General features: G+C 70.5%; 33 protein-coding genes and 6 pseudogenes (1 of these 39 running past the window's edge). 16 read left to right on the forward strand and 23 right to left on the reverse strand.

Translation table 11 applies throughout. The annotated features are described in order from the left end of the window. Positions 1 to 7: 7 nt before the first annotated feature. Positions 8 to 1,864: a lantibiotic dehydratase gene (locus tag AB0I83_RS00005; protein WP_363303424.1), complete on the forward strand. Its 1,857-nt coding sequence runs from the start codon at positions 8 to 10 to the stop codon at positions 1,862 to 1,864. 297 nt (positions 1,865 to 2,161) lie between these two features. Here the strand turns inward: AB0I83_RS00005 and AB0I83_RS00010 are convergent, their stop codons facing one another. The 3 genes from AB0I83_RS00010 to AB0I83_RS00020 form a co-directional block, all read right to left on the reverse strand. Beyond that, the gene (locus tag AB0I83_RS00010; RefSeq protein ID WP_363302995.1) at positions 2,162 to 9,430 is read right to left on the reverse strand and encodes an amino acid adenylation domain-containing protein; all 7,269 of its coding nucleotides are present in this window, start codon (positions 9,428 to 9,430) and stop codon (positions 2,162 to 2,164) included. Further along, positions 9,427 to 15,978 (reverse strand): amino acid adenylation domain-containing protein, encoded by a 6,552-nt coding sequence (locus tag AB0I83_RS00015; protein ID WP_363302996.1) that lies wholly within the window; start codon positions 15,976 to 15,978, stop codon positions 9,427 to 9,429. The genes AB0I83_RS00010 and AB0I83_RS00015 overlap by 4 nt, the downstream gene beginning before the upstream one ends. 114 nt (positions 15,979 to 16,092) lie before the next feature. Then, entirely contained in the window at positions 16,093 to 17,013 is a 921-nt protein-coding gene (locus tag AB0I83_RS00020) for a TauD/TfdA family dioxygenase (RefSeq protein ID WP_363303425.1), read from the reverse strand. Positions 17,014 to 17,308: 295 nt separating this feature from the next. Between AB0I83_RS00020 and AB0I83_RS00025 the strand changes: the two genes are divergently transcribed. Beyond that, positions 17,309 to 18,727, forward strand: coding sequence for an MFS transporter (locus tag AB0I83_RS00025; RefSeq protein WP_363302997.1), 1,419 nt, complete (start codon positions 17,309 to 17,311; stop codon positions 18,725 to 18,727). Positions 18,728 to 18,833: 106 nt separating this feature from the next. After that, positions 18,834 to 19,253 (forward strand): aspartate 1-decarboxylase, encoded by a 420-nt coding sequence (gene panD, locus AB0I83_RS00030; protein ID WP_356537093.1) that lies wholly within the window; start codon positions 18,834 to 18,836, stop codon positions 19,251 to 19,253. A gap of 148 nt (positions 19,254 to 19,401) precedes the next feature. On the opposite strand, the gene AB0I83_RS00035 is transcribed toward panD, so the two are convergent. The 5 genes from AB0I83_RS00035 to AB0I83_RS00055 form a co-directional block, all read right to left on the reverse strand. After that, positions 19,402 to 20,175, reverse strand: a complete 774-nt coding sequence (locus AB0I83_RS00035; RefSeq protein ID WP_356843918.1) for a response regulator transcription factor — start codon at positions 20,173 to 20,175, stop codon at positions 19,402 to 19,404. Continuing rightward, entirely contained in the window at positions 20,172 to 20,792 is a 621-nt protein-coding gene (locus AB0I83_RS00040) for a LuxR C-terminal-related transcriptional regulator (protein WP_363302998.1), read from the reverse strand. Before AB0I83_RS00040 ends, AB0I83_RS00035 begins: the two co-directional genes overlap by 4 nt. A 543-nt stretch (positions 20,793 to 21,335) precedes the next feature. Continuing rightward, complete coding sequence (gene sbnB, locus AB0I83_RS00045) at positions 21,336 to 22,367, reverse strand: 2,3-diaminopropionate biosynthesis protein SbnB (RefSeq protein WP_363302999.1); 1,032 nt, start codon at positions 22,365 to 22,367, stop codon at positions 21,336 to 21,338. Beyond that, positions 22,361 to 23,527 carry a 2,3-diaminopropionate biosynthesis protein SbnA gene (sbnA, locus tag AB0I83_RS00050; RefSeq protein WP_356537085.1) on the reverse strand — a complete coding sequence of 389 codons (1,167 nt, stop codon included), beginning with the start codon at positions 23,525 to 23,527 and terminating at the stop codon, positions 22,361 to 22,363. Before sbnA ends, sbnB begins: the two co-directional genes overlap by 7 nt. A 32-nt stretch (positions 23,528 to 23,559) precedes the next feature. Further along, positions 23,560 to 23,811 (reverse strand): MbtH family NRPS accessory protein, encoded by a 252-nt coding sequence (locus AB0I83_RS00055; RefSeq protein ID WP_356537084.1) that lies wholly within the window; start codon positions 23,809 to 23,811, stop codon positions 23,560 to 23,562. Positions 23,812 to 24,066: 255 nt separating this feature from the next. Between AB0I83_RS00055 and AB0I83_RS00060 the strand changes: the two genes are divergently transcribed. After that, positions 24,067 to 24,351: a hypothetical protein gene (locus tag AB0I83_RS00060; RefSeq protein WP_363303000.1), complete on the forward strand. Its 285-nt coding sequence runs from the start codon at positions 24,067 to 24,069 to the stop codon at positions 24,349 to 24,351. A 584-nt stretch (positions 24,352 to 24,935) separates the two neighbouring features. Here AB0I83_RS00060 and aztA read toward each other — a convergent pair. Further along, positions 24,936 to 25,679, reverse strand: a complete 744-nt coding sequence (gene aztA, locus AB0I83_RS00065) for a zinc ABC transporter ATP-binding protein AztA (protein WP_363303001.1) — start codon at positions 25,677 to 25,679, stop codon at positions 24,936 to 24,938. A gap of 15 nt (positions 25,680 to 25,694) precedes the next feature. On the opposite strand from aztA, the gene aztB reads away from it, so the two are divergent. The 4 genes from aztB to aztD all read left to right on the forward strand — a co-directional run bounded on the left by aztB (position 25,695) and on the right by aztD (position 30,081). Continuing rightward, positions 25,695 to 26,558, forward strand: coding sequence for a zinc ABC transporter permease AztB (gene aztB / locus AB0I83_RS00070; protein WP_363303002.1), 864 nt, complete (start codon positions 25,695 to 25,697; stop codon positions 26,556 to 26,558). Positions 26,559 to 26,579: 21 nt separating this feature from the next. Continuing rightward, positions 26,580 to 27,815, forward strand: a complete 1,236-nt coding sequence (locus AB0I83_RS00075) for a hypothetical protein (RefSeq protein ID WP_363303003.1) — start codon at positions 26,580 to 26,582, stop codon at positions 27,813 to 27,815. Next, positions 27,812 to 28,792 (forward strand): zinc ABC transporter substrate-binding protein AztC, encoded by a 981-nt coding sequence (gene aztC, locus AB0I83_RS00080; protein WP_363303004.1) that lies wholly within the window; start codon positions 27,812 to 27,814, stop codon positions 28,790 to 28,792. Before AB0I83_RS00075 ends, aztC begins: the two co-directional genes overlap by 4 nt. 89 nt (positions 28,793 to 28,881) lie before the next feature. After that, positions 28,882 to 30,081 carry a zinc metallochaperone AztD gene (aztD, locus tag AB0I83_RS00085; RefSeq protein ID WP_363303005.1) on the forward strand — a complete coding sequence of 400 codons (1,200 nt, stop codon included), beginning with the start codon at positions 28,882 to 28,884 and terminating at the stop codon, positions 30,079 to 30,081. A 288-nt stretch (positions 30,082 to 30,369) separates the two neighbouring features. Here the strand turns inward: aztD and AB0I83_RS00090 are convergent. Together AB0I83_RS00090 and AB0I83_RS00095 are read right to left on the reverse strand one after the other, a co-directional pair. After that, positions 30,370 to 30,951 (reverse strand): annotated as a pseudogene (locus AB0I83_RS00090) (IS630 family transposase); the annotation flags it as partial. 943 nt (positions 30,952 to 31,894) lie between these two features. Further along, positions 31,895 to 31,990 (reverse strand): annotated as a pseudogene (locus tag AB0I83_RS00095) (hypothetical protein); the annotation flags it as partial. Positions 31,991 to 32,049: 59 nt separating this feature from the next. Here AB0I83_RS00095 and AB0I83_RS00100 point away from each other — a divergent pair. Together AB0I83_RS00100 and AB0I83_RS00105 are read left to right on the forward strand one after the other, a co-directional pair. Further along, a pseudogene (locus tag AB0I83_RS00100) lies at positions 32,050 to 33,052 on the forward strand (YncE family protein); the annotation flags it as partial. 78 nt (positions 33,053 to 33,130) lie between these two features. Beyond that, a pseudogene (locus tag AB0I83_RS00105) lies at positions 33,131 to 33,255 on the forward strand (RICIN domain-containing protein); the annotation flags it as partial. Between the two features lie 73 nt (positions 33,256 to 33,328). Here AB0I83_RS00105 and AB0I83_RS00110 read toward each other — a convergent pair. Continuing rightward, entirely contained in the window at positions 33,329 to 34,063 is a 735-nt protein-coding gene (locus AB0I83_RS00110) for a FadR/GntR family transcriptional regulator (RefSeq protein WP_363303006.1), read from the reverse strand. A 105-nt stretch (positions 34,064 to 34,168) separates the two neighbouring features. On the opposite strand from AB0I83_RS00110, the gene AB0I83_RS00115 reads away from it, so the two are divergent. Beyond that, positions 34,169 to 35,905: an IlvD/Edd family dehydratase gene (locus tag AB0I83_RS00115; protein WP_363303007.1), complete on the forward strand. Its 1,737-nt coding sequence runs from the start codon at positions 34,169 to 34,171 to the stop codon at positions 35,903 to 35,905. Positions 35,906 to 35,972: 67 nt separating this feature from the next. Further along, the gene (locus tag AB0I83_RS00120; RefSeq protein ID WP_356843907.1) at positions 35,973 to 37,160 is read left to right on the forward strand and encodes a fumarylacetoacetate hydrolase family protein; all 1,188 of its coding nucleotides are present in this window, start codon (positions 35,973 to 35,975) and stop codon (positions 37,158 to 37,160) included. 90 nt (positions 37,161 to 37,250) lie between these two features. Here AB0I83_RS00120 and AB0I83_RS00125 read toward each other — a convergent pair whose 3' ends face one another. The 4 genes from AB0I83_RS00125 to AB0I83_RS00140 form a co-directional block, all read right to left on the reverse strand. Next, a complete protein-coding gene (locus AB0I83_RS00125) occupies positions 37,251 to 39,623 on the reverse strand; it encodes a glycoside hydrolase family 3 N-terminal domain-containing protein (RefSeq protein ID WP_363303008.1) in 2,373 nt (790 codons plus the stop codon). A gap of 162 nt (positions 39,624 to 39,785) precedes the next feature. Beyond that, positions 39,786 to 40,670 (reverse strand): carbohydrate ABC transporter permease, encoded by an 885-nt coding sequence (locus AB0I83_RS00130; RefSeq protein ID WP_356537065.1) that lies wholly within the window; start codon positions 40,668 to 40,670, stop codon positions 39,786 to 39,788. Position 40,671: 1 nt separating this feature from the next. After that, complete coding sequence (locus tag AB0I83_RS00135; protein WP_363303009.1) at positions 40,672 to 41,574, reverse strand: sugar ABC transporter permease; 903 nt, start codon at positions 41,572 to 41,574, stop codon at positions 40,672 to 40,674. Next, the gene (locus AB0I83_RS00140; RefSeq protein WP_356537061.1) at positions 41,571 to 42,881 is read right to left on the reverse strand and encodes an extracellular solute-binding protein; all 1,311 of its coding nucleotides are present in this window, start codon (positions 42,879 to 42,881) and stop codon (positions 41,571 to 41,573) included. The genes AB0I83_RS00135 and AB0I83_RS00140 overlap by 4 nt, the downstream gene beginning before the upstream one ends. A 491-nt stretch (positions 42,882 to 43,372) precedes the next feature. Between AB0I83_RS00140 and AB0I83_RS00145 the strand changes: the two genes are divergently transcribed. The 3 genes and pseudogenes from AB0I83_RS00145 to AB0I83_RS00155 all read left to right on the forward strand — a co-directional run bounded on the left by AB0I83_RS00145 (position 43,373) and on the right by AB0I83_RS00155 (position 45,484). After that, positions 43,373 to 44,401 (forward strand): substrate-binding domain-containing protein, encoded by a 1,029-nt coding sequence (locus tag AB0I83_RS00145; RefSeq protein ID WP_363303010.1) that lies wholly within the window; start codon positions 43,373 to 43,375, stop codon positions 44,399 to 44,401. 379 nt (positions 44,402 to 44,780) lie between these two features. Beyond that, positions 44,781 to 45,002: pseudogene (locus AB0I83_RS00150) on the forward strand (transposase); the annotation flags it as partial. Positions 45,003 to 45,130: 128 nt separating this feature from the next. Beyond that, a complete protein-coding gene (locus AB0I83_RS00155) occupies positions 45,131 to 45,484 on the forward strand; it encodes an IS3 family transposase (protein ID WP_363303426.1) in 354 nt (117 codons plus the stop codon). 299 nt (positions 45,485 to 45,783) lie between these two features. Here AB0I83_RS00155 and AB0I83_RS00160 read toward each other — a convergent pair whose 3' ends face one another. From AB0I83_RS00160 to AB0I83_RS00190, 7 genes and pseudogenes are all read right to left on the reverse strand, one after another. Beyond that, positions 45,784 to 46,476 carry a transposase family protein gene (locus tag AB0I83_RS00160; RefSeq protein WP_363303011.1) on the reverse strand — a complete coding sequence of 231 codons (693 nt, stop codon included), beginning with the start codon at positions 46,474 to 46,476 and terminating at the stop codon, positions 45,784 to 45,786. Between the two features lie 628 nt (positions 46,477 to 47,104). Then, positions 47,105 to 47,524 (reverse strand): hypothetical protein, encoded by a 420-nt coding sequence (locus tag AB0I83_RS00165; protein ID WP_363303012.1) that lies wholly within the window; start codon positions 47,522 to 47,524, stop codon positions 47,105 to 47,107. Between the two features lie 10 nt (positions 47,525 to 47,534). Beyond that, complete coding sequence (locus AB0I83_RS00170) at positions 47,535 to 52,670, reverse strand: DUF6531 domain-containing protein (RefSeq protein WP_363303013.1); 5,136 nt, start codon at positions 52,668 to 52,670, stop codon at positions 47,535 to 47,537. 1,233 nt (positions 52,671 to 53,903) lie between these two features. Continuing rightward, positions 53,904 to 55,433, reverse strand: a complete 1,530-nt coding sequence (locus tag AB0I83_RS00175) for a UDP-N-acetylglucosamine 1-carboxyvinyltransferase (protein ID WP_356842288.1) — start codon at positions 55,431 to 55,433, stop codon at positions 53,904 to 53,906. Positions 55,434 to 55,584: 151 nt separating this feature from the next. Then, positions 55,585 to 55,785: a DUF4236 domain-containing protein gene (locus tag AB0I83_RS00180; protein WP_356534479.1), complete on the reverse strand. Its 201-nt coding sequence runs from the start codon at positions 55,783 to 55,785 to the stop codon at positions 55,585 to 55,587. A 160-nt stretch (positions 55,786 to 55,945) separates the two neighbouring features. Next, positions 55,946 to 56,077, reverse strand: a pseudogene (locus AB0I83_RS00185) (oxidoreductase); the annotation flags it as partial. A 66-nt stretch (positions 56,078 to 56,143) separates the two neighbouring features. Beyond that, the gene (locus AB0I83_RS00190) at positions 56,144 to 57,166 is read right to left on the reverse strand and encodes a hypothetical protein (RefSeq protein WP_363303014.1); all 1,023 of its coding nucleotides are present in this window, start codon (positions 57,164 to 57,166) and stop codon (positions 56,144 to 56,146) included. 410 nt (positions 57,167 to 57,576) lie between these two features. Here AB0I83_RS00190 and acnA point away from each other — a divergent pair, with 410 nt between their 5' ends. Further along, positions 57,577 to 57,671: the 5' end (the start) of an aconitate hydratase AcnA gene (gene acnA / locus AB0I83_RS00195; protein ID WP_356534476.1), read on the forward strand. The gene runs 2,626 nt beyond the window's last position; only the first 95 of its 2,721 coding nucleotides appear in the window; the start codon lies at positions 57,577 to 57,579; the stop codon falls past the right edge of the window.

Here is a 57,671-nt window from a genome sequence, read left to right on the forward strand (position 1 = left end):
TGGTTCGGTGCGGGGGGTGGTGGTTGATCCTGGGGAGGGGTTGACGGCTTCGTCGTCGGTGTTCTTCTCGAGTTGGTCGATCGACGCGTTGGCGAAGACGTTGTCCGCGGACGAGCGCCTGATGGCCTGGATACCCCCACGACGGATGCCCTACATCCGAGCCGACTCCGACGAAGGCCCCGTCCGGATTCCCGGGCGTACCCCCCAGCAGGCGCCGCCGCGGCTGGTGGCCCTGCTCCGGCTGGCCGACGGCCGACGGTCGCCCGGCGAACTGGCCCGCGAGCTGGGCCTGACACCGGCGGAGGTGACCGCCGGGCTGACCGAGCTGGTCCGTCGCCGTTGGGTGACCTGGCGGTTGGAGGTTCCCTCCGGTGCCCGGCCGGAGCGTGAGTTGCGTGCGGTGCTGGAGCGGGTCGGGGACGCCGGTCTGCGGGAGCGGGTGCTGGAGCCGTTGGAGGTGCTGGAGCGGGGCCGTGACCGGGTGCAGGCGGCGGGGCGGGACGCCACCGCTCTGTGCGAGGCGCTGGCCGGGCTGGAGGAGGACTTCACCCGGATCACCGACACCGCCTCCCAGCGTGCCAAGGGCACCCGCACCGCCCCCAACCGCTCACTCGTCTACTCCGACACCCGACGCTCCGCCACCGCCCGAGTCGGCGCCGGGGTCCTGGACGCCATGGCACCGCTGGAACCGCTGATGAACAGCGCCGCCTGGCTGATGTCCCAGCTCGCGGCCCGGGTGGAACGCCGGGCGGAGGAGGTCTTCGAGGAGCTGGCAGCGTCCAGCGGCAGCACGGAGGAGGTCGACCTCGCGTCGTTCTGGTTCGCCTGCATGCCGATCCTGCACGGTGCCGCGGTCACCGACGCGGAGGAGGTACTGGCGGAGTTCCAGCGCCGCTGGGCGCGGATCATCCCCGTCCCGGACGACGCCGGACGCGTACAGGTGACGCACTCCGCGATCGCGGAACGGGCCGCCGAGGAGTTCCCGCCGGCACCCCCCGGCTGGACCGCCGCCCGCTGCATCAGCCCCGACGTGATGATCGCCGCCCGCGACGTGCAGTCGATCGACAACGGCGACTTCGACCTGGTGCTGGGCGAACTCCACCTCGCCTCCAACACGATGGGCGCCTCGCTCTTCGTCAACCAGCACCCGAACCCGGCGGAGCTCTTCGGGCTGACCGGACGGGACTTCCCCGCGCCCCGGCTGTTTCCGCTCCTGCCCAAGGAGCACACGTCACGACTGTCCATCCGGGTACGCAATGTCCTGGTGCGGCCGGAGGACTACTACATCGCGCTGCGGGAGCTGACCGCCGACCCGCACCGGGACCGCACCGTGCTCAGCGCCGACGCCCGGGTCACCCGGCGCCGCGGCCGGCTGACGGTGCTGCTCCCGGACGGCGCCGAGTTCGCTGTCACGGACGTGTTCGGCCATGTGCTGACCACCCTGGCCATGGACATGTTCCGGCTGCTCCCCGACGCGGATCATGTGCCGCGGGTGGCGGTGGACAAGTTGGTGGTGAGTCGGGAGTCGTGGCGGTTCACGGGTGGGGATCTGGAGTTCGCGGCGGAGAAGAGTGAGGCGCGTCGGTATGTGCGGGCGCGCAACTGGCGTAGTGGGCTCGGGTTGCCGCGCTATGTGTTCGTGGTGTCGCCGACCGAGCCGCGTCCGTTCTACGTGGACTTCGACGCGCCGGTCTACGTGAACATCCTTGCCAAGGCGGCCCGGCGGCTGGCCCGGAAGGACCCGGAGGCGAAGCTGACGATCACGGAGATGCTCCCGACGCCGGAGCACGCCTGGCTGACCGACGACCAGGGCAACGCCTACACCTCCGAACTCCGCTTCGTCGCCGTCGACCAGCACGACTGAGAACACGCGAACTCCCTGACGGGGTGTCCGGCCGCAGAGGCCGGGCACCCCGTCAGTCGTGTCCGGCCTCGTTCACGGGGCCGGACACGACCCTCGGGTCCGACCGCCGGTGAGAGAGCGGGCTTCTCCGGGGGGCCGACAGGGGCACCTGGGAGCAGCCGTCCCGATGCCACAGGGTGACGTCGCCGGGCACCGAGGGGGCCGGCGGGCTGGCGGATCGCCCCTCGAACCCGGTCCGGGCAGCAGTGAGCCCGGCCGGGGCGGCCCGGCCGGGCTCCGTGCGCCGTCTCGTGAGGATCAGCCGAGCAGTCCGGCCAGGGTGTCGGCCAGCGAGGTGACATGCGGGAGGCGCATGACGCCGAAGTGGTCACCGGGAACCCGGTGGGCCTCGACCGATGCGTTCAGTTCCCGCCAGCGGTCCAGATACTCCTGGTAGGTCTGACCGAGGGCCACCTCGTGCTCCCCGCGGGCGAGTTCGTCACTGATGAGCAGATGAAGGGCGCCGGGGTAGTAGCGGTGCCGGTAGGTGAGCGTCATCTCCATCACCTCGCGCCAGATCCGGGCGGACGGCAGCCACACGTCGGCACCGTTCCGCTCGGGGAGCACGATCCCGGTCACCGGGTCGGCGTCGTCCACCAGGTGGTTCAGCAGCTTCAGGATCTCGCCGCGCAGCGGACCGGTGTCGTCCTCCGGCCCGGCCGCCGCGAGTTCCTCGAGCCTGGCTGTGCAGCTCTCGATCAGCCGGAACTCGTCCCACAGGCCCTGCCGCTCATGGCTGTCCAGGCCCGGGTCGAGCAGGATCAGGGTCACCTCCTCACCGTCCGCCCTGAGCCGGTCCGCCACCTCGACGGTGATCCCGCTGCCGCCGCACCAGCCGAGCAGCCGGTAGGGGCCGTGGGGGCGTGCCTGCCGGATCTCGGAGAGATACCGTCCGGCCATCTCCGCGGCGGTGGGCACCGGCCGGCCGGGGCCGGACTGGAGCCCGGGCCACTCCAGGGCGGCGACCGGCAGATCCGCGTCCAGGTGCGGGATCAGCCGCTGGTACCAGTGGGCGCTGCCGCCACCGGGATGGACGCAGAACAGCGGGGCCTGTCCGCCTTCCCTGCGCAGCCACATCAGGGCACTGCGAGCACCGTCGCCCGTGTCGCCGCGTTCCGCCGCGGCTGCGACGGCGTCCAGGGTCTGGTGCTCGACGAAGGCCCGCACGGTCAGTTCCAGGCCGTGGCGTTCGCGCAGCAGCGCGATCGCCCGCAGGATCAGCAGGGAGTGCCCGCCGAGCAGGAAGAAGTCGTCGTGGGCGCCGACCCGCTCGACGTCCAACACCTCCGCCCACACCTCGGCCAGAGCCCGCTCGGCGGCGGTACGCGGTGCCACCGGCCCGCCGTCCGTGCCGGTGCGCTCGGGTGCGGGCAGGGCGGCGCGGTCCAGCTTGCCGTTGGCGTTCAGGGGCAGCTCGTCCAGCCGGACCCAGGCGCTGGGCACCAGGAAGGCGGGGACCCGTCGGCGCAGCACGGATCGCAGGGCAGCCGGGTCGAAGGCCGTGTTTCCGTCCAGGGCGACGTAGCCGACCAGCTGCTTGTCGCCGTCGGGCCCCGGACGCACGGCCGCCGCGGCGCCGCGCACCCCGGGCAGATCGTTGAGGCCGGCGTCCACCTCGCCGAGTTCGATGCGGTGGCCGCGCACCTTGACCTGGTGGTCGCGTCGGCCCAGGAAGTGGATCACGCCGTCCGGGTCCTGACGGACCAGGTCTCCGGTCCGGTACAGCCTGCCGCCCGGCCGGCTGCCGGTGGGGTCGGGAACGAAGCGGTCGGCGGTCATCGCGGGCCTGCCCAGGTAGCCGCGGGCGACCCCCGGTCCGCCGAGCAGCAGCTCTCCGGCGACACCGTAGGGCACCGGATTCAGGTCCTCGTCGGTGACCAGCGCGGTGGTGTGCGCGATCGGCGGGCCGATGGGGATGGGCCGGGCCGTCTGTTCCGCGGTGATGGCGTGCTGCGCGGTGCTGAAGGTGGTGCACTCGGTCGGCCCGTACACGTTGCTGACCGGGATCCCGTGGGAGAGCGCGGTCCGTACCCGGCCCGATGAGAGCACGTCTCCGCCGGACAGCAGCGCACGCAGCCCGGTCAGGGCCTCGGGGCAGCTCTCCACCATCAGATGGAAGAGGCTGGTGGTGAGGAACGCGACGGTGACCCGGTGCTCGCGCAGGACCTCGGCGATGACCGCCGTGGTGGGCGTGCCGGGCGGGGTGAACGCCAGCCGGCCGCCGTTGCCCAGCGCTCCCCACATCTCGAAGGTGGAGGCGTCGAAGGCCAGGGGGGAGACCACCAGGACGGTGTCCTGGGGGCCGAGCCCGGCGTGGCTCTCGTCGTGGACCAGACGCACGATGTTGCGGTGCGTGACCTGGACCCCCTTGGGCCGACCCGTCGACCCCGAGGTGTAGATGACATAGGCGGTGTTGTCCGGAGAGAGCGCCGATACGGGGTCGGTCTCCGGCTGTGCCTCGAGTTCGGCCCGGTCCGCGTCGAGCAGGACGGTCCGAGGGCCGTCCGCGAGCAGTCCGGTCAGACGGTCGGCGAGACCGCTGCGGGTGACCAGCAGCCCGGCGCCGGAGTCGGAGAGCAGATGGCTGATCCGCTCCTCGGGGTACTCCGGATCGATCGGCACGTAGCATCCGCCCGCCTTCACCACGCCGAGCAGGGCGATCACCGTCTCCGGACCGCGTTCCAGGCACACCGCGACGGGGTCCTCGGTGCGTATCCCACGAGAACGCAGCATGTGGGCGAACTGGTTGGAGCGGGAGCGGAGTTCACCGTACGTGACGGTGGAGTGCGCGTCGGCCAGCGCCGTGTCGTCCGGCCGTGAGTGACGGTCGATCATCTCCGGCAGGGTCATGCCGGGGGGCAGCGGCCGGGCATCGGGGGCGACGGCCGGCGCCGTCAGCAGCGGCGCGCCGAAGGCGGCGGGGGAGGTCTCCGGCCGCTCGGCCATCGTCCGCAACACCTCGACGAAGGTGGTCGCCATGGCCTCCAGCCGGCTGCGTCCGGCCCAGCCCGGACGGCACGTCATCCGCAGCTCGCCGGGGAAGGTCCAGACGTCGAAGGTGAACTCGTTGGGGCTGCTGTCGGTGACGGTGTCCGGCGCCGTTCCCGGAGTGTCCAGCACGTGGAAGTCGAGATAGCCGAAGACCACGTCGACCAGCGGGACGCCGGTGCCCCACTCGCGCTGCATGGCAGGCAGGGGATAGCGGCGGTGCGGCCAGACGGCCGCCTCCTCGGTGAAGACCGAGCGCAGCAGCTCCTCCCAGCTGTGCCGGTCCAGATCCACCGCGAACGGCACGGTGTTGAGGTACATACCGCGCACCTCGTCCCCGTCCGGCAGCTCGGGGCGGCCGTTGCAGACCGCACCGGCGAAGAAGCGTTGCTGCCCGGAGATCATCCCGAGCAGTTTCAGATGGGCGGCGTACAGCACCGTCTTGAGTGAGGTGCCGGTGCGGGCGGCGAGTCGGCGCAGCGCGGGGTCCAGGGCGGCCCAGGAGACGCGGACCTCGTGGGCGGGGCCTCCTGACTCGTCGAGCGCGGTGGGCGCGGGCAGCTCCAGCCGGGGGAAGTCGCTGATCCGCCCCTGCCAGAAGGCGCGGTCCTCCGGGGAAGTGAGCGCCTGCTGCTCCAGCGCGATGAAGTCGGCGTAGCGGGCGCGGGGCGGCGGGGTGACGGCGCAGTCGGCGTCGTCCCGGACGCGGCCGTAGTCGGTGCGGATCTCCTGGATCACCGAGTGATGGCTCCATCCGTCCAGGATGGCGTGGCACTCGGTGTGGGTGAGGGTCCAGGTGCGCTCCCCGGTGCGGTGCACGTGGTACCGCAGCAGCGGGGCGCGTTCCAGGTCGAACGGCACGCGCTGCTCGGCGGCACGGAACTCCGCCAGGGCGGAACGCTGTCCGTCGGGCTCCAGCCCGCGTAGATCCGTGAACCCGACCTCTGCCTCGGCCCGCCGGTGCACCAGCTGGAGCGGCCCGGAGAAGCCGGACAGCCGGAAGGAGGTGCGCAGGATCTCGTGCCGGTCGACGAGCCGCCTGACCGCCTCGCGCAGCGCGGGAAGGGAGAACGGCCCGTCGTCGGTGAAGTGGAAACTGCTGACGTTCTGGTAGGTGTTGCTCTCCGGATCGGCCAGCAGTTCGTAGACCATGCCGGCCTGGACCTCGCCCAGCGGGTAGGCATCGGCCAGCCCGTCCGGCAGCCGCTCCCGGTCGGCCGGTCCCAGTTGGGCGAACGGCTCCACCAGCTGGTGCCGCTGTCCGGTTGCGCCGGCCTCGGCTGCCACGGTGGCCAGCCCCGCGACGGTGGGATGGGTGAACAGGTGCTGCACGGACAGGGCCAGACCCCGGCCCTGGAGGGCTCCGACCGCGCGGATGGCGCGGATGGAGTCGCCACCGAGGTCGAAGAACCGGTCGTGCACACCGACCTGGTCCATGTCCAGCGCGGCAGCCAGCTCCTCGGCGATCGCCCGCTCCACCGGGGTGCGGGGTGCGGTGTACTCCCCGTCGCGGCTGTCGCGGGTGCGGTCCGGGGCGGGCAGCGCCTTGCGGTCCGTCTTGCCGTTCGCGGTCAGGGGGAGTGCGTCCAGCACCATCCAGTCGCCGGGCACCATGGCGTCCGGCAGCCGCTCCCGCAGCCAGGTCCGGATCTCGTCGGTGTCGGGCGCGGTGGCGACGTCGGTCGCGGTGACCGGTCCGGGACGGCCGGTCAGATAGGCCACCAGCCGCTCGTCGTGCACGGCGACGGCGGCCGTGGCGACCGCGGGGTGCTCGTGGAGCACCGCCTCGATCTCGCCCGGTTCGATGCGCTGGCCCCGGATCTTCACCTGGTGGTCCAGGCGGCCCAGGTAGTCGATGGAACCGTCCGGAAGGTAGCGGGCCAGGTCGCCGGTGCGGTAGAGCCGCGCCCCCGGTGCACCGCCGAAGGGGTCGGGGACGAACCGGTCGGCGGTCAGTGCCGGCCTGCCGAGGTAGCCTCGCGCCAACTGGACTCCGCCGAGCAGGAGTTCGCCCGGTACGCCGACCGGCACCGGGCGCAGCGCCGCGTCCACGATGTAGGTGCGGGTGTTGGCGACGGGCTTTCCGATGGTGACCCGCTGTCCGGGGACGCAGCGGGCGCTCGTGACGTCCACGGCGGCCTCGGTCGGGCCGTAGAGGTTGTGCGGGGTCACGCCGAGACGTTCGGCCGAGGCGGTGACCAGGTCACCCGGCAGCGCCTCGCCGCTGCACACGATGCGGCGCACCGAGGGCAGCCGGGTCCCGGGACCGGAGAGGAAGGCGCGCAGCATGGACGGGACGAAGTGCAGGGTGGTGACGGACTCCTCGGCGATGGTCCGGGCCAGGTAGTCGGGGTCGCGGTGGCCACCGGGGCGGGCCATCACCAGGGTGGCGCCGGTGGCCACCGGCCAGAAGAACTCCCAGACCGAGACGTCGAAGCCCATGGGCGTCTTCTGGAGCACGCGGTCGGTGGCGTCGAGGCCGAACTCCTCCTGCATCCAGCGCAGTCGGTTGACGATCGCCCGGTGCTCCACCAGCACGCCCTTGGGGCGTCCCGTCGACCCGGAGGTGTAGATGACGTAGGCGGCGTCGTCGGGGCCGGGTGCGGCGGCGGTGTGCGCGTCCGCCCGGGTCGGGGAGCCGCCCGGGAACAGCCCGCCGCGTCCCAGGGAGAGTACGGCCACGTCCGCCGGGGTGTCGCCGGCCTGTCCGGCGTCGCCGCCGGTGAGCAGGATCCGGGCGCCGGAGTCGGTCAGCATGTACCGGCGCCGCTCGGCGGGGAGCTCCGGCTCCAGCGGCAGATAGGCGCTGCCCGCCTTGAGTACCCCGAGAAGCGCCACGAGCAGCTCCCGGGAGCGGTCCAGGCACACCCCGGTGACGGTGCCGGGGCCCGCGCCGAGCGCGAGCAGTTCGGCGGCCACCGCGTCCGCCCGGCGGTCCAGTTCCGCGTAACTGAGCTCGCCCGCCTCGTCGGTGACGGCCACGGCCTGCGGGGTGGCCGCCGCCTGAGCCTCGAACATGCCGTGCAGGGTGCCGCCGGGAAAGCGGGTGGCGGTGTCGTTCCAGTCGTGCAGTACCTGCTGCCGCTCCGGCTCGGACATCAGTTCCAGTCCGGTGACCGGAGCGTCCGGATCGGCGACGGCGGAGGCCAGCAGCCGGGTGAAGTGGCCGGCCATGCGTTCGGCGGTGGCCGGGTCGAACAGCGCGGTGGCGTAGTTGAGTCCGCCGGAGAGCGAGCCGTCCGGCCGCTCGGTGAGGCTCAGCGTCAGATCGAACTTGGCGGTGGTCTCGCCGACCGCCGTCGGATCCACGGTCAACGTCCCCTCGGCGCTGTCACCGGTCCGGGCGGCGTCCTGCCCGCCGGCACCCTCCCAGAGGAACATCGTGGCGAAGAGAGGGGTGCGGGACGGGTCGCGTTCCGGGGCCAGTGCGTTGACCAGCCGTTCGAAGGGCACCTCCTGGTGACCGTAGTCGTCCAGCGCGCCCTCCCGCAGCCGGGTCAGCACCTCGGCGAATCCGGGGTCGCCGGACAGATCCGTGCGCAGCACCAGGGTGTTGAGGAAGAGCCCCAGCATCTCCTCGGTCTCCGGCCGGTCCCGGCCGGAGACCGGGGTGCCGACCGCGATGTCGCCGCTGCCGGTGTAGCGGCTCAGCAGCACCTGGAAGGCGGCGAGGCAGGCCATGAACGGGGTGGCGCCGTGCTCGTGCGCCAGCCTGGTGAGAGCGGCTGCCACTTCGGCGGGCACGGTGAACGGTACGACCGCCCCGCTCTCCTCGCGCACCGCCGGGCGGGGGCGGTCGGTCGGCAGTTCCAGCGGGGCGAGCCCGGCCAGCCGGTTCCGCCAGTAGCCGAGCCCTTCGTCCAGCCGCTCCTCGGTGAGCCGTCCGCGCTGCCACACCGCGAAGTCCGCGTACTGGAGGGCCGGCGGCGGGGGTGGCGGCAGCTCCTGGCCGGCCAGCCGCCGGTACTGCTCGGTCACCTCGCGGACCAGCAGGTCCTCCGCCCGGCCGTCCGCCGCGATGTGGTGCACGGTCGTGAAGAGCATGTGCTCCTCGGGCGCGCACCGGGCCAGTACCGCACGGAGCACCGGTCCGGCGGCCAGGTCCACCGGTTGCCGCTCCGAGGTGCCCAGCGCGGCCAGGCGGCGGGCCCGGGCAGCCGCGTCCAGCCCGGTCAGATCGGTCTCCGTGAGCTCCACCGGCGCGGGCGGGTCGATCACCTGGGAGGGTCTGCCGTCGACGACCGGGTAACGGGTGCGCAGCACCTCGTGCCGTGCCACCACGGCGTCCAGTGCTCCGCGCAGTGCCCGGACGTCCAGGGGGCCGCGCAGCCGCAGTGCGGACGTCATCAGGTACGTGGTGGTGTCCGGGCTCAGCCGGTCCAGTACCCACAGCCGCTGCTGGGCGAAGGAGAGCGGGAGCGGTCCGCCGCGCGGTGCGGCGGAGATGCCGTCGGCCGGGGACGGTGCCGCGGTGCCCCGCAGCCGCTGGTTCAGCAGCAGGGCCCGGAGTGCGGTGGGATCGAGAGTCTGGTGCGTCATCGTGCGCCTTCCCGGGTCAGGAGTTCCGCGACCTCGGCGTCGGAGAGCTGGTCGATTGCGGCCTCGACGGCCTCGGTCACGGCCGCCGCGAGGGCGGCGACCGTGGTGTCCTCGAAGAGCCGGCGCAGCGGTAGGTCCACCGCGAACGTCTCCCGGATCCGGGCGAGCACCCGGGTTGCCAGCAGCGAGTGGCCGCCCAGGACGAAGAAGTCGTCCTCGACGCCGATCCGTTCGATGCCGAGCGTCTCGGCCCAGATCGCGGCCACCGTCTCCTCGGCGGGGTCCCGGGGCGCCACGTAGGCGCGTTCGGTGGAGGCGGTCGGCGCAGGCAGCGCCTTGCGGTCGATCTTCTGGCTGGAGGTCATCGGCAGGGCGTCCAGGGCGGTCCACAGCGCCGGGACCATGTACTCCGGCAGCCGGTCCCGCAGATGATCGCGGAGCCGGGCCGGGTCCGGGGCGGCGGCGCCGTCCCGGCCGGTCACGTAGGCGGCCAGCTGACGGTTGCCCGGGGTGATCTCGGGCGCGGTGACGGCCGCCGCCCCGACGCCGGGGTGCCCGGTGAGCGCGGCCTCGATCTCGCCGAGCTCGATACGCAGCCCGCGGATCTTGACCTGCTGGTCGATCCGGCCCAGGAACTCCAGGGTGCCGTCCGGGCCGTACCGCACCAGGTCGCCGGTCCGGTACAGCCGCTCGCCCACGCCGCCGAACGGGTCGGGCACGAACTGCTCGGCGGTCAGCTCCGGCCGCCGGTGGTAGCCGCGGGCCAGGCGGACGCCGCCGACGCAGAGTTCGCCGGGGACGCCGAGCGGAACCGGGCGCTGCCCGGAGTCCAGCACGTAGGCGCGGGTGCCGGCGAACGGACGGCCCAGCGGCATGGACGCGGTGTCCCGCCGCCCGTCCCGCTCGCCGCTCCCGGTGTGCAGCAGGCAGGTGACGGTGGCCTCGGTGGGGCCGTAGCAGCAGACGAACCGGCCGGGCAGCCCGCTGTCGTTCCACAGCCGGGCGTCGGCCACGGTGACCACGTCGCTGCTGAGGTTGATCAGCTTCAGGCCGGTGAGCATCCCGGTGTCGTAACTCATCGCCTCCCGGTAGTAGGCCGGGGTGGTCTCCATGACGGTGACCCCGTGCTCGGCGAGTCGGGCCGGGAGTTCGGCCGGGTTCCAGAAGAGGGGGTCGGCGATCACCACGGCGGCGCCGGTCAGCAGCGGGGCGGCGATCTGCTCCATCGAGACGTCGAAGGTCAGCGAGGAGAGCTGGACCACCCGCTCACCGGGACCGATGCCGTAGGCGTCGGCGGCGACCCGGCAGTGGTGGGCGTAGGCCCGGTGGTCGATCATCACCCCCTTGGGGCGGCCGGTGGAGCCCGACGTGTAGATGACGTAGGCGAGATGGTCCGGGGACACGGGGAACTCCGGTGCGCCGGGCGGCACATGGGCGCCGTCGTCCGCGCCGTCGTCGACGACCAGCAGCCGGAAGCCGCCGGTGAAGGAGTCCGCGCGGTCGGCGGTGGTGACCACGACCGCCGCACCGGCGTCCTCCAGGGTCTGGGCGAGGCGCCGCTCCGGATGCCGTGGGTCGAGCGGTACGTACACCGCGCCCGCACGCAGAACGCCGAGCAGCGTCACCACGGCGTCGATGCCGCGCTCCTGGCAGGAGGCCACCACGGTCTCGGGGCCGGCGCCCAGCGCGCGCAGCCGACGGGCGAACCGGGCGGTCCGTGCCTCGAGACCGGCGTAGCTGAGCTCCTGGGCGCCGAAGAGCAGGGCGGTGGCGTCAGGCGTGCGGGCGGCCTGCCGGACGAAGAGCTCCGGTACGGTCAGGGCCCGTTCCGCCTCGGGATCGATCGCGGGCAGCCTCGCCGAGTGCGGGTCGGGCCAGCTGTCGAGCAGTTGCCGCCGCTCCGCCTCTGGCATCAGCTCCAGCTCGGACACGGCGGTTGCGGGCGCGTCGGTCACGGACTCCAGCAGCCGCAGGTAGTGGGTCGCAATCCGCTCCACCGTGGCGCGGTCGAAGAGCGCGGTGGCGTACTCGAACCAGCAGTGCATCCGCCCGTCCGGGCGCTCTTTCACCGTCAGGGTGAGGTCGAACTTCGCCGTCGCGGGGCCCGCGTTGAGCGGATCGGCGGTCAGCCCGCCGAGGGTGGCGGTGAGCCCGCCCATGTGCTGGTGCTCGAACATCACCTGGAACAGGGGGTTACGGGAGAGGTCGCGGTCAGGTCGCAGTTCGTCCACCAGGTGTTCGAACGGCACTTCCTGGTGCGCGAACGCCTCCAGGCAGGCACCCTTCACCTGCGACAGCAGTTGCGCGAAGGCCGGGTCTCCGCCCAGATCGGTCCGGATGACCAGACTGTTGACGAAGAGGCCGAGCATCCCTTCGGTCTCCTCCCGGGTACGCGCGGCCACCGGGACGCCCACCGCGATGTCCGTGCGTCCGGTGTAACGCCCCAGCAGCACCTGGAAGGCGCTGAGCAGGGTCATGAAGGGAGTCGCTCCGTGCCGGGCGCCCAACTCGGTCAGAGCGCGGCCGGTGGCCTCCGGGACATCCACGATGACGGTGTCGCCGTCGGCGTCGCGCGCGGCCGACCGGGGACGGTCGGAGGGCAGCTCGACGGGGGTGAGGTCGCGGAGGCGCCCGAGCCAGTGGTCGAGGTGGCGCCGGGTGTCGGGGCTGTCCTCCCGCCGACGCTGCCAGGCGGCGAAGTCGGCGTACTGGACGGGCCCGGGGCGCAGCGGCGACGGCTGCCCGGCGGCGAGCGCGGTGTAGGCGGTGTCCAGATCGCGGAGGAACACCTTGGTCGACCAGGCGTCGAAGGCGATGTGATGAGCGGCGAGCGCCACCCAGTGGTCCACGGGCGAGGCGCGGACCACCGTCACCCGCAACGGGTGCTCGGCGGACAGGTCGAAGGGGCTGCTCAGCGCCTCGTCCAGCAGCGTACGCGCGCGGCCGTCCAGGGTGTCCGCGGTGTCGCCCGCGCCCTCGCTGAGGTCGACCAGGCGGAAGGCCACCGGGGTCGGCGGGTCGATGAGCTGGACGGGGCTGCCGCCGTGGTCCGCGTACCGGGTGCGCAGCACCTCGTGGACCCGGACCACCTCGTCCAGGGCCCCGCGGAACGCGGCGGTGTCCAGCGGACCCCGTAGCCGCAGTGCCAGCGGGATCAGGTACTCCTGGCCGGCGGGCTCCAGCTGGTCCAGGAACCACATCCGCTGCTGTCCGAAGGAGAGGGGCATCTCGCCGTCACGGGGCACCGGCACGACGGCATCGCCGCTGCCGCCGGTGTTGTCCGCGCCCGCGGTGTCCTCGGCGGCACCGCCGGTGTGTGCCGCGACGGCGGCGTCGATGCGGGCCGCCAGAGCCGAGGCGGTGCGGTCGGCGAAGAGTTCGGCGACGGTCAGGTCGATGCCGAAGGCACGGCGCAGCCGGAGAACGAGCCGGATCGCGAGGAGGGAGTGGCCGCCGAGGGTGAAGAAGTCCTCGTCGGTCCCGGGCCCGGGGATCTCCAGGACCTCGGACATGGCCTCGGTGACGGCTCGCTCGGTCGCCGTCCGGACGGCGGTGTGTTCCTTCGCCGGCCCGTGGGCCGCCTGCGCCGGGTGTTCCGGTGCGGGCAGTGCGCGCCGGTCCACCTTGCCGCTGGCGGTCAGCGGCAGGGCGTCCAGCAGCACCAGCCGGGACGGCACCACCGCCGCCGGCAGACGCTCGGCCAGACGGGCCAGCAGGTCCGCCCGCAGTTCCGCCGCCTGGGGAGCGAGGCCGCCGTGGGTCTGCGGGGCGGAAGGCACGGCGTAGGCGGTCAGTTCGAGTTCGCCGTGCGCGCCCGGCCGGGCGACGACGGCCGCGGCGGCCGCCCCGGGATGGGTCAGCAGCACCGCCTCGACCTCGGCCGGTTCGACCCGTACGCCATGGATCTTGACCTGGTCGTCCGCCCGGCCCAGGAACTCCAGGGTGCCGTCGGCCCGCCAGCTCACCAGGTCACCGGTGCGGTACCAGCGTCCGCCGGGCACGGAGGCGTACGGGTCGGGCGCGAAGCGTTCGGCGGTCTGCCCGGGGCGGCCCAGATACCCGCGAGCAAGTCCGACGCCGCGGACGCAGAGCTCACCGGGGACCCCGATCGGGACCAGGAGGTCTCCCGCGCCCACCACGGACACCCCCACGCCGGGCAGGGGGCCGCCGATGGCGACCGTGCCGGAACCGGGCAGGCCGACGCCCGTGTAGCGGTGGGCCGTCGAGTCGATGGAGCACTCGGTGGGGCCGTAGGTGTTGGAGATCTCCACCCCGGGCACGGCGGCGCGCAGCTCCTCGCACAGATCCGCGGACAGCGGCTCGCCCGCGGAGCTGACCAGTCGCAGTGCGGTGCAGTGGGCCAGGGCCGGTTCCTGGACCAGGAGCCGCAGCACCGAGGGCACCAGTTGCAGCAGCGTGACCCGGTGGCGGGCCATGGCGGCGGCCATCACCGACGGGTCACGGTGCGCGTCGGCGGGGGCCGTCACCACGGTGCCGCCGGAGACCAACGGCGAGAGGAACTCCCACATGGAGGCGTCGAACCCGATGGTGGTCTTCTGCAGCAGCCGGTCGGCGGCGGTCATCGCGTAGCGCTCCACCGACCACAGCACCCGGTTGCGCAGACCGCCGTGCGTGACCACCACACCCTTGGGAGTGCCGGTGGATCCCGAGGTGTAGATCAGGCAGGCCGCGTCGTCCGGGCCGGCCGGGTAGGGGAGGACACCGGGCGGCGCGATGGCGGCGGCCCCCGCCGCAACCGACCACTCGCCTTCCCGGGCGAGCACGACGGGGTTACTCGCGAACCGATCGCGCAGGGCCTGCTCGGTGAGCACGAGGCCCGCTGCGGAGTCCGTCAGCAGGAAGTCCCGCCGGGCGTCCGGGAGATCGGGAGCCAGAGGTACGTAGACGCCACCGACGGCCAGGACCGCCAGCACCGCGGACACCAGCGCCGGGCCCCGGTGGAGGCTGACCGCGACCGGGTCGCCCGGTCGTATCCCGGCGTGGCGCAGACGCCCGCTCAGAACGGCCACCTGTTCGACCAGTTCGGCGTAGGACAGGCCGCCGACGTCATGGGCGACGGCCACCGCCCCGGGAGTGGCTGCCGCGCGGTCCAGCACCAGCTGGACCAGACCGCGGCCCGAGCGGTCCTCCCCGGCGGGGCGGGCCCCGCCGTCGCCCCAGGCGGTGAGCACGGCGCGCTCCTCGGGGGAGGCCGGCTCCAGCCGGTCCACCGGCGTGTCCGGGCCGGCGACCACCTGGTCGAGAAGGTGCAGGAAGTTCTCCGCCATCCGCTCGATCCGGTCCCGGTCGAACAGCGCCGTGGGGTAGATGAACTCACCCGCGATGCTGCCGTCGGGACGCTCGGTCAGGTGCAGGGAGAGGTCGAAGGCGGAGCTGCGCGCGCCGGTGTCGGCCCGGCTGACCTCCAGACCCGGGAGCGAGAACGGGATGCGGTGCGCGTTGTGCAGCGCGAAGCCGGCCTGGAAGACCGGGTTGCGGTTGGTCTCCCGCTCCGGGGCCAGGGCGGCGACCACCCGTTCGAAGGGCACCTCCTGGTGGCTGTAGGCGTCCAGGGTCGTGTCCTTCACCCGGGACAGCAGCCCACGGAAGTCCGACGCCCCGTCCAACTCGGCCCTCAGCACCACGGTGTTGAGGAACATGCCGACCAACTGCTCCAGCCGGGCGTCGTTCCGGTCGGCCAGGGAGACGCCGACCGCGATGTCGGGCCTGCCCGAGTACCGGGCCAGCAGCAGCTGATAGGCGGTCAGCCCGGCCATGAAGAGTGTGGCGCCCTGCTCCTTGGCGAGCGCCGTGAAGCGGGATGCCAACGGGCCGGGCACGGTGAAGCCGACGGTGTCCCCGGTCGCGTCCCACACCGCCGGACGCGGCCGGTCGGTGGGAAGCTCCAGCGGAGAGGTCCCCGCCAGCTGTTCCCGCCAGTAGTCGAGCTGCCGCCCCATCCGCTCCGGCTCCGCCCGCCACCACTCGCGCTGCCACTCCGCGTAGTCCGCGTACTGGAGCTCCAGCGGCTCCAGCGGAGAGACGTCACCGGTCGCGAACGCCCCGTACAGCACTCTCAGTTCGTCGGCGAGCAGGCCCCAGGACCAGCCGTCGAAGGCGATGTGGTGGAAGGTGAGCAGCAGAGCCGACTCCTCCGGTGCCAGCCGGACCACCGCGACCCGCCAGGGATGGTCCCGGCGCAGATCGATCGCCGTACGGGCACGGGCCGCCACCACCGCGCGCAGGCCCTGTTCCCGCCGGTCGTCGGGTACGCCGCTGAGGTCGGTGAACTCGGGTTTCACCGGCTCCGGTTCGTCGATGACCTGGACGGCGGAGCCGTCCTCGTCGACGTACCGGGTGCGCAGCACTTCGTGCCGGGCGGCTATCTCGGTGAGCGCGGCGGTCAGGGCCTCGGTGTTCAGCGTGCCCCTGATCCTGAAGGTCTCGTGCATCAGGTACTCGGCGGCGTCACCCGACCTGAGCTGGTCGAGCAGCCACAGCTGTTCCTGTGCGAAGGACAGCGGATAACCGCCGTCGACGGTTGCCATCGGTCGTGTCTCCCTGGGGCGAGTGGTGGTGAGGGCCGGTACGGGCGGTGGGCGGCGGGTGTACGAGTCCGGTCACGGCAGGAGCGCGGGCCGGTGCCGCCGGCGCGGGAGCGGTCAGCCCTGCTCGACCGGTCCGCTGGAGGGCTCAGCCATCGCGACGGCGATCTTCCGGGGGCCGGTGAACGGCTCCCGGGCGTGCGCGGCGAGCATGTTGTCCACGACGAGCACGTCGTCCCGCTGCCAGTCGAAGCGTCGCTGCTCGGCGCGGTAGCAGTCCCGCAGATGGGCCACCACCTCGTCGGGCACCGGGGCGCCGTCGCCGTAGTAGGTGTTGGTCGGCAGGTCCGCCTCGTCGTACATCTCCCGCAACGCGGCGCAGACATCGGGCTGGAGCGTGGTGACGTGGAAGAACGTCAGGTGGTTGAACCACACCCGCTCCCCGGTGACCGGGTGCTGGTGCACTGCCTCGCGGCGGGCGCGGGTGCGCAGGCCCCCGGCGGTCCACTCGGCGGTCACACCGTTGCGCGCGCAGTACGCCTCGACCTGTGCGCGGTCCCCGGTGTTGAAGGCGTGCTGCCAGGGAACACCGAATCCCTCGGTGAAGTTGCGCACCACCATCCAGCCGCGGGCGGTGAACTCCTCCCGCACCTCCGGGTCGATGGCGGCCAGTACACGCCGGGTGTCGGCGAGCGGAGTGGAGCCGAGGGTGTCGGGCGGGGTCACGCAGAGGAAGAACAGGGTCAACGGCCATGTGGCCTGGTAGGAGTTCTCGTTGTGGAGGAAGATCTCCTCCGACGGCGGATAGTCGGTCGAGGTGTAGACCTGGCCCTTGATGGTGGACCGCGGCGAGGAGCGCTCGGCGTACGTCAGCGGCTCGCCGCCCACGGTCCGCACCGTCCGCTCGAAGCCGTCCACTCCGTCCTGGCCGAAGCCGCGCAGCAGCACGGCGCCGTGCTCACGCAGCCGGGCGCGGATCTCGGGTCGGGCGGTGGCCAGTTGGGCCGCCGGAGAGCCGCCGCCGGGCGCCGCGGCGATCAGATGGGGAAGCGTCTGTCCGGACGCCTGCCGCTCGGCGGCTGCCGGCGCGAACAGCGCTGAAGGGTTCGCAGTCATCCCGTCAGGGTCGGCGCACCCGGCTCGCCCCGGCAGAGAACAACCGGCGGAGTCTCCGGCAGCGCGGGTGTACTCCTTTCTGCGCGTCCTTCCCTGGGCCCGCCCGCCGGTGCCGGGCACGCTGACGGCACCGTGCAGCTCGTCCGGCCAACCGGTGTGCCGAGCATTCCGTGCGGCTGTCGAGAGGACTCCCATGTCGGAGCGAAGGGACGAGCCCATGAGCACGGTGGCCGACGACGCCCGTGCCGTTCCCGAGGTGCCGCCACTGCGGCGCAACCGGGACTTCCTGCTGCTGTGGAGCGGTTCGGCGGTGGCGATCATCGGCTCCACGGCGTCCACCGTGGCCTATCCGCTGCTGGTGCTGGCCGTGACGGGCTCTGCGTCCGCCGCCGGGCTGGTCGGCTTCGTTGTGCTGCTCCCTGCGCTGCTCCTCCAGCTCCCGGCCGGCGTGCTGGTCGACCGCTGGAACCGCAAGCGGGTGATGATCTGGTGCGACGCCCTGCGGGCGGTCGGCGCCTCCACCGTCGTGCTGGCGCTGCTCGCGGGCGAACTGCGCCTGGCACATGTGCTGGTGGTCGGCTTCGCGGAGGGCACGCTCACCGTGCTCAACGGTCTGGCCTCCACGGCCGCGGTGCCCAACGTGGTGCACCCGAGCCAGCTCTCGGTGGCGCTCGCAGGGAACGAGGCCCGCGGTAGGGCAGCCACCATGATCGGTACCCCGCTGGGCGGCATCCTCTTCGGCCTCGGCCGTGCGGTGCCCTTCGTGCTGGAGACCTTCGCCTACCTGGTGTCGCTGGTGTCCCTGCTGTGCATCCGGAAGGACTTCCAGGCGGCCCGCCCTGGTGAGGCCGCCCGCGCGGAGGCCGCTGCGGGCGGCGGTGTGGCGGCGGACAGCCGCCGCACCCGGGTCCTGCGGCAGGCCGGCCGGATGGTCGAGGGGCTGGTCTGGCTCTGGAAGCGGCCGCTGCTGCGCACCACGGCCCTGCTGGTGGCCGGGAGCAATCTGCTCTTCCGCGCGCTCTTCCTGGTGATGATCGTGCTGCTCGCCGAGGAGGGCGCCGCCCCGGCCGCGATCGGCCTGCTGATCGGCGTCGCGGGGGCCTGCGGAATGCTCGGCTCGCTGGTCGCCGGCTGGTGCGGACGCCGCCTGAGGATGAACGCCCTGGTGATCAGCGCCAACTGGGTCTGGGCGCTGCTCATGTGCGTGCTGGCCTTCGGCGGCGGACTGTGGCCGGCCATGATCGCCTACACGGCGATGTGGTTCGTGGGACCCATCTGGAACGTGGCCGTGGGCAGCTACCAACTCGCCGTCACCCCCGACGAGCTGCGCGGCCGGGTGCTGAGCGCCTCCAGCCTGCTGGCCAACGGGGCGCTGCCGCTGGGCGCGCTGGCCGGCGGCCTGCTCCTGGACGGCCTGGGCGTACGAGCGGCGGCCGCGGTGCTGGCCGGGTGGATGGTGCTGATGGCGCTGGCAGCCACCCTCGCCGGACCGGTACGCCGGGCCACCATGGTCGTGGTCGGCGACCCGCCCGCGCCGTCCGCGGCCACCTCGCCCTCCCGGACCCGGCACGACCCGGGCCCGGACGTCCCCCTGCCCGAGCCGTCCGCGCCCGTAGCGGCGGCGGACTCGCGCTGAGGTGCCGGGCACCCGCCCGGCCCCGGTACCGCGGCCGCACCCGACCCTGACGGCGGTGCGTCCGGACATCTCCCGCCGAACCACTCAGTCAGATGGAGACAACGCCATGCTGCGCACCATGTTCAAGTCCAAGATCCACCGGGCGACCGTCACCCAGGCGGATCTCCACTACGTCGGTTCGCTCACGATCGACGAGGACCTGATGGACGCCGCCGATCTGCTCCCCGGCGAGCAGATCCACATCGTCGACATCACCAACGGCGCGCGCCTGGAGACCTATGTGATCCCCGGGCAGCGCGGCACCGGCGTCATCGGCATCAACGGCGCGGCGGCCAGGCTCGTGCAGCCGGGCGACCTCGTCATCATCATCTCCTACGCCTCCGTGACGGACGCCGAGGCCAGGGCGCTGGTACCCCGCGTCGTCCACGTGGACCAGCTCAACCGGCAGGTCCTGGAGACCGGTTCGGACCTGGCGGAGCCGGTCCCCGGCAGCGGCACGCTCCGCGGCGATCTCGTCCGGCCGTAGCACCGAGGCCGGCTACCGGTTCCCAGGGGTTACTGCCCGTGGGAAGCGGTACCCGGCCGGACGAGCCGGATCGCCACCGGCGCCGGTCCCCCTGGCACCGGCAGGGCGCGGTCCCGTGAACAGGTGGGAGACAGGCGGTGCGGACCGGTCAGATCAGACCGGTCCGCACCGCTCGTGCGACCGCGTGGGCGCGGTTGCGCGCCTGGAGCCGGGCCATCAGCTCGTAGATGACGTTCTTGACGGTGTGCTCCGAGCAGGACAGCAGACGGGCGATCACCGCGTTGCCGTGGCCCTCGGCGACCAGGGTCAGCACCACCGCCTGGCGCGGCGTGAGCGGTGCCGCCGCGTTCGGCACCCGGACCGTGTCGGAGGCCGCGACCACCGGCCTCCCAACCGCGTGCTGGGGGCCGCCCAGCAGGCGGACCAGCACACCGTAGGGCAGCCGCCCGTCGCCGTGCCGGGCGGAGTGCACGGCGGCCACGAGCTGCGCCGGGCTGGCGTCGGCGGCTCGCAGGATCGTCCGGGCACCCGCCCGTACCGCCCGCAGCACACCGTCCGGGGACACCAGATGGGCGGCCACCAGTACGCCCTGCCCGTCCTGCTCCGGGGATCCCGGAGCCGGGCACGCCTCCACCGCCTCGTCGACGGTACGGCCGGCGGCCAGGAGCACCGTCCCGGGGTGCGCCTCCGCCCGGTCGGCGACCGGGATCCCGGCGCCGGCCAGCCGCTGGTGCCAGGACCGGCGCAGGGCGTCGTCCTTGGCCCGCACATGGACGCGTACCGGTCCGTGCGGATGCGGGACACGGCCGCCAGGAAGGGCGCCGGACGGAAGCCTGCCGGGCAGCCGCGGGCGGTCCTGGGCGTAGTCGTCCGGTGAGTGGAGCTCGCGGGCCGACCTGCCGTACGGCGTCACCGTGTTCACAGCAGGCCCGCCCGCAGCGCGTAGGCGACCGCGTGGGCGCGGTTCTTCAGCCGGAACCGCTGCGTGATGTCGTGCAGCACCGTGGTCACCGTCCGTACCGAGTAGGAGAGCTCGTTCGCTATCTCGCTGGTCTCGCGCCCGTCCGCGACCAGCCGCAGCACCGCACGTTCACGGTCGCTGAGCCCGGCCACGCCCCAGGCGTCCGGAACGTGCGAGGCGGCGCCCTCCGCGCGGTGCTCCAGCAGTCCGTCCAGCAGGTCGGGCGGTACGGCGCAGTCACCGCCCGCCGCGGCCAGCACGGCGTGCGCCAGCCGTGGGCCGCTGGTAGCACGGCGGCGCAGCAGGCCCCGCGCGCCCGTGGCGATGGCGTGCAGTGCTTCCGCCGGGGCCAGCTCGGCGGCCACCAGGACGACCTCCGGCCGGTGTTCGGCGGCCCGGATGCGGCGCACCAGATCAAGAACCGGGTCGGCCACCCGGTCGACCACCACCACCGTCACGTCCGGCCGCTGCTCCTCGGTGACCGGGCGCACCTCCGGACTGTCCTCCAGAGCGCTTCGCGTGCCCGCCTCGAGGACCGGGTCCAGCGCCATGACGCTTACTCGCACCGGCTCTTGCATAGGTACTCCCTCTCGGTTCTGCTGGCTCTCGCCAGTGACACCGATCATGGGAAACTCGGCCGCGCCCGGCATCGGTGCGCCACACCCAGATTTACGCCGTCGTCTCGGCCCGGGGACCTCGGGGCCTCCCGCCGCCGGGCGAGGGACGGGCCGATGCGGCGGGGAAGCGCCGCGCCCGGCCCGCCCGAGGCCGTGCCCTGGACGGAGTACGGCCTCGGCAGCGTCCGCTACCGAGGCCGTGCACCGCCCCGCCCCCGCGCTGACCTGCCCAGGAGCGATCTTGCGGGGAGGGGTGGGTAGGACGTGCGGCAATAATGGGGGATCTTCCCCCATGCGGCCCTCGTCGGAGCCGTGCCGGTGTGCCCGGTGCGGCTCCGACGAGGGCACTCGTGGGTCCGGACAGAGGCCGGTGCGACTCAGGCCGCCGATACCCGTGGGTACGGAGCGAGACCGGCCGACAGTGCCGCTCCCGAGGTGGGCGCCCGCCCCGGGCCACCCGGCAGGCGGGCCACCCGGCGGCATGGTGGCCCGCCAGCCAGCCGGTCAGCCGGCCGCGGTCGCCCCGGAGTCGTGTGGTTCCGGGAGGAAGCCGGTGACCTCGGTGCCGATGCCCGCCGCCCGGGCCTCGCTCAGCACCAGTCCGGCCACCGCCAGGTCCAGCACCCCGAGCCCGAACGGAGAGAAGAGCGTCGGGCGTCGCTCGTCGCGATGGGCCGGTGACTCCGCCCGCAACAGCTCCCCGAGGGTGGCGTGGATGAAGGAACGGTCACCCACCCGGGTCTCCGCCAGATGCACCGAGGTCGCCGCCCGGCAGACGTGGTCGGCGTCGTCCACCACGTTCACGGCGTCCAGCACGCCCTCCACCGTGACGTCCCGCAGCGAGACATGGAGCACCAGGGTGCCGGGCCGGCAGCCGCGCAGGTCCAGATAGGGCACGCCCGCAGTGGTCGCCAGGCTCACCAGCCGGTGCGCGCCCAGAGCCGCCTCGGCGCTCTCCGCCACCCGCACCACCCGACCGTCTGCGCCGAACTCCGCGGCGCTACGGGCGCGGAAGGCCTCCGCCCTGTCCGCGTCCAGATCGAAGACGGTGATGTCGGCCAGTTCGGGCCGTACCGCCAGCAGGAAGCGCAACACCTCGAAGTTGATCACACCGCAGCCGATCAGCGTGACGCCGGTCTCCCGGCCGTCCGCGGGCGGCAGTGCGGCGGCGGCGAGAGCGGCACTGGCCGCGGTGCGGCGGGCGGAGATGGTGGAACCCTCCACCAGCGCCACCGGCCGGCCGGTCCGCATCGAGTTGAGGATGATCGCCGCGGAAGCGCGTTCCAGGCCCTCCGCGACGTTCCCGGGGAAGGAGGCGATCCACTTCATCCCGGCCAGCGGCGCCGGTCCGCCCAGGTAGGCGGGCAGCCCGATGATCCGGTTGCGGGTGTCGTCGGGGAACCGGAGGAAGACCGAGTGCGGCAGTGAGGTCTGCTCGTCGGCGTGGCGCAGGTACGCCTCGCGCACCGCGTTCAGCACCTCCTTCTCCCGGCCGTCCAGAATCCTGCGGACGTCTCCGTTGCCGAGCGTCAGCATGAAGCCACCCCTGCCGTCCCGCTGTTCACTGCCACTGTCCCCTCGGCCACTTCGGCCCCCTCGGCCTTCCACAGATGGGTGACCTCGCCGAACTTGGCCTTCACCCATGCGTCGTCGTAGATCGTGTTCAGGTAGCGCTCGCCACGGTCCGGCATGATCAGCACACACGAGGAGCCGTCCGGGATTCGCGGGCTCAGCTGTTCCAGCGCAGTGGCGACCGCGCCGGAGGAGCCGCCGAGGAGCAGCCCCTCGCGCAGCGCCAGACGGCGGCAGCCCACCAGACTGTCCAGATCGCTGACATGCAGTACGTCGTCGGCGAGCCCGCTCCGGTAGAGCTGCGGGCGGACCGCCGCGCCATGGCCGGGAATCAGCCGGCGCCCCGTCGGCGGTCGGAAGATGGCACTGCCCTCGGCGTCGACGGTGACCACCCGGGTCGGCAGTCCCTGCGCGCGAATCCAGTCGCCGCAGCCGCGCAGGGTGCCGGAGGAGCTGATGGTGCAGAACAGGTAGTCCGGCGCCCCGCCCAGGTCCTCGGTGATCTCCTTCATGGTGATCCGGTGGGCCCACGCGTTGCGGGGATTGGCGTACTGGTTGGGCCAGTACGCCCCGGGCAGCGCGGCCACCAGTTCCCGCACCCGGGCGATCCGCACCGGCTGGAACTCGCCGGACACCGGATCGCCTTCGGTGACCGTGTGCACCTCCGCGCCGAGCGCCCGCATGATCGCGATGTTCTGCGGATTGGTACGCGGATCCACCACGCAGATGAACCGCAGGTCCAGGGCGCGGCAGGCCTGCGCCATGCCCACGCCGAGGTTTCCGGAGCTGGACTCGACCACGGTCCCGTGGCCGGGCACCACCGCGCCGGTGGCGACGGCATGGCTCAACATGGTGTACGCGGAACGGTCCTTGATGCTGCCGCCGAGGCTGACCGACTCCAGCTTGGCCCAGACCCGGAAGCGGGCGCCGGGCAGCAGCCGGGTCAGTTCCACCAGCGGCGTCCCGCCGACGGCGGACAGCGCCCCGGTACGGTCCGCGCCGTACTCGCTGGGTGCGGGACCGGACAGGTCGGTGGCGTCGGGCGGTGCGGCTTCCTCGGCCTTGGGCTGGTCCGCCCTCGCCACGAGGGCCGGCCGGGATCTCGGCTGGGAGACGGAGTTCATCGCCGGGCTTCCCCTCAGTGTCGGTAGGCGGATCAGACCGGGGTGCTCTGCAGTCCGCTCCGACCGGCCGCCGCCCCGGCGGCCTCGCTCTCCATCCGGCGGCGCAGGCCGGCCGGACGCATGTCCGTCCAGACCCGGCCGATGTGGTCCAGGCACTCCTGCTTGGTGCCCTCGGTGCCTTCGGCCCGCCAGCCGGCGGGCAGCTCCCGTTCGGCCTGCCAGATCGAGTACTGCTCCTCGTCGTTGAGCACGACGCGGAAGACGCTCTCGGTGTGGTCGGACATCGCCGTCTCTCCTCGGTCGGTGGGGGCGCCGCAGTCGGTACCGGTGCCAGCCCGAGCGTGCCCGTCGGCGGCGGCCGGCCGTAGAGACAAACGGGCAGTGGTGAAGGCGGCGGAGACCCGCTGTTCCTTCCTCCCACACCCTGAAGCCCGGTGGCCCGCGGGACCCGGATCGGTCCGTGCTCCCTGCGTCCACCGGGGCGGGCAGCCACCGCCGCTGCGCACGGCAGCCTGGATGGAACCGAGCGTCGTGCACGTGTGGACGGTGGTGCCGACGAGGGGTCGGTGGTCGTCGTCGATGTCCTTGACGAGCTGCTGGAGGCTCGCGTCGGTATCGCCCCGGACGTGGCACTTCTCGTTCAGGACGGTGCCGTCGTCGGGTGGAGCCCGACCGACCCGGCCCGGTACGTGACCGCCGGGTTCGGTCCCCCGACCCGACCCGACCCGACCCGACCCGACCCGACCCGACCCGACCCGTCGACCCGGGTGCTGCTCACCGCGTGCATGGACCTCGTCACCACGGAGGAAAGCCATCTGACCTGACCGGTCCGCGAGTGTGTACACGTCTGCCCCGCCGCTGATCGTCATCGACGCGTACAGGAGTCGGCGGGCGTGCATCGGACCTCGGCGGCCGTTCCACACTGATCCGCGACTGCTCCGGACGCGGCACCTACGAGTGGGCGGCCTGGCCCGCCCGGTGCGGTGCGGCAGGTGGTCGTCATGCTTGGTTCGGGACGACCACCACCGAGCAGATTCACCAGGCTGTCCTGAAATTCCCCGGCTCCGCCTGAAGCCACCGTTGAACCGGCGGCCCCCGGCCCACTGGCTCCTCACGTGACGGGCAGGCGTCCTCGACGGTGAGGCGGGCCCGGGTGTTCTGTGCGAGCCGGCGATGTTCAGTGGTCGGCGAAGTTCCAGAACCCCGGTTGAGGTTGCACTCGGTCAGTTCCTCAGCGCGCCCGATGTCCGGGAAGGCGGAGGAACTGCCGATCTTCAGCCAGACCTTCGAGTCCTTGAACTCCTCCGGGCCCGGGTGCCGAAGCCCTGGACCAGTCGTGCGGGTCGAACACCTTGGCCTTACGCACCGCTCGGCCCTGCCGGCATGGCCGTCGCGGTTGCGTGGCTCCTCAGAGCGTTTGCCAGATCCGCGTCAGTGACGACGTGGTGAGGACCTGGTCCGGACGCCCCTGCCCCGTGAGGCGGCCGTCCTGGAGCAGGAGACAGGCGTCCGCCGCGTGCGCCACCTCAAGGTCGTGTGTGGCCTGGACGATCGTCACCCCGTCTGCGACGAGCGCCGTCAGCAGCGACCCGATCCGGCCCCTCGCCTCCGGGTCCAGTCCGGTGGTCGGCTCGTCGAGGAGCAGTAGGTCCGACTCCTGAGCCAGACCCTGGGCGATGAGCGCGCGTTGCCGCTGCCCGCCGGAGAGTTCGCCCAGTTGGCGTGGGGCGAGGTCGCCGATGCCGAGCCGGTCGAGCATCGCGTCCACGGTCGCGTGGTCCTGTGCGGTCAGCCGCCGCCACGGACCGCGCTCGCCCCAGCGTCCCATCTCCACGGTCTGCCGGACGGTGAGCGGAAGAGTGTCGCCCACTGCTCCGCGCTGCGGTACGAAGGCGGGCGGCCGCGCACCGGTGCGGAGGAGGTCGCCGGATGTCGGCTTGATCACACCGGCGAGCACGCCGAGCAGGGTCGACTTGCCGCTGCCGTTCGGGCCGACGAGCGCCGTCATGGTCAACTCGGTTATTTCACCCCTGACTTGATGGAGCACCGGTCGTCCTGGATAGCCGGCGCACAGCTCCGAGAAGCGGAGGGAGGTGGATTGGTCGAGGAGGGGGGCGGTTGAGGGGGGCGGTGTATTGAACATGATTTTCATTGTAGTGTCCGGGGCATGGAATGGTTGACGGTCCCGTTCGAGGTGACCTTCGTGCAGCGCGCCCTGTGGGGCGGGATGCTGGTATCCGCCATCTGTGCGCTGGCGGGCACCTGGGTGGTGCTGAGGGGGATGGCATTCCTCGGTGACGCCATGTCCCACGGGCTGCTGCCGGGGGTCGCGGTCGCCGCGCTCCTCGGGGGCAATCTGATGGTGGGCGCTGTGGTCAGCGCCGCCGTCATGACAGCAGGCGTCACCGCGCTGGGCCGTACGCCCCGGCTGTCGCAGGACACCGGCATCGGGCTGCTGTTCGTCGGCATGCTCTCGCTCGGCGTGATCATCGTGTCGCGCTCGCAGTCCTTCGCGGTCGACCTGACCGGATTCCTCTTCGGTGACGTCCTCGCCGTCAGGCGGCAAGATCTCCTTGTGCTCGCGGCGGCGTTGCTCGCGGCGATGGCGGTGTCGGTCCTCGGTCACCGCGCCTTCCTGGCCCTCGCGTTCGACTCGCGCAAGGCCCACACCCTGGGGCTGCGGCCGCGCCTTGCCCACGCTGCGCTCCTCGGCCTGCTCGGCCTGGCGATCGTCGCCTCGTTCCACATCGTGGGAACGCTGCTCGTCCTCGGCCTGCTCATCGCACCGCCGGCGGCCGCTCTGCCCTGGGCTCGCTCCGTGCGCGGAGTCATGCTGCTCGCCGCACTGCTCGGCACCTCGGCCACGTTCGGCGGCCTGCTGCTGTCCTGGCACCTGAGCACCGCCGCCGGCGCGACTGTCGCGGCCCTCGCGGTGAGCCTGTTCTTCGTCTCCCATGTCCTGTCCGGCCTGCGTGACCGGCGTACGCGCCAGGTCCACTCCCCGGCGGCACCCCTACTCGAAGCCAACTGAAAGAAGCCAGAGGCGATCATCATGACCGTCCGCAGAAACGTCACTCCGTGGGCATCGGCCGCACTGGTGCTCACCGCGCTGTTCACCACGAGTTGCGCGGGGGAGGAGCCCAGCGCCGGACGACCCGAGGCGAAAACCCCGTCCGCCACTCGGCACGGGTACGTCGAGGGAGCGAAGGAGGCTGCTGAGCAGCAGTCCCGGCTCCTCCTGAACGACCCCGACAGCGGGAACACCGGAGTCCTCGACCTCGTCACCGGCAAGGTGCACAGGACCGCCGAGGTGAGGGGTGCCGTTCGACTGGGCATGGACGGCAGGTTCGGCTACCTCCATGGGCCCGCCGGCACCCATGTGCTCGACAGCGGCGCATGGATGGTGGACCACGGCGACCACGTCCACTACTACAGTGCGCCGACGCGGGACGTGGGTGAGATCCCTGCCGGCAGCCAAGCGCAGATACGCAGTGATGTCGCCGTCACCGCGGTGACCGACGAGAACGGCCGCACCGTCCTCTACGACCGCAGCAAGATGGAGAAGGGGCGGATCGCGACTTCTCGGACGCTGGGCGGCACTTACGCCGGTGCGGTCGTGCCGTACGAGGAACACCTGCTCGCCTTCGCGAACAAGGGCGGCACCACGGAACTCGTCGTCCTCGACCGCAAGGGCGAACGCGTGGCTTCCCCGGACGTGACGTGCGAAGCCCCCCAGGGAGACGCCGACACCCGGCGCGGCGTGATTCTCGGCTGTGCCGACGGCGCTCTGCTCGTGCGTGCGCAGGACGGTGCCTTCACTGCCGAGAAGATCCCGTACGGAGAGCACGTCCCGGAGCAGGAACGCGCCACCGCCTTCCGCCATCGTCCCGGCAGCGACACCCTCACCGCCCCGGCCGGAGCCGATGCCGTCTGGGTCCTGGACGTCCCCGAGCGGACCTGGAGGCGGGTGGATACCGGGCCCGTCGTCGCGGTCAACACGGCCGGTGAGGGCTCCCCGCTGCTCGTTCTGGAGACCGACGGCTCCGTACACGGCTACGACATCGCGACCGGAAAGCAGACCGCACGGACCAAGCCGCTGCTGACAGCGGGGAAACGGGACCACTCCGACGGCAACGCCCCCGTCATCGAGGTCGACCGCAGCCGCGCCTACGTCAACGACCCCGAGGGCAAGAAGGTATTCGAGATCGACTACAACGACGGCCTTCGCATCGCGCGCTCCTTCGGCCTGGACGTCAAGCCGGTCCTCATGGTGGAGGCCGGTCGATGAGCCGAACCGCGGCGAAGCGTCGCGCGAGGGCGGGCAGCGCTCGACCGCGACACCTGATCGCAGGTCTGCTCGCCATCGCGACAGCTGTGACCGCCACCGCGTGCACCGCCACCGAGGACGACCGGCCCAGCATCGTCGTCACGACCAACATCCTCGGCGACGTCACCCGCGAGATGGTTGGCGACGAGGCCGACGTCACCGTCCTGATGAAGCCCAACGCCGACCCGCACTCCTTCGGACTGTCTGCGGTGCAGGCCGCCGAACTGGAACATGCCGATCTGGTCGTCTACAACGGCCTGGGCCTGGAGGAGGACGTCCTGCGGCACGTGGAGGCCGCCCGCGAGTCCGGTGTCGCCACCTTCGCCGCCGGTGAGGCGGCCGATCCGCTCACCTTCCGCACCGCCGACGACGGCGGCCCCGAGGGCGAGGAAGGGCAGCCCGACCCTCACTTCTGGACCGACCCCGACCGGATGCACAAGGTCGCCGGCCTGATAGCCGACCAGGTCATCGAGCACGTCGACAGCGTGGACCCCGGCACCATACGGGCCAACACCGACCGCTACGTGAAGCAACTCACCGACCTCACCGACTGGATGCAGAAGTCCTTCGGCCGAGTCCCCCCGGACCACCGGGCCCTGGTCACCAACCACCACGTCTTCGGCTACCTCGCCGACCGATTCGGGTTCCAGGTGATCGGCGCGGTCATCCCCAGCGGATCCACCCTGGCCTCACCCAGTTCCTCGGACCTGCGCTCCCTCACCGAGGCCATGGAGGGAGCAGGGGTACGCACGGTCTTCGCCGACTCCTCCCAGCCCAAACGGCTCGCCGAGGTACTGCGAACGGAAATGGGCGGCGGGGTCCGTGTCGTCGAACTCCACTCGGAGTCGCTGACCGCCAAGGGTGCGGGCGCCGACACCTACCTGCGGATGATGCGCGTCAACACCACCGCCATGGTCACCGGCCTGACCGGCGACTGACCCCCCGAGCCTCCGGCACCCCCGCCCATCGGGCGCCGACTCGTCGTACCCCCACGCCGCCACCGCGCGGTGCAGAAAGGAACAGACCCATGAACAAGTCGATACGCGGCAGAGCCCTCACAGGCAGCGCGCTGGCCCTGGCCACCGCCACGGTCCTGACCGCCTGCGGCGGAGAGACCTCCTCCGCCGACACCAAGTCCGACGGAGCCGCGCGCACCACGCCCGCGGTGGCGGTCAAGGAGCCGCTGGTAGCCACCTTCGACGGCGGCCTCTACATCCTCGACGGCGAAAGCCTGAAGCTCGCCAAGACCATCGACCTGCCCGGCTTCAACCGGGTCAACCCCGCAGGTGACAAGGACCATGTCATGGTCTCCACCGACAGCGGATTCCGCGTCCTCGACGCCACCGACCAGGCACTCACCGACATCGAGTACAAGGGCGCCAAACCCGGCCACGTAGTCCGCCACGCCGCGAAGACCGTGCTTTTCACCGACGGCACCGGAGAGGTCAATGTCTTCGACCCCACCGCACTGGGCGGAGGCAAGAAGCCGACAGGGCGCACCTACACCTCCGCCGAGCCGCACCACGGTGTCGCCATCGAACTGGCCGACGGCAAACTCGTGAGCACCCTGGGTACCGAGGAGAAGCGCACCGGCGCGCTGGTGCTGGACCGGAACGGCAAGGAGATCGCGCGCAGCGAGGACTGCCCCGGTGTCCACGGCGAAGCCGCCGCGAAGAACGAAGCCGTCGGCGTCGGCTGCGAGGACGGCATCCTCATCTACAAGGACGGCACGTTCACCAAGATCGATTCCCCCGACGACTACGGCCGCATCGGCAACCAGGCCGGCAGCGACGCTTCGCCCGTTCTGCTGGGCGACTACAAGACCGACCCCGACGCCGAGCTGGAACGCCCCACCCGCGTCTCCCTCATCGACACCGAGAAGAAGAAGCTGCGCCTGGTGGACCTGGGCACCAGCTACTCCTTCCGCTCACTGGCCCGCGGCCCGCACGGTGAGGCCTTGGTCCTCGGAACCGACGGCGCCATCCACGTCATCGCCCCGGACACCGGCAAGATAGAGAAGAAGATCCCCGTCGTGGGCGACTGGCAGGAGCCGCTGGACTGGCAGCAGGCCAGACCCACCTTGTTCGTGCGCGGGCACGTCGCGTACGTCTCCGAACCCGGGAAGAAGGCGCTGCACGCCATCGACGTGGAGACGGGGAAGAAGATCACCTCGGTCACCCTGCCGAAGAGCACCAACGAGCTGTCGGGCGTCGTCGCCGGACACTGACCAACCTGAAAGCGCGAGGCTGAGCCTCTCAGGGCTGGCTCCCGGAGCGCAGTCGGGTGCTCAGGGAGAGGTGCTGAGGCCGCGGTCAAGCGCGCTGTCATGGGTGCGTGTGCCCTCGCTGCCACGGCGTCGAGCCGTGGCGGCGAGGACGCAGGCGCGGTCCGCTCATATGACGCTCGAATCGGAAGCCTTGACCGCCCGTGACTTTCTCCGGCTGGCGTCCTGTGGACCGGACCATCGGCAGAAGGCAAGGTCTTCCGGGTGGGCGTCCCGCTGCACCGATATTGATCAGAAACTTATGGGGTTCTTGTCCAGGACGTAGCGGACGTGCGGGCCGCCGAAGTAGCCGCGGACGATGTGTGGCTGACGCTGGCGTCTGTGGAAGAACCTTCGGGATTCGGCGGCGAGTTCGGCCTGGTTCCTGGCCCGGTGGGTGTGGGGCAGGCTGCGTTTCAGGTCGGCGTTGACCAGTTCGTCGGGGTTCAGTTCGGGTGAGTACGAGGGTAGGAAGTGCAGCTCAATCTGGTTCTGATGGTCGGCGAGCCAGGCCCGGACGGTTTTCGAGCGGTGGGCCGAGTGCCGGTCGACGATCAGGTGGACCTTGTGGTCGAAGTGCCCGACGAGCCGGTCCAGGAAGCGGCACATCACCTTCGCGTCGAACGACTCGGTGAAGACCATGAAGTGCTTCCGGCCACGGGTGCTGATCGCGGACATCGCGTTCACGGAGAACCGGTTCCCGGTCCGGCGGACGATGCGGGTGGAGCCTTTGGCGCCCCAGGTGCGGCCGGTGACCTGGTCCGAGCGCGTACCGACCTGGTCGACGAAGAGAACCTCGGCGTTCTCCGCCTTCGCCCCGGCCCGGATCGCCGGTCAGGGACAAGGGGCATGAGGTGCCCGTGGGGGTTGCAGATGGAACAGGCTCGGGTCTTCGGGGGTTCGGCCGCTGGGGTCGGTGAGCAGGGTGGGCTGGTTGTCGGCGTAGGCGTACGGGGACACATAGGGGGGCGAGGTGCTTCGGGTTGCCGGGTCGGTGCTGGTGAAGCGCCCGGTGGCCGGGGGTGCATTGGCGGGCGTGGAGGTGGAGGGTGCCGGTGCTGCTGGTGACGTCGAGCGGGGAGCCCTGGGTGTCGTGGTGGTAGTAGAAGACGGCACCTGCACCGGTTTTGGTGGCTGCGGGCTGGCCGAGGGGGTCGTAGCGGTAGGACTGTTTGACGGTCCAGGCGCTGTCGTACTCGGTGGCGAGGATCGGCAGGGGTGCGTTGGGGTCCCACTGGGTGCGGCTGGTGACCGCGCCGTCCTTGAGGGTGGCGACCTGGTTGCCGCTGGCGTCGTGGTCGTAGGTGTAGTTGGTACCCGCGTCGGTGGCGGCGGAGATCTGTCCGGCCAGGTCGTAGGTGAAGGTGTTGGCGTCGGCCTTGGTCTGGTTGCCTTCCGCGTCGTAGTCGTATGCGGTGGTGGTGGTCCCGGTGGTGGTGGTCCCGGTGGTGGTGGAGGTGAGCTGGTCGGCGTCGTCGTAGGTGTAGCTGGTGGACGTGGTGCCGAGGGTGGAGGTCAGGCGGTTGCCGACCTTGTCGTAGGTGTAGGACGTGGTGCGGGTCGGTGCGCAGCCGGTGACCCAGGGCTGGGGGTAGCAGCCGGAGGTGAGGCGGCCCGCGGTGTCGTAGGTCTGGTCGTAGCCGCCGGTGCCGACTCCGGCGCGGGTGACGTCGACGCGGGTGGGCAGGCCGGTCGCCGAGAGGGTCAGGGCGGTCTTGGTGACTGTCGTGCCCGCCTTGGCGGAGGTGACGGCGGTGACGCGGCCCGCCCGGTCGTAGGTGCGTTCCTCGGTCTCCGTGTTGGGCAGTGCCGTCTTGGTGAGGTTGCCCGCCGGGTCCGAGGTGTAGGTCGTGGTGGCGCCGTCGGCCGTCATCGTGGCGGTGCGGCCGTCGTTGTCGTAGGTGTAGCCGATGGTGTTGCTGTCGGAGCGACTCGGCGGAGCGCAGGGAGGTGTTCTTCGTCGGGAACAACTGGGAGGGCACTGCCGACGTCATCAACTCCCGACATGTACACCACGAAAGACGGCAAGTCCGTCGTCGCCTCCCGGCCGAGTTTCGCCGATGTGGTCTCCATCGACGTGGAGAGCGGGAAGGTCAACTGGCGCTTCCCGGTGTCCGCTCCGACCACATGGTGGTCTCTCCCGACGGCACCCAGGTCGCCGTCTCCTCCCTTCATCTCCACCACCGTGCACGTTCTGGACATGGCGACGGGCGAGGAGGCAGGCAACTTCAAGACGGGGGACAAGCCGCACGAGAACGTGTACACCGACGGCGGCAAGTACCTCTGGAACATGGCCATCGGTGAGGTCGACACCAACATGGACGCGCCCTGGCAGGACTTCACCAAGGGCGACCGCCGTATCACCGTCGCCGACGCGAAGACCTTCCAGGTCAAGAAGATCATCGACATGCGCGAGGGGCTCGACGCCTTCGGCCGCAAAGACCTGCCCGACGCGCTGCGCCCCGTGGCCTTCACACCTGACGAGTCGAAGATGTACTTCCAGGTCTCCTTCTTCAACGGTTTCGTCGAGTACGACGTGCTCAACGACAGGATCACCCGGGTGAAGACGCTGCCGGAGAATCCGGACACCAGCGACGACCGCACCACCTACGTCAACGACTCCCGCCATCACGGCATGTCCATGAGCCCCCGGGGCGACAAGCTCTGCATCGCCGGAACCATGGACGACTACTTCACCGTCGTGAACCGGGAGACGCTGCAGGTGGGCCCGCTCGTCGCCGCCTCCAAGCCGTACTGGGCCACCGTCAGCGGGGACGGCAAGCACTGCGTGGTGTCCGAGAGCGGCACCGACCAGGTGACGGCCATCGACTTCGCCACCGGCAGGAAGGTCATCTCGATCCCCGTCGGCGACCACCCGCAGCGGGTCCGCCCCGGACACGTCCCCACGGACTGGACCGGCCCTGCCGCCGGCTGAGACGCACCGGACCCCGAACCTCACCCCACTTCCACGCGAACCCGCCGCATCGGACCCGACGGTAATGACGCACGGAAGTCCGACGGCGGGGTCGTGGTCGTCGCATCCGGGCTGTGCCTGGAGGTCGTGGGCGCCGCTACGGCCAACGGCACCGCGGTGCGGCCGGGGACGTTCAACGGCGGCAGCGGCAGCGATGGTGCGGACGCGGCGGCGTCGGCCGCTCCGGTCCTTGCCCGTTGATTCGCGGCGGGGGCGCGCCTGTGACGGCATGCGGCGTCAATCGGCGTCTGCGGGTGACTGGGCGATCTCCTGTTCCGCGGCTTCGATGATGGCCAGTACTGCGGCCGCCGCAGCCGCGCCATCGCGGGCCTCGACCGCTTGGACGATGGCGCGGTGACCCGGCAGCGAGGCGTCTACGGCTCCCGGGGTCCGGGTGCTGACGAGGAAGCTGTGTTCCAGCGCGATGTCGACGGCACGGCCCAGTGAGCCGAGGAGACGGTTGCCGCCGGCGTCGAGCAGGGCCCGGTGGAAGGCGATGTCGGCCTCGACGTAGCCGCGGCGGCCGGGTTTCGACGCCGCGGCCTCCATGGCCGCCAGGGAGTCGTACAGGGCTCGTAGGTCGTCGGGGCCGGCCCGGTAGGCGGCGAGCCGGGCCGCCGCGGGTTCGACGATCCGGCGCAGTTCACCCGTGTCGCGCAGAAGGGCCGCGGAGTCCTCGGCCTGCTTCCAGCGCAGCACGTCACGGTCCAGGTGGTTCCAGTGCTCCGGAGGCAGCACGCGCGTGCCCGTGCGCGGGCGTACGTGCAGCATTCCCTTGGCCACCAGCGCCTTGACCGCTTCCCGCAGCACCCCCCGGCTGACGCCGGTCTCCGCCGCGAGCGCGTCCTCCACCGGCAACGGGTCCCCCGGCTTCCATGCGCCGGCCACGATGCGCCGCCCGAGTTCGTCGACCACGTGTTGATGCATGGTCAGGAACTTCACCACGATCTCTGCCCACCCCCTGGACGCCAATCATCGAATCATTTAATGATTGTCTTCCAGGGTACGGCCTCCGGGCCCGCACCCCACAACGCCCCACCGCGAAGCGGACGACGCCGGAGCCACGGGAGTGCCCACATGACCGACGTGCAGAAGACGAGCCGCCGCAGCCAGGCATGGTTCGGCGCCCAGGGCCGCAGCGGGATGCTGTACCGCTCCTGGATGCGCAACCAGGGCCTCGGGCACGAGGTGTTCGACGGGCGTCCCGTCATCGGCGTTGCGACCAGCGCCTCCGAGCTGGCCCCGTGCAACGCCCACCTGACGCAGGTCGCCGAAGCCGTCAAGCGTGGTGTGTGGCAGGCGGGCGGCCTGCCGCTCGTGTTCCCCACCATGGCCACCGGCGAGACCCTCATGCGCCCCACCGCCATGCTCTACCGCAACCTCATGGCCATGGAGGTCGAGGAGCTGATCCGGGCCAATCCGCTCGACGGTGTCGTGCTGCTGTCCGGCTGCGACAAGACGACCCCCGCCATGCTCATGGGCGCTGCCAGCGTCGACCTGCCCGCCGTCATGGTGACCGGCGGGCCGATGCTCAACGGCAAGTACCGGGGCCAGGACGTGGGTTCGGGCACCCACGTCTGGAAGTTCGAGGAAGACCTGAAGACCGGCAGGATGACCGAGGAGGAGTGCTTCTTCGCGGAAGGGTGCATGGCCCGTTCCCACGGGCACTGCATGACGATGGGGACCGCCTCGACCATGGCCTGCATGGCCGAGGCGCTCGGCATGCAGCTGCCGGGCTCGGCGGCCTGGCCCGCGGTCGACTCCCGGCGGATGGAGATCGCACAGGCGGCGGGGCAGCGCATCGTAGGGATGGTCGAGGAGGAGCTGCGCCCCTCGCAGATCCTGACCAGGGAGGCGTTCGAGAACGCCATCCGAGTCAACGCGGCCATCGGCGGTTCCACGAACGCCCTCATCCATCTCACCGCCATCGCCGGACGGGTCGGCGTCGAGTTGCCGCTCCAGGACTTCGACGCCCTGGTTCGCGCGGTGCCGACCCTGGTCAACCTGATGCCCAGCGGCAAGTACCTCATGGAGGACTTCTGCTACGCGGGCGGCCTGCCGGCCGTCCTGGCCGAGCTGCTCAGCGGCGAGCTGCTGCACGGCGGACAGATCACGGTCAGCGGACGCACCGTCGCCGAGAACACGGTGGGCACCGAGCGCGTCGGCTCCGACGTCATTACCGCCCTCGACGCCCCCTTCCAGCCGGCTGGCACCGGTATCGCCGTCCTCCGCGGCAACCTCTGCCCCGACGGCGCTGTGATCAAGCAGTCCGCCGCGTCACCCCACCTGCTCACCCACCGCGGCCCCGCGCGCGTCTTCGACTCGCCCGAGGCCTATCACGAGGTGGCCGACGACCCGGACCTGGACATCGACGAGAACACCGTCATCGTCATCCGCAACGCCGGCCCCAAGGGTTACCCCGGCATGCCCGAGGTCTCCAACGTCCCGCTGCCCGCCAAGCTGCTGAAGGCCGGCGTCAAGGACATGGTGCGCGTCTGCGACGGCCGGATGAGCGGCACCGGGTACGGGACCGTGGTCCTGCACGTTGCGCCCGAGGCCGCCGTCGGCGGACCTCTCGCCCTGGTACGCGACGGGGACCCCGTCGTCCTCGACGTCCCGAACCGCTCCCTGCGGCTGGACGTGGACGACGCCGAGCTCACGCGACGCCGGCAGGCATGGAGGGCACCGGCTGAGCGGCACGCCAGCGGCTACGCCTGGCTCTACACCCAGAACGTGGAACAGGCCGACCGCGGCGCCGACTTCGGTTTCCTGCGCGGAAGCCGCGGACACGAGGTCCCCCGCGACTCCCACTGAGTCCGGCCCGGTCCCCACCGCCCGACCTCGCCGGCCGCACCCCCTCGACACCAGGAGAGCATCGATCGTGGAATCGGCAGCAGCGCGCCCTCGTCCGGTCCTCACACCCGGCTCCGTCCTGCCCGTGGACGCCGACCGGGCCGCCCTCGTCGCACGCGTCCAGGACCCGGAAGAGGGCGGGCCGTGTGTGGCCGCGGTCCGAGGCGAGCAGGTCGTCGACCTGACGGCCCTCGCACCCACCGTCTGTGACCTCATGGAACGCGACGACGCGGTGGCGGTCGTCCGCGAGGCCGACGGCGGACGTGTCTGGCGCCTGGACGAACTGCTGGAGGCACCGGTCGGCCGCCCCGACGTCCCGCATCTGCTCACGCCCGTCGACCTGCAGGTGATCAAGGCCGCGGGCGTCACCTTCGCCCGGAGCCTGCTGGAACGCGTCATCGAGGAGCGCGCGGGTGGCGATCCGGCGCAGGCCGCGCGGGTACGGGCCCGCGTCGGGCAGGCGGTGGGCGGCACGCTCGACGGCATCCGTCCCGGATCGCCGGAAGCGGACAGGGCGAAGGAACTGCTCGTCTCCGAAGGGCTGTGGTCGCAGTACCTGGAGGTCGGCATCGGACCGGACCCTGAAGTGTTCACCAAGGCCCCGGTGCTGTCCGCGGTCGGCACGGGCGCCGACATCGGGGTGCTCGGCGCCTCGGTGTGGAACAACCCCGAGCCCGAGGTCGTCCTCGTCATGGACTCGCGCGGCCGGGTGCGCGGTGCGACGGTCGGCAACGACGTCAACCTCCGCGACATCGAGGGACGCAGCGCCCTGCTGCTGTCCCGTGCCAAGGACAACAACGCCTCCTGCGCGATCGGCCCGTTCGTCCGCCTCTTCGACGAGGACTTCGACCTCGACACCGTACGCGGGCTCGACATCGACCTGCGGATCGACGGCACGGACGGCTACGTACTGCACGGCAGCAGTTCCATGCGCGAGATCAGCCGCGACGTCCTGGACCTGGTGGCCGCCACGCACGGTCCGCACCATCAATACCCGGACGGATTCGTGCTGTTCACCGGAACGCTGTTCGCCCCCACCGAGGACCGGCAGGCACCCGGCGCGGGCTTCACCCACGAGTACGGCGACATCGTGCGGATCTCCAGCCCGCGACTCGGCGCTCTGGTGAACACCGTCGTCCCCAGCGAGCAGGCCGCGCCGTGGACGTTCGGCGTACGCGCGCTGATGCGCAACCTCGCCGGGCGCGGCGTGCTGTAGGGCGACGAAAACCCCTACGGTCGCATGCCTGGCCCGGGGCCTCGTGTGCGCAGCGCCGCCGCTGCCGCGACGTACGCTGCGCACGCCGACTCACGTCCGGGCGGCGGGCTCCTGCTTGATCGCGGCGTGCAGGCGCCGCGTGTGGTCCAGGTGGCGCTCGGCTCCGGTCAGCGTGACCCGGGCCGACAGGCGCGGATCCGCGCTGGAGGCGGCCAGCCGCACTTCAAGCTCGCCCGGCTCGACGACGCGACGACCATCGCGTCCGGTGAACGAGGCGAGGTCGGCCGGGACCGTGGCGCGAAGGAGCCGGGCCTCGCCCGGCTCCAGATCGACCCGGGCGTAACCGATGAGGCGCTGCACCGGCTGGACGACGGAGGCGACCGGGTCGTGCAGATAGAGCTGGACGACCTCGGTTCCGGACCGCCCGCCCGTGTTGCGGACGGTGAAGGTGAGGGTGAACTCGCCGTCCGTCGCCGCCTCCTGGACGTCCACGCCCAGGTCCGTCCAGTCGAACCGTGTGTAGGACAGGCCGTGGCCGAAGGCGAACGCGGGCGTCGGGTCGATGCTGGACACCTTGCTGGCGTGAGCGAGCCGCGCCCCCAGGTACGTGGCCGGCTGGGCCCCCGGCCCGCGCGGCACACTGACCGGAAGACGTCCGGAGGGGTTGATCCGGCCGCTGAGCACCCCGGCGATCGCGTGCGTGCCTTCCTCACCCGGGAAGAAGGACTGCACGATCGCGGCGGACTCCTCCACGGCGCGGCCGAGGGCGTACGGCCGTCCGGCGAGCAGCACGGTGACGACGGGTGTCTCCAGGTCGAGCAGGGTGTCGAGCAGGTGCTGCTGCGCCCCGGGCAGCGCCAGCGTCTCGACGTCGCATCCCTCGCCGCTGGTGCCCTGCCCGAAGAGCCCGGCGCGGTCGCCGAGCACCACCACGGCGACGTCGGCCTCGCGTGCCGCCCGTGCGGCCTCGCGGAAGCCGGAGCGATCTCCGTCGTCGACTCCGGTGCCGCGGACGACCGTGATCTCGGCGTCGGGGAACTCGGCGGCCAGGGTGTCGCGCAGGGTGGGCAGCTCGATGCCGAGGGGGGTCCCGGGGTGACGGACGCCAATGTGCTGGGGGAAGGAGTAGCAGCCCAGTACGGCTGCGGGCTCGTCGGCGTTGTGGCCGAGCAGGGCGATGCGGCGGGGCCTGTCGAGCGGCAGGGTGCCGTCGTTGCTCAGCAGCACGACCGCTTCCTCGGCGACCGTGCGGGCCAGCGCGCGGTTGTCCGGACCGTCCAGGTCGATCCGGCCGCGCAGGGCCGCCGGGTCCTCCGGATCCGCCCCGTCGAGTGCGGCCGGCAGAGGGTTCCAGTCCGGGTCTAGCAGGCCGAGCATCGCCTTCTGGGTGAGGACCCGGCGCAGTGCGCGATCGACCAGGGCCTCCGGTACGAGGCCGTCGGTGACGGCCTCGGTCAAGGGCGTGCCGTACGCCTTGACGTTGGGCAGTTCGATGTCGATGCCCGCCCGCAGCGCCGCGCCGGCGGCGCCGCCCCAGTCGCCCGCGACGCCGTGCAGGGTCTTCAGGAAGGCGATCGCGAAGTAGTCGGCGACGACGGTTCCGTCGAAGCCCCACGTGTCGCGCAGCAGTCCGGTGAGCAGGTCCTCGTCGGCTGCGGAGGGCATGCCGTCGGTGTCGGTGTAGGCGTTCATCACCGACCGGGCACCGCCCTCGCGGATCGCCATCTCGAAGGGGGGCAGCAGGACGTCGGCACGCTCTCGCGGGCCCACGGAGGAGGGCGCGAGGTTGCGGCCGGCGCGAGAGGCCGAGTAGCCGGCGAAGTGCTTGAGGGTGGCGACGATGCCGGCCGACTCGAGGCCCTGCACGTATGCCGTCCCGATGGTGCCTACGAGGTACGGGTCCTCGCCGATGGTCTCCTCGACCCGTCCCCAGCGGGCGTCGCGCACCACGTCCAGCACGGGCGCGAGCCCCTGGTGGACGCCGACGGCACGCATGTCGCGGCCGATGGCGGCGGCCATGCGCCGCACCGTGTCCGGATCGAAGGTGGCGCCCCAGGAGAGGGGAACGGGGTAGGCCGTCGCCCCCCAGGCGGCGAAGCCGGCCAGGCACTCGTCATGGGCGAGAGCAGGAATGCCGAACCGGTTCGTCGCGGCGATGCGGGTCTGGGTGCGGGCCAGGGAGAGCGCACCCAGGGCGGGATCGACCGGGACCGTGCCGAAGGGCCGGGTCAGCTGGCCGAGTCCGGTCGGCAGGAGCGCTTCGAGATCGACGGCCGCCTCCTGCATGTCGTGCTGGTGGGGGGCCACTTCACCGCCCTGGTCGGAGGCGCCCACCCACACTCCGTACAGCTGGGCGGTCTTCTCCTGAAGGGTCATCGCAGCGATCAGGGCGTCGACTCGGGCGGTGACGGGAACGGTGGGGTCGTTCCAGAGGGGTATGTGGGGAGTCTTCTCTACAGCCACGTGGGTGTTCACTTTCCTCTCACGCCCGCCGGGCCCCCGACCGGGGCACGACGGGCGAACAGGTGGGCGAGCAGGATTTGGGACGGAGCGGATTGCGTCCGGGTTCCGGACGTCTCGGACCACAGGGCGGCTACCGGCCACCGGCCGGGGCGCCGGCTTCTGTCACCGGCTGAATCCGGCGGTCAGACCGCTCAGCAGCTGGCGGCGGCCGAACGCGTACAGCACCAGGAGGGGCAGGGTGGTGAGGACGACGGCGGCGAGAACGGCAGGAACATTGACTCCGTACTGGCCCTGGAAGGACCACAGAGCGAGCGGCAGGGTCCGGCGGTCAGGGCTTTGGGTGAGGACCAGGGGCAGCAGGAATCCGTTCCAGATGGTCAGCGCGTTGAAGATGGTCACGGTGAGGATGGCCGGTCGGGTGAGCGGTGCCGCCAGCCGCCACATCGTCGTCCATTCGGTGGCGCCGTCGACCCGCATCGAGTCGAACAGCTCGTTGGGTACGTCGCGGACGAAGTTGGCGAGCACCAGCACGGACAGCGGGATGGCGAAGGCGATCGACGGAAGGATCAGCGCCAACAGGTTGTCGTACAGGTGCAGCTTGATGATGATCAGGTAGACCGGGATGATCGTCGCCTGCAGCGGGATGGCCAGGCCCATGAGGAACAGCCCGTTCGTCGCGCGAAGGACTCGCATGCGCCAGCCGCGGACGATCGCGTAGGCGGCCATGAACGAGAACACCACGGCCGGCACCACGGCGCCGGCGGTGACCACGACGCTGTTCACGAAGTAGCGGAGGAAGTCGGACTCGATGACCAGCCGGTAGTTGTCCAGTGTCGGGTCGCCCGAAGGCACCAGCGGGTTGCTCGCGTAATAGTGGCTCTGGGCCTTGAAACTGGTGATGAGGGTCCAGTACAGGGGTACGGCGACGATAATGAGCCAGATCCATCCGGCCAGGCCGCCGGCCCAGTTGGGCCGGCGGGAGTGGCGCCGCGGCTTGCGGCGCTCGGCCTTCCGCGGTCGTCGCGGATCGGTCGGCGTGGTGGTCACGTCAGGCCCCTTCGAGTTGACTCGCGCCGGCGTCCCGGCCCCCGAGCCGGCGCAGCAGCAGGGCGAGGGCCAGGCCCACCAGGACCAGGATGACCGCGATGGCGCTGGCCGGTCCCATCAGGCTGGCCTGGAATCCCCGCTTGTACATGTCCAGTGCCAGGACGCGGGTGGCGTCGCCGGGGCCGCCCTCGGTCAGGACGAAGATGAGGTCGAAGAAGGTCAGCGATCCGACCACCATCAGCGTGGACGAGGTGATGATGGTGTATTTCAGCTGGGGCAGCGTGATGCTGAAGAACTGCCGGATCCGTCCGGCTCCGTCCAACTGGGCAGCCTCATAGAGGGACTTCGGAATCTGCTGGACACCACCCTGGTAGATCAGGGAGTGGAACGGGACGAACTGCCAGGAGACGACGAAGATGACGACCCCGAAAGCGAGCCAGGGCCTCCCCAGCCAGTCCTGACTGAGCGTTTGGATCTTCAGCCCGGAACCGAGCCCGAAGTTGGGGTCCAGCAGGGCCTTGTACGCGATCGCGATCGCCGCTGAGCTGAGCATCAGCGGCACGAAGTACACCACACCCAGGACCGCACGGTAGCGCTGGCGGCCTGCCATGAACGTGCCGAGCAGAATGCTCAGCGGCGTCTGTACGGCCCAGGACACGGCCATCACCAGAAAGGTCACCCACAGGGCGTGCGGCAGCCCGGGATCGGTGAGCACCGCACGCCAACTGGTCAGCCCCGACGGGTGGATGGCGCCGATCCCGTCCCACGTGGTGAAGCTCAGCGCGAAGACGCCGAGGAGCGGGATCACGGCGAAGCCGACGAAGAGGACCAGCGCCGGCACCGCGAGCCACGGCAGTATGTTGCGCGGCTCGCGACGCGGCGGAGGGCCGGTGAGTGCCGTCATTTGCCGATGACCGCATTGAGGTTGCCGGCGAACTGCGTTGGTGAGACGGACAGTTGGAACAACTTGGTGATGTTGTCCAGCAGGGCCTCGGCCGCCGCCGGACTCAGCGCCTGGTCCCAGGACTGGCCGAACACCTTGGCCTTACTGGCGATGTCGTACGTGAACTGCAGGAAATCGGCGTTCTTGGAGGCGGCCAGCAGCTTCTCCGTGCCCAGCCGGATCGGGACCGACCCGTTGTCGATCCACTTCTTCGACTCCTCGTCCTGGAGGATGCCCGTGGCGAAGAAGTCCTTGGCGATCTTCTTCTCCTCGGCACTGGCCTTCGAGGAGATGGACAGGTACTGGGCGGGGTTGCCGACGGTGTTGCCCGGATCGCCCTTGCCGCCCTCGACGGGCGGAAAGTTCATGTAGCCCAGCGCGCCGCTGGAGACGAAGTCCCCGCCGTCGGCCTGCTGGATGCCGTACGACCAGGCGCCGTGCAGCATCATCGCGGCCTTGCCGCGGTACAGCAGCGCCTGGTCGGCGTTGGAGTCCGCCGTGATCGAGGAGAAGCCCTTGACGAACCCGTCGGCCTTGACCAGCTCCTGCACCTTGGTCAGGGCGGTGATGGCATCCGGGTGGGACCAGGCGTTCTTCTCGCCCTCCATGATGGCCTGGAACAGCTCCGGACCGCCGATGCGGTCGAACAGGAACTCCAGCCACATCATGTTCGTCCACCGGGACTGGCCACCGAGGGAGAACGGCGCTATGCCCTTGGAGTTGAACTTGGGGACCAGCGCCATGACGTCGTCCCAGGACTTCGGCGGCTGCGCACCGACCTGTTCGAAAACCTTCTTGTTGTAGTACAGGATGATCGGCTGCACGACCTCGGACGGCATCGCGTAGATCTTGCCGTCGACGGTTGCCGCGCCGAACGAGGACGGGAACAGGCTCTTCTTGACCTCGGAGTGCTCGCCGAACCACGAGGTGAGGTCTTCGACCTGGCCCGCCTCCACGTAGGTCCGCAGCGTCCCGCCGCCCCAGCCCCAGATGATGGTGGGCGCCTGCCCCGCGCCGATCGCGGTCTTGATCTTCGTCTTGTACGCGTCGTTCTGGAAGGTGGTGTCCTTGATCTGCCCCTTGGGGTGGGCCTTGTTGAACGCGTCCACGGCGCCCGCTCTGACGCCTTCCTGCGGCTGGCCGTTCAGGTACCAGTACGTGGCCCCACCGCTGCTCTTGCCGGGACCGGATGAGCCACACCCCGCCAGCGCCGCGGAGACCGGTATGCCGGCGGCCAGGCCGAGGAGGGTACGTCGGGAGAGCGCCATGTCTTTTCTCCGCACTCGAGAGCCACTGGCTCTCGTGAGTCATGGTGAAAGGTTTTCGAAAGTAGGACTTTCTTCGAGCTCTGGTTGTGGAAATTAGGTTCGAACTGACGCCCTGTCAAGGCATGTGCAGACCCGTTCCCTGGTCCGTAGAAGGCATTCTGGGTACAGGTGGAGCCGAATCGCGAGTAGTCTCGGCGTGCTTCGAAACTGTTTCGAAAAGGGTTGGTTGATGGTGAGAGGGGAGGCGATGGCTGCGGCCGCCGCGGCGTCGGTGCAGGTCATGCCGCGTCGACAGGGCCCGGTGCCGACCGTGCCGGGCGGGTCGATGCTCGCCCGGCTGTCACGGCGGGGGTGGGCAGGGCGTGCGGCTCGGCAGCCGTCGAGCTGGACGGGAGCGGGGCCGGATTGCCGTACGGTTGACCGGTTCCACCCGCGTAGCCGGCCCGGCCGGCGGCTCACCATGCCCGTGGACCTACAGTTGAGGGGAACCGATGGGACCGAACACCAGGCGCACCACTTTGGCGGACATCGCCCGAGCGGCTGGGGTTTCCGTCGCCACCGTGTCCAAGGTGGTCAACGGTCGCGGTGACGTGGCGCCGCACACCCGCACCAGGGTGCAGGAGCTGCTGCATCAGCACCACTACCTCGCGCCCGTGTTCCGTTACACCGAGGCCGTCGAAAGCCCGACCATCGAGGTGCAGTTCAAGGGCGGGCTCAAGGCGTACGTGGCCGAGACCCTGGAGGGCGTCGTCGACTCCGCCGCCGAACTGGGGGCCTCGGTGGTGATCAGCAAGGCTTCCAGTGCCCCGCACTGGGCCCGGAACCTGGTCTCGTCCGGGCGCCGCGCCGTCATCGCGGTCACCAGCGTGTACACCGCGGCGCACCTGAACGAACTGGCCCGGTCCGGGCTGCCGCTGGTCGTGCTCGACCCGCTGCACCTGCCGGACAGCCGGGTCAACAGCGTCGGGGCGACCAATTTCGCCGGCGGCCTGGCCGCGACCCAGCATCTGCTCTCCCTGGGCCACCGACGCATCGCCTATCTCGGCGGACCGACCATGGCCGTATGCAACCAGGCACGCATGCACGGCTACCGCGCCGCCATGGAGGCGGAAGGAGCGCAGGTGCTTGACGCCTATGTCCGCCCGGGTGAATTCACGTACAGGGCCGGGTCGCTCGGCGCCACGGCGCTCCTGGGCCTGCCGGAGCCACCGACGGCGATCTTCGCAGCCAACGACGAGATCGCCGTCGGTGCCATCGAGGCGGCCCGCACCCGAGGCCTGCGTATCCCTGAGGACCTGAGCGTGGTCGGCTTCGACGACACGAGCCTCGCCCAGATGGCATCGCCGCCGCTGACCACCGTGCGCCAGCCGCTACGGGAGATGGGCGGCGCCGCCCTGCGCACCGCCCTCCGGCTGGCCAACGGCGAAAAGGTCGGGTCCCACCACATCGAACTCGCCACCGAACTCGTGGTACGCGCCTCGACGGCGCCGCCCCGGGCGGAGACTTCCGGGCGTGGGTGATCGCGGGCAGGACCGCTCGGCGGCCCGCCGAGCGCCTGTCGGCCTGCCCCCTGCACACCGTCTCCTGGCACGGGATGCCTGCCGCCTGACACCGTCTCCTCGCGCCGGATGCCCGGTCCGCATAAGGCTGTTCCTCCACCACGGCTGACTCGGCGGCTGCCGGACTCATGGACGGCCAGGTGCTCGGAGGCCAGGTACCCCTTTTCGCCACCGGGCGGGTGCCCGCGGAAAGCGCACGGCGCGGAACTGGGCTTGATCCGCTTTGACGGACATTCGAGATCTGGGGTTCAGCCCCGGGGGGATGTCCATCATGGAGAGCATGGGGAAGAAGAAGCCTCGCCGCCCTCGTCGTTCGTTCACGCCGTAGTTCAAGGCCGAGATCGTCGGGCTGTGCCGGCGGGGTGACCGCTCGGTCGGTCAGGTCGCCAAGGACTTCGAGCTCACCGAGACCGCGGTACGGGACTGGGTGAAGCAGGCCGAGGTCGACGCGGGCGAACGCAACGGGCTGACCAGCAGTGAGCGCGATGAACTGGCTGCGCTGCGGCGGGAGAACCGTCGGCTGCGCGAGGACGTCGACGTCCTCAAGCGGGCCACGGCTTTCTTCGCGAAGGAGACCCGGTGACGGTGCACCCGTTCATCGAGGCGGAGAAGCGTGCAGGTCACAGCGTCAAACGGGCGTGTGAGCTGATGAAGGTCTCCCGGACCGCCTTCTATGCCCGTCGCTCCGGAATGCCCGGCCCCCGTGCGGTACGGGATGCCGAGCTGACCGAGCAGATCACCGAGGTCCATGCAAGATCACGCGGAACCTACGGCGCCCCGCGCGTGCATGCCGTGCTCAAGCGCGAGGGTGCCGAGTGCGGCCGCCGCCGTGTCGCCCGACTGATGCAGGCGGCTGGTCTGCAGGGCCGACACCGCGGACGACGACACGTGACCACGGTCCCCGATCCCAGAGCTGCTTTTCGTCCCGACCTGCGGGTCAGCTGGCATATTGCAGTGTCGTGCCCCTCGTCTCCAAGGGGCACGACATCCCGCCCGTCAGATGTCGCGGGAGAGACCAGACAGCTCGGTGACCTGCAACGATGAGAGGGATTCGGTCGCTGGCCTGCGCGAATGGTCTTTCAGTTGTTTCACGCTCGTGCCGGTTGATGAAACTGGAAGTCCCAGAAAAGTCCCAGAGACTCCCACGGCTGATGGGCGCCCTTTCAATTTTACTCGACGTAGGGCAGCGCGGCGGGCTGACTCTGTCCGTTGTCGACCACCGGCTGGGCAGACGCGTCTTATGGTGCGGCGGCGTCAGTTGACCGATACGCAGTGGCGAAAGATACGGCCTACTGACGGCGAGCACGGCGGGCACTGGGCCGATAACCACAAAGTGAGCTTCTTCAGCGTCGCCCCTCCAGCGTGAGGATGGCCTTGGCGATTGACGTCATGCGGTTGGGGCTGCACCGAGACCGGCGGAGGATCCGCCAGGACTCCAGCCTCGCGACGCCGCGTTCGACGGGCGCCCGCGCTGCGGCCCGTGCCTGATTGCGGGACTTTTCGGTGGGGGTGAGTTCCTGCAGGGGTCTGCGTTTGACGCCGGTGGTCAGCCATGGGCCGGCGCCCTGGTAGGCGAGGTCGGCCAGGATGGGAACGCCTTGGCGTTCGCAGATCCGGATGATCCGGTGGGTGCGGGCAGCGGTCAGGTCGTGGGTGCGGCCCGGCGGGGCGGGCGAGAGCCACAGCAACTGACCGCCGGGGCCGGTGACGACCTGTACGTTTACGCCGTGGCGTCGGTGTTTGTGCGAGTAGTCGGCTCGGCCGTCGCCGACCCAGTCGCACTCGGCGAGGGTGCCGTCGAGCAGGGCCAACTCGGGTTCGTGCTCGCGCCGTGTCTTCAGCAGGCCCGGTGCGCGTTCGGCGAGCAGGTCGATAACCGCGCTGGTGTAGGCATGGGCCGTGGACTCGCTTATCCCTAACCCGGCGGCGATCTTCGCGAGAGTGGTGTGCTCGCGCAGGTACACCGGTGCCACCATCGCGCGCTGGGACGGACGCAGCTTGCAGCGCCGGTCGCCCTCACGGGTGATGATCAGCATGGTGACCCACTCCACGAGTGCATGCGGCAGGCCGAGTGCGGCAGGATGTGGATGACCAACGAGGCCCCCGAGCAACGTCAGACATCTGGATCAACAGCCCGCGGGCCTCGCTGGTTGCACTTCGCGGCCCATCACCCGATCGGTGGCCAACTTGAACAAGCTGATTGCCGTGGAGGGACGGATGCCCGAGGAATCGGGGCGGGTCGCCTTCGATGCCGAGGCCCGACTGCGGGTGATGGAAACCGAGGGGTGAGTTCCTTACGTCGGCATCGAGGCTGGTGAGCTCGCATGTTCAGGCGTCGCCTGTCCGCAGCCGAGCCACGATGGGGCTCGCGCTGAGTGATCAGCGCGAGATCGGCGGATGCCGATCGCCAGTGGCTGCCGATGCCTGGCACGGACTGCGTGCGTCACCTACTTCAGCTCGCCCTACCGCCGGTCGTGTTCGCGGGGTTTCATGGACATGTGCGTGTGGCCCCTGCAGGTAGAACGGGACGGTCGTGTGGACGACGAAGCCCAGCGGACTCTCGTGGTCTCTGGCAGCGCTCGAACGAGATTCCTCACACTGAAATGCAGGATTCCGTCCGAGCGCCATGCCACCATGTTGATTTGGGTGCTTCGCCCGTGGCCGCTAATCGACCAGGGTTAGCGGACCAGTTGTTTCGATGCCCGCCGTTCTAACCGCCGCGCGGCAGAAATCCTCGGGTGGACAGTACTGGTGCTCGGTGATGTAGTGGATGATCAGGTTCGGTGAGGCGTAGAGGGTGCCGTCCTCTCCTTCTACTCTGATCTCCGCCGAGCCCAGCCATGTACGGGTGCCTCCGCCCGGACTGTCGGAGACCCAGAGCCGGTCGGCATCACAGAATGCGCAGTGATGGAAGCCGCGCATCTGGTTCTCGTAGGCGGTGCTGAGGGTCACCAGCGCCTGCACCACACGCTGATCTACGACCCCAGTGGTGTACTCATGTTCGGGGCCTAGCCATCCGACGTTGAGCATGTCACGGGACGACTCGTCGTAGGAATATAGTGACAAATCCATGTAATGGGTCATGTGGTGTTCCTCAGCGCCGTGGGTCGCAGTGTTTCCGGCAAATTGCCAGATGAACCGGGCCCATATTGGGTTTAAGGATTTCACTGAGCAAGGTGTCCTTGCTCACCGTGATCGATCCGCTCACCATTCTGAGGTCGCTCCCGGGCGCTACGGTGTAGTCGGGGAGTGACTTGCCAGGTCCGACGATCTCTGTGGGCTTGATCTTTTTCCCTTGCTCGATTGCGAGACCGACTGACTGGCGAAGACCTATGCCGTCTTCCACGTAGAAGTAGCCCCACGTGCCACTGGGCATGTGAGTGTCCCCGGTGCCGCGAACATACCAACCGTGCCCTGCGATGACCGCCTGCCCATCAGGGCGTCCGCCAGGCAGTCGTTCTGCTGCAGGACCCACACCTTTGCCGTGTGTGGGAATTTCGTGGCCACGCAGCTCCGGTGCGACGGCTGCTCGCCGCCACCCGGTCAGTCCTCCGAGTCCGGTGACGGCGAGCTGTTGGGTGAGTTCGTCGGCTGCTTCGGCGTAGAGGTCGGCGAGTGCGTCGCAGCCTTGTTGGCGGAGCATGTATTCGGCGCGGTAGAGGCGGTAGGCGGGGCGGACGGGGAGGTACTTGTCGAGGAAGGCGCCGGCGCCGCCGTTCTGGCCGGTGACGGCGTCGTAGGCGTCTCCGAGGAACTGGAAGGGTGCCTTCAGCCCCTGGAGGAAGCCCGAGCCGAAGTCGCCGAGGATCGCTCCTGGGCTGTTGGGGTCTTCGGGGGTGCGACCGCTGGGGTCGGTGAGCAGGGTGGGCACGTTGTCGGCGTAGGCGTACGGGGACACATAGGGCGTCGAGGTACTTCGGGTTGCCGGGTCGGTGCTGGTGAAGCGGCCGGTGGCGGGGGTGTACTGGCGGGCGTGGAGGTCGATGTTGCCGGTGGTTGTTTCGTAGCGGGCGCCGGTGTAGGAGGGGGTGCTTGAGGGGGCGCCTCCGGTGACGGTGCCCAGGACGCGGGTGCCGTAGGGGTCGTAGGCCCAGCGCTGGTGGAGGGTGCCGGTGCTGCTGGTGACGTCGAGCGGGGAGCCCTGGGTGTCGTGGTGGTAGTAGAAGACCGCGCCCGCGCCGGTTTTCGTGGCTGCGGGCTGGCCGAGGGGGTCGTAGCGGTAGGACTGCTTGACGGTCCAGGCGCTGTCGTACTCGGTGGCGAGGATCGGCAGGGGGGCGTTGGGGTCCCACTGGGTGCGGCTGGTGACCGCGCCGTCCTTGGACGTGGCGACCTGGTTGCCGCTGGCGTCGTGGTCGTAGGCGTAGTTGGTACCCGCGTCGGTGGCGGCGGAGATCTGTCCGGCCAGGTCGTAGGTGAAGGTGTCGGCGCCGGCCTTGGTCTGGTTGCCTTCCGCGTCGTACTCGTATGCGGTGGTGGTGGCCCCGGCGGTGGTGGAGGTGAGCTGGTCGGCGTCGTCGTAGGCGTAGCTGGTGGACGTGGCGCCGAGGGTGGAGGTCAGGCGGTTGCCGACCTTGTCGTAGGTGTAGGACGTGGTGCGGGTCGGTGCGCAGCCGGTGACCCAGGGCTGGGGGTAGCAGCCGGAGGTGAGGCGGCCCGAGGTGTCGTAGGTCTGGTCGTAGCCGCCGGTGCCGACTCCGGCCCGGGTGACATCGACGCGGGTGGGCAGGCCGGCCGCCGACAGGGTCAGTGCGGTCCTGGTGACCGTCGTGCCCGCCTTGGCGGAGGTGACGGCGGTGACGCGGCCCGCCCGGTCGTAGGTGCGTTCCTCGGTCTCCGTGTTGGGCAGCGCTGTCTTGGTGAGGTTGCCCGCCGGGTCCGAGGTGTAGGTGGTGGTGCCGTCGGCCGTCATGGTGGCGGTGCGGCCGTCGTTGTCGTAGGTGTAGCCGATGGTGTTGCCGTCGGAGTACTTACGGGTGAGTATCTGCCCGGCGGCGTCGTAGGTGTAGGCGAAGCCGCGGGTCTTGGTGAGGTCGCCGACCGCGTTGTAGACGAAGTCCTCGGAGATCTTCGCGTTGGCGCGGGCGGTCATCTGCCCGGCGTCGTCGTAGCCGAGGGTGACGTCCGGCGTGGAGTCCGAGTAGTCGATCTTGGTGACCAGGCCGCGGACGTCATACGTCCGGGTGGTTGAGCCGCGGGGCGTCGTCACCTTTACCGGATTGCTGTCCGCGTCGTACGCGTACGTCGTCGCCCTGTCCAGGGGGTCGGTGACCGACGTCAGGCGGTGCGCGGCGTCATGACCGTAGGTGGTGACGTGGTTGCTGGCGTCGGTGCGACCGGTCATATTGCCGACCGCGTCGTAGCCGTAGGTGGTGGCCGCGCCGCCGGGGGCGGTGACGGTGGTCAGTTGGTCGAGCTTGTTGTAGCTGTAGGTGGTGGCGCGCTGGTCGGCGTCCGTGCTTCGGGTGACGTTGCCCGCGGCGTCGTACTCGGTCCTGGTCACGTTGCCGAGCGGGTCGGTGACGGTGGTCGGGTTGCCCGACGGGTCGTAGTCGTAGGTGGTGGTGTACTGGGCGGGGGAGGCGCCGGTGACGTTGCCTCGCGGGTCGACGGCGGTGGCCTGGCGGCCGTCGTCGTCGTAGGTCCAGCTTTCCTTGTTGCCCAGGGGCGAGGTGCTGCTGAGCAGGTTCCCGTCGGCGTCGTAGGTGTAGGTGCTGGTCTTGCTCAGCTGGTTGGTGCTGCTGGTCAGCCGATTGTTCTTGTCGTAGACCGAAAGGGTCGTCTTGCCTGCGGCGTCGGTGACCTTGGTGACGTTGTCGTTGGCGTCGTACGTGTAGGCGGTGGTGTGGCCCAGCTGGTTGGTGTTCACCAGCGGCCGGTTGATCGCGTCGTAGGTCGTGGTGGTGAACGCGCCGGTGGGGCCGGTGACCTTGGTGCTGTTGCCTGCGGCGTCGTAGGCGTAGTTGGTGGTGTGGGCGGCCGGGTCGTTGCCTGTGGCGTTGCCGCGCGGGGAGACGCTGGTGAGCAGGCGGCCCACCTTGTCGTAGGTGTAGGTGGTCTTGTTGCCGGCGGCGTCCGTCTCGGAGGCGAGGTGTCCGGCGGCGCTGTAGGTGCGGGTGACGAACTTGCCCGCCGGGTCTGTCGTTCGCGTCAGGTGCCCGACATCGTCGTAGGCGAATGCCGTGGTGTCGCCCTCAGGGTTCTTCGCGGTGAGGAGCTGCTCCGCGCCGTTGTACGTGTAGGCCGTGGTACGGCCCAGTGGGTCGGTGGCCGAGCTGAGCAGCCCCCGCCCGTCGTAGGCGTACGTCGTCGTGAAGGCGGCGGGGTCAGCGCCGGTGACGTTGCCGCGCGGGTCCGTCTTGGTCAGGATCCGCCCGGCCGCGTCGTAGGTGAACGTCGCCTTCTCACCCAGGGGCGTGGTCACCGACGTCCGGTTCCCGGCCATGTCGTAGCCGTACGTGGTGACCTTGCCCCGCGGCGTCTTCACCGTCTGGATGGCGCCGAGCGTCGTGTACGTATAGGAGGTGGTGCCGCCGAGCGGGTCGGTGGTGATCGTCAGCTGGTTGGACGTGTTGTACGCGTACGTTGTCTTGTTGCCACGGCCGTCGGTATGGCTGGTGATGTTGCCCGACGTGTCGTACGTCCAGATCTCCTTGTAGCCGAGCCCCGACGGTGAACTGCGCGTGAGCATCCGGCCGGCGCTGTCGTACGTCATCGACGTGGTGTTGCCGCGCTGGTCGGTGATGCCCACGGGCCGCAGATTGCGGTCGTAGTCGTAGGTGATGCTCTTGCCGTACGGGTCGATGGTCGACATGAGGACGTTGCCGGAGTACACGTCGGTCCACACACCGCCGTCGGGCGCCGTGGTGTGCGACTCACGGCTGCCGTCCCACGTGAACGTGGTCGTCTTGGTGTTCTGGTCGGTCTGGGAAGTGATCCGGCCTGCGGTGTCGTAGGTGTTGCTGACCTTGCCGCCTGCGGGGTCGGTGTAGGACGACAGCCGCTTGTTCGCGTCATACGTGTAGGAAGAGGTCTTTCCGGCGGGGTCGGTCACCGAGGTCAGCAGACCACCGGTGTAGCCGTAGGACACCGAGGTCGTGTCCGGCAGGGCCACCTTGGTCAGCAGCCCGTCCGCGCCGACCGTGAGGGTCGTCGTGCGTCCGGCGGCGTCCTTGACGGAGGCGAGCTTGCCGGACACGTACGTCAGGTTCAGCCCCTTCCCTGCCTTGTCCACGACGGAAACGAGCTGACCACCGCTGGTGAAGGTCCGCTTGGTGTGGTCGGGCGTGGTCAGCATGTAGTCGCTGGTGCCTTTGACCAGCTTGGCTGCCGACCCGGCCGGGGCTTTGTACGTCCCGTCGCCGTTCTGCGTGAACACGAACGACGCCCCGTCGTCCGCCCGGTAGGTGACCTTTCCCGTCGCAACCGTGAGCTTCGAGTCGAACGGTGTCGCCCAGCCGCGTCCCAGCAGGCCCGCTGCGGTCGAGTCGGAACGGTAGGTGCGTTCCAGGGCGAGGGGCACACCTGGGCCGACCAGGGAGGCGTCGGTGAGCTGTTCGAAGAACATGCCGGTCGCCGTGTTGACCGGGTCGGCACGGTGGGCTTGGGCGTAGCAGGTGCAGATGCCCGCCTGCGCCCCAGGGATGTCGGGCGTGTAGAAGGCTTCCACCAGGGGAGAGGTGGTTCCACCCGGACTCGACGACCCGTCCGTGCCGGTGAGGAAGATCCAGGCGTAGTACTTCTTGCCGTCCTCGAGATGCCCCCCGAGCGTGCTGCCGCTCCACCAGAAGCACTGGTCGGCGGGGTAGGCGTTGCCCGGCCACCATCCGTAGCACCAGGCGCCGTTGTCGAGGTAGCGGCCCGAAGGGTCACCGGTGGAGCGCTTGATCTCCTGCTGGAGGACGAAGTTCCCGGCCTCGTCGCGGACGTAGAGCCACATCCCGGATACCGAGGAAGCCGTCGTGCCCGTTGGTAGCTGCAGTTGCCCGCCGATCGACAACATCGCCGGGTAAGCAGTGGCGTACGCGCTGACCCATGGGGGATTCCCTGTTGCCTGAGTGCCGAACGGAGTTGCCGATCTGTTGGCGGCCGGGCCTCGGTCGGCTGGTTCGGTGGGGCGGGGGTGCGGTGTGCCGGACGGCTTCTTTGCGCGCGGGGCGATGTAGTTGTGCATGGGCGACAGCTCGCCCCGGTCCCGCTTCACCTGCTGGCGTCTCTCGGCCAGCGTCATGGCCTTGGGCGGCTTCGGGAGGTCCGAAGCGGTTCTCGCCGCAGCCGTCCGTATGGCAGCCGATGGGGGTATGGAGGTCTGTTGGCCTCCAGGGGATGCCCAGGAGGGGATGACCCCTGCGACGGCAAGGAGAGCCAGAGCCAGGAGTGTCGTGAGGAGTCTTCGCGCTTGTGTGCGCACAGTGCATCACCCGTGAGTAAGTCGTGAACAGAGTCGGGGTGATGCTTGATCCAAAAGCGGATCGAACTAACGCACGGCGGCGGATGGGGCTGGATCCAGACGTGTCGCGCCGAACGGTGCCTGGAGTGTCCCCTGGTCGCGCGGTCGGCCAGTCGCCTTGGGATGGGCGATTGGCGTGAACACGCCGCCCTGCCCTGGAGGCGGTAGTTGAACACCCGGAGGGCAGTCGGCCAAGCCTTGGTTTCTGTTTGGAGGCCAGCGTGATTGTGGCGACTGTGGGGGAGTGAAGGTGCGCCTCGTTCGCGGACCTTGCTTGCTGTCGACGTGCGGGAGTGGAGCCTTCAGTGGCGCTGTTGGCTTCGCGGACCATGATCGGCCGGGTGCTGGCCACTGTCGTCGGTGACGCCCTCGACCGAGGGTCGGCGCCTACCTCGCGGCCCGGCGGGAGGCGGCCGAGGACAGGGCCGGACCGCACCGAACCATGGCCTTTGACGGCAGGCGCTGAAGGGGTCGGCCTATCTGGCCGCTACCCACAGGCGCCTGCTTTCCGCGGTCACCCACCATCGCGTCGTAACCTCGCCCAGGCGGAGGCCGGGCCGGGAATGGGGTTCTCCCGGTACGGCGCGAAGTCGTTGGCGTCCGTGCCAGAGAAGTTCCTCCGCGCGGGTGCGGAGTGTCGTCGGCCGGCGGGCATGGCCCATGACGTTGTCCGGACAGATGGTGCGGGGATGACAGGGAGGGCTGGCGGTCGGAGCCGGCGGGGTGGACCCGATGGGTGACATACCTTGGGCGGTCTGTTCACCGGCTGTCGGCCATGACGCTCCAAGCCGCCCCACGCAGGACGAGCTGAGAAATGGTCTCTGACCTAGGCTTTTCCATTAGGTGCTCAGACCGACATCTTTTCGATGACTCATCGCCTGAAGAGCGCGGTGCACGGAAGCCGTCGCTCCTGGTTTAAAGTCCCAGGAAAGTCCCAGGGACTCCGTCACACCCCGCCTCGACTCGCATTTGTGCAGGTCAGAAGGGGTGTGGCGGTGCCATTTTTGCAGGCTTTCAGATGTCCCGGAAGATCTCGATCTGCGCGCCCACCGAGTTCAGCCGCTCCGCCAGCTCCTCGTAACCGCGGTTGATCACATACACGTTGCGCAGCACCGACGTGCCCTCGGCGGCCATCATCGCGAGCAGTACCACCACCGCCGGACGCAGCGCGGGCGGGCACATCATCTCGGCGGCGCGCCAGCGGGTCGGGCCTTCGACCAGGACGCGGTGCGGGTCCAGCAACTGGAGTCTGCCGCCGAGGCGGTTGAGGTCGGTGAGGTAGATGGCGCGGTTGTCGTAGACCCAGTCGTGGATCAGGGTCTGGCCGTGCGCGGACGCGGCGATCGCGGCGAAGAACGGCACGTTGTCGATGTTCAGCCCGGGGAAGGGCATCGGGTGGATCTTGTCGATGGGCGCCTCCAGTTTGGAGGGCCGCACCGTCAGGTCCACCAGGCGTGTGCGGCCGTTGTCGGCGGCGTACTCGGCCGTCCGGTCGCAGTCGACGCCCATCTCCTCCAGGACCGCGAGTTCGATCTCCAGGAACTCGATCGGAACACGACGGATCGTCAGCTCCGACTCCGTCACCACGGCGGCGGCCAGCAGGCTCATCGCCTCGACCGGGTCCTCCGACGGGGAGTAGTCGACGTCCACGTCGATCTCGGGCACGCCGTGCACCGTGAGTGTCGTCGTACCGACGCCGTCCACGCGTACGCCGAGTGCCTCCAGGAAGAAGCACAGGTCCTGGACCATGTAGTTGGAGGAGGCGTTCCGGATGACCGTCGTGCCGTCGTGCCGGGCGGCGGCCAGCAGGGCGTTCTCGGTCACCGTGTCGCCGCGCTCGGTCAGGACGATGGGGCGGCCGGGGCGGACCCGGTGGTCGACCTGCGCGTGGTAGAGCCCGTCGGTGGCCGCGATCTCCAGGCCGAACCGGCGCAGCGCGATCATGTGCGGCTCGATCGTCCGCGTGCCGAGGTCGCAGCCACCGGCGTACGGCAGGGTGAAGGTGTCCAGCCGGTGCAGCAGCGGGCCGAGGAACATGATGATGGAGCGGGTCCGGCGCGCCGCGTCGGCGTCGATGGACCCGAGCTCCAGCTCGGCCGGCGGAAGGATCTCGAGGTCGACGCCGTCGTTGATCCAACGGGTGCGCACCCCGATGGAGTTGAGGACCTCCAGCAGCCGGAAGACCTCCTCGATCCTCGCCACCCGGCGCAGCACGGTGCGGCCCTTGTTGAGCAGGGATCCGCAGAGCAGCGCGACGCACGCGTTCTTGCTCGTCTTGACGTCGATGGAGCCGGAGAGCCGGCGCCCGCCGACCACTCGCAGATGCATGGGACCGGCGTAGCCGAGGGACACGATCTCGCTGTCGAGTGCCTCACCGATACGGGCGATCATCTCAAGGCTGATGTTCTGGTTACCGCGCTCGATGCGGTTGACGGCGCTCTGGCTCGTTGCGAGCGCTTCGGCCAGCTGGCTCTGTGTCCAGCCACGATGCTGACGCGCGTCACGGATGAGCTTGCCGATACGTGCGAGGTAGTCGTCTTCCATGCCCGCACGCTATCTCAGATATGAGATGAAGGCCGTGTCCGGGGTGGGCGAGTCGGGTGACAGCACTGTGCCGGACCGCAGGCGGGCGCCTGGTTGAAGCATCAGGCCCGCCTGGCGGCCCGGCGTGTGGGGCTCCGCCGAACGGGTGAGGTCAGCTGCGGCGGCTGCGCTTCGTCGTCTTCCGCCATCCGAAGGGGCCGGGCAGGTCCATCGACGTGGTGCGCCGACCGGTGCTGCTGGTGGTGCGCTTCGGGCCGTTCCGTCCACCGGTCGTGACGGACCATGAGCGCTTGTTGATGTTCAACCGGACGCCCGGAAGGATCTGAAAGCTCTTGCGGAATGTGAGCGGCATCTGCGCCTCCTGTGTCAGCGGTACGGGTATCCCGAACCGGCCGGGTCATGCGCGAGAATTCGAACGGGTGTGGGCCCGTCGGGACCAACGGCGCACCGCGGTTCCGGGCGGCAGGCGGCAGCTGGGCGGGGCGGCAGGCGTGTGACGGGTGGCGGTGTCCCGGGCCGACCGCGTCGTACGTTCCGGTCGTCCGCTTCTCCGCACGGTCGACCAGCCGTGCCGCGAGGTCACGCCCGTCGACCACCTGCGTCGGGATGTGCGGGGGAGACGGAACCAGGAGCGGGCTCGGCGGCCCGTCCGCGTCCGGCGGGGTGGCGGCTGCGTCCCGGCTCCGGCTGACCGGCGGTTGTCGCGGGACCTACTGGATGCTCCAGCGGTGCGGGTGGTTGGGATCGATCGGGCAGGCGAAAATGTTCAACTCGCCGTGACGCCCCACGGTGACCCCGGTCGGGGTTGCGGACAGGAACGTCGGTGCCGTCCGATTCTCCTCCTGGGGAATCCAGCTCGCGCTGCCGCCGTCCCACTCCGAACTGTCGATCGTGACGAGCAGCTCCATCGGGGTCGCGCAGGTTCGGCAGTCCATGGGGCACGGATCGGTCAGGTGCCAGGATGCGAACCCTCCGACGCGCCAGCCGGGCGGAATGGACAAGTCGTACTGATAGGCGGGTGGCTCGGGCTCTTCGTCCTCCGCTTCTTCGTGGGCCTCTTCGAGACCTTCCTCCCAGGCGTCGATCCGAACGCACAGCTCCTCGGGCAGGAGCCCGGCGAACGGGTACGTGACGACCTGTTCCGGATGCAGCGCACAGGGCTCCGCGACGTACCCCTCAAAACCCACGACCTCGGGTCGCGGCGGCTCCGTCAGTACTTCCGCCACTTCCCACGACCGGCGCCACCGCAGGTCCAGGGACATCCCGTACCCGCCCTCGCCGTGCCTGTCGAAGGGGCACCAGAACACCTGGAGGAGGTCACTGCCGTCCGGCCCCGCCGGCAGGTCCGCGATGTCCCGCCGGTAGAACTGCGCGACAGCGATCAGCGGCAGCGGAGCGGATTCGGTGATGCCCGGGACGCGGTGCTCATGACGCAGCTCATCCAGAAGCAGCCGTTCCTCGTCCGTGGGGCGGTCACGGGCCCACGCGGCGGCCAGTACGCGACGCTCTCGGTGGATGTCCGCCGGGCGCCGGCCCCGCCCGCGCCCGTGCACCTCGGGACACACGGGCCACGGCTCGTCCGCCGGCCACAGCAACGGCCCGCCCACGGAGCTGTCCGACACCCCCGGATCGCCCGGCCGTGGGTGCAACCGGGTTGTCGTCCCGCGAAATGCTGCCAGTTCCGGGAACAGCGCCTCGACATCGAGCGGGCGTGGCGGCGTGGTCATCGTCATGGACGCGACCCTAGGCACTTCCGCGCCACTGGTGTCCGGCGCTCCCCACCTCACGCCCTGGTCGCGCCCGAGCCCTCGCCACGCGCAGGCGCCGCTACAGCCCCGGTCCTTCGAGCCGGGGCTGTACAGGCGGAACCGCGTTCGCCTGCACGGAGGCCGAAACGGCCGGGTTCGCCGTCGGACGCCTCGACCGGATGGCAGCGGTCACGGGTGCCCGGGCATGACCGCGCGGCGGCGATGTACTAGAGTTATCTCGACATCGAGATATCTGCCGAGGCGCACCGCAGCCGCCACGCGGTAAGGGTTACCTAACTAATCCTTACCTTAGCGGATGGTGGGGGCCGCAGGCGGCGCCGGCCGCACATGAGGCGCGGCGCGGTAGGACGCGCACATTGAAGAAGGAGACTGTCGTGTCGGCGAACAGCTTCGACGCCCGCAGCACGCTGCGCGTGGGCGACGAGTCGTACGAGATCTTCAAGCTGGACAAGGTCGAGGGCTCCGCGCG

It is taken from the genome of Streptomyces sp. NPDC049970, assembly GCF_040660235.1.
GTDB lineage: Bacteria > Actinomycetota > Actinomycetes > Streptomycetales > Streptomycetaceae > Streptomyces.

What these genes read in the sequence shown, in the direction of transcription:
- AB0I83_RS00010 (WP_363302995.1), bottom strand. Translation starts at nt 9,430, where the DNA reads ATGACGCACCAGACTCTCGATCCCACCGCACTCCGGGCCCTGCTGCTG.
- AB0I83_RS00015 (WP_363302996.1), bottom strand. Translation starts at nt 15,978, where the DNA reads ATGGCAACCGTCGACGGCGGTTATCCGCTGTCCTTCGCACAGGAACAG.
- AB0I83_RS00025 (WP_363302997.1), top strand. Translation starts at nt 17,309, where the DNA reads ATGAGCACGGTGGCCGACGACGCCCGTGCCGTTCCCGAGGTGCCGCCA.
- panD (WP_356537093.1), top strand. Translation starts at nt 18,834, where the DNA reads ATGCTGCGCACCATGTTCAAGTCCAAGATCCACCGGGCGACCGTCACC.
- AB0I83_RS00040 (WP_363302998.1), bottom strand. Translation starts at nt 20,792, where the DNA reads ATGCAAGAGCCGGTGCGAGTAAGCGTCATGGCGCTGGACCCGGTCCTC.
- sbnB (WP_363302999.1), bottom strand. Translation starts at nt 22,367, where the DNA reads ATGCTGACGCTCGGCAACGGAGACGTCCGCAGGATTCTGGACGGCCGG.
- sbnA (WP_356537085.1), bottom strand. Translation starts at nt 23,527, where the DNA reads ATGAACTCCGTCTCCCAGCCGAGATCCCGGCCGGCCCTCGTGGCGAGG.
- AB0I83_RS00055 (WP_356537084.1), bottom strand. Translation starts at nt 23,811, where the DNA reads ATGTCCGACCACACCGAGAGCGTCTTCCGCGTCGTGCTCAACGACGAG.
- aztA (WP_363303001.1), bottom strand. Translation starts at nt 25,679, where the DNA reads ATGAAAATCATGTTCAATACACCGCCCCCCTCAACCGCCCCCCTCCTC.
- aztB (WP_363303002.1), top strand. Translation starts at nt 25,695, where the DNA reads ATGGAATGGTTGACGGTCCCGTTCGAGGTGACCTTCGTGCAGCGCGCC.
- AB0I83_RS00075 (WP_363303003.1), top strand. Translation starts at nt 26,580, where the DNA reads ATGACCGTCCGCAGAAACGTCACTCCGTGGGCATCGGCCGCACTGGTG.
- aztC (WP_363303004.1), top strand. Translation starts at nt 27,812, where the DNA reads ATGAGCCGAACCGCGGCGAAGCGTCGCGCGAGGGCGGGCAGCGCTCGA.
- aztD (WP_363303005.1), top strand. Translation starts at nt 28,882, where the DNA reads ATGAACAAGTCGATACGCGGCAGAGCCCTCACAGGCAGCGCGCTGGCC.
- AB0I83_RS00115 (WP_363303007.1), top strand. Translation starts at nt 34,169, where the DNA reads ATGACCGACGTGCAGAAGACGAGCCGCCGCAGCCAGGCATGGTTCGGC.
- AB0I83_RS00135 (WP_363303009.1), bottom strand. Translation starts at nt 41,574, where the DNA reads ATGACGGCACTCACCGGCCCTCCGCCGCGTCGCGAGCCGCGCAACATA.
- AB0I83_RS00140 (WP_356537061.1), bottom strand. Translation starts at nt 42,881, where the DNA reads ATGGCGCTCTCCCGACGTACCCTCCTCGGCCTGGCCGCCGGCATACCG.
- AB0I83_RS00145 (WP_363303010.1), top strand. Translation starts at nt 43,373, where the DNA reads ATGGGACCGAACACCAGGCGCACCACTTTGGCGGACATCGCCCGAGCG.
- AB0I83_RS00155 (WP_363303426.1), top strand. Translation starts at nt 45,131, where the DNA reads ATGCCCGGCCCCCGTGCGGTACGGGATGCCGAGCTGACCGAGCAGATC.
- AB0I83_RS00160 (WP_363303011.1), bottom strand. Translation starts at nt 46,476, where the DNA reads ATGCTGATCATCACCCGTGAGGGCGACCGGCGCTGCAAGCTGCGTCCG.
- AB0I83_RS00165 (WP_363303012.1), bottom strand. Translation starts at nt 47,524, where the DNA reads ATGACCCATTACATGGATTTGTCACTATATTCCTACGACGAGTCGTCC.
- AB0I83_RS00170 (WP_363303013.1), bottom strand. Translation starts at nt 52,670, where the DNA reads ATGACGCTGGCCGAGAGACGCCAGCAGGTGAAGCGGGACCGGGGCGAG.
- AB0I83_RS00175 (WP_356842288.1), bottom strand. Translation starts at nt 55,433, where the DNA reads ATGGAAGACGACTACCTCGCACGTATCGGCAAGCTCATCCGTGACGCG.
- AB0I83_RS00180 (WP_356534479.1), bottom strand. Translation starts at nt 55,785, where the DNA reads ATGCCGCTCACATTCCGCAAGAGCTTTCAGATCCTTCCGGGCGTCCGG.
- AB0I83_RS00190 (WP_363303014.1), bottom strand. Translation starts at nt 57,166, where the DNA reads ATGACGATGACCACGCCGCCACGCCCGCTCGATGTCGAGGCGCTGTTC.